Annotated in this window: 57 protein-coding genes, 2 tRNA genes and 2 riboswitches; of the genes, 38 read left to right on the top strand and 21 right to left on the bottom strand. The window is 66.4% G+C overall.

Annotated features, from left to right (window positions below; genetic code table 11):
• Positions 1-347: hypothetical protein (locus K1Y73_RS07835; protein WP_225027690.1), on the bottom strand; the 347-nt coding region annotated here is incomplete at its 3' end.
• The gene (locus K1Y73_RS07830; RefSeq protein ID WP_225027688.1) at positions 344-547 is read right to left on the bottom strand and encodes a hypothetical protein; all 204 of its coding nucleotides are present in this window, start codon (positions 545-547) and stop codon (positions 344-346) included. The genes K1Y73_RS07830 and K1Y73_RS07835, both read right to left, overlap by 4 nt.
• Positions 548-1088: 541 nt before the next feature.
• On the opposite strand from K1Y73_RS07830, the gene K1Y73_RS07825 reads away from it, so the two are divergent.
• The 6 genes from K1Y73_RS07825 (at position 1089) to K1Y73_RS07800 (ending at position 4301) form a co-directional block, all read left to right on the top strand.
• Entirely contained in the window at positions 1089-1409 is a 321-nt protein-coding gene (locus K1Y73_RS07825) for a helix-turn-helix domain-containing protein (protein WP_225027685.1), read from the top strand.
• Between the two features lie 308 nt (positions 1410-1717).
• Entirely contained in the window at positions 1718-1981 is a 264-nt protein-coding gene (locus tag K1Y73_RS07820) for a hypothetical protein (protein WP_225027683.1), read from the top strand.
• Between the two features lie 119 nt (positions 1982-2100).
• Positions 2101-2376: a DUF2312 domain-containing protein gene (locus tag K1Y73_RS07815; protein WP_225027694.1), complete on the top strand. Its 276-nt coding sequence runs from the start codon at positions 2101-2103 to the stop codon at positions 2374-2376.
• A gap of 110 nt (positions 2377-2486) precedes the next feature.
• Positions 2487-2765, top strand: a complete 279-nt coding sequence (locus K1Y73_RS07810) for a hypothetical protein (RefSeq protein WP_225027682.1) — start codon at positions 2487-2489, stop codon at positions 2763-2765.
• A 295-nt stretch (positions 2766-3060) separates the two neighbouring features.
• Positions 3061-3267, top strand: coding sequence for a hypothetical protein (locus tag K1Y73_RS07805; RefSeq protein ID WP_225027681.1), 207 nt, complete (start codon positions 3061-3063; stop codon positions 3265-3267).
• Entirely contained in the window at positions 3264-4301 is a 1038-nt protein-coding gene (locus tag K1Y73_RS07800) for a tyrosine-type recombinase/integrase (protein WP_225027680.1), read from the top strand. Before K1Y73_RS07805 ends, K1Y73_RS07800 begins: the two co-directional genes overlap by 4 nt.
• Positions 4302-4387: 86 nt before the next feature.
• Here K1Y73_RS07800 and K1Y73_RS07795 read toward each other — a convergent pair.
• Positions 4388-4473: transfer RNA gene (locus K1Y73_RS07795), tRNA-Leu, on the bottom strand.
• Between the two features lie 137 nt (positions 4474-4610).
• Between K1Y73_RS07795 and K1Y73_RS07790 the strand changes: the two genes are divergently transcribed.
• Genes K1Y73_RS07790 through K1Y73_RS07780 form a run of 3 tightly spaced genes read left to right on the top strand, consistent with a single transcriptional unit; the run spans position 4611 to position 6227 of the window.
• Entirely contained in the window at positions 4611-5315 is a 705-nt protein-coding gene (locus tag K1Y73_RS07790; RefSeq protein WP_225027679.1) for a CoA transferase subunit A, read from the top strand.
• Complete coding sequence (locus tag K1Y73_RS07785; protein WP_225027678.1) at positions 5315-5944, top strand: 3-oxoacid CoA-transferase subunit B; 630 nt, start codon at positions 5315-5317, stop codon at positions 5942-5944. The genes K1Y73_RS07790 and K1Y73_RS07785 overlap by 1 nt, the downstream gene beginning before the upstream one ends.
• On the top strand, positions 5934-6227 hold the full coding sequence (locus K1Y73_RS07780; RefSeq protein WP_225027677.1) for a GNAT family N-acetyltransferase: 294 nt from the start codon (positions 5934-5936) through the stop codon (positions 6225-6227). Before K1Y73_RS07785 ends, K1Y73_RS07780 begins: the two co-directional genes overlap by 11 nt.
• A gap of 81 nt (positions 6228-6308) precedes the next feature.
• Here the strand turns inward: K1Y73_RS07780 and K1Y73_RS07775 are convergent, their stop codons facing one another.
• Positions 6309-7169 (bottom strand): lytic transglycosylase domain-containing protein, encoded by an 861-nt coding sequence (locus K1Y73_RS07775; RefSeq protein ID WP_404819068.1) that lies wholly within the window; start codon positions 7167-7169, stop codon positions 6309-6311.
• A gap of 416 nt (positions 7170-7585) precedes the next feature.
• On the opposite strand from K1Y73_RS07775, the gene K1Y73_RS07770 reads away from it, so the two are divergent.
• The 13 genes from K1Y73_RS07770 to K1Y73_RS07710 all read left to right on the top strand — a co-directional run bounded on the left by K1Y73_RS07770 (position 7586) and on the right by K1Y73_RS07710 (position 19975).
• Positions 7586-7792: a Flp family type IVb pilin gene (locus K1Y73_RS07770; RefSeq protein ID WP_225027675.1), complete on the top strand. Its 207-nt coding sequence runs from the start codon at positions 7586-7588 to the stop codon at positions 7790-7792.
• 200 nt (positions 7793-7992) lie between these two features.
• Positions 7993-8184, top strand: a complete 192-nt coding sequence (locus tag K1Y73_RS07765; RefSeq protein WP_225027673.1) for a Flp family type IVb pilin — start codon at positions 7993-7995, stop codon at positions 8182-8184.
• Between the two features lie 100 nt (positions 8185-8284).
• The gene (gene cpaB, locus K1Y73_RS07760) at positions 8285-9199 is read left to right on the top strand and encodes a Flp pilus assembly protein CpaB (RefSeq protein WP_225027672.1); all 915 of its coding nucleotides are present in this window, start codon (positions 8285-8287) and stop codon (positions 9197-9199) included.
• Positions 9200-9405: 206 nt separating this feature from the next.
• On the top strand, positions 9406-10806 hold the full coding sequence (locus K1Y73_RS07755) for a type II and III secretion system protein family protein (protein WP_225027670.1): 1401 nt from the start codon (positions 9406-9408) through the stop codon (positions 10804-10806).
• Positions 10807-10810: 4 nt separating this feature from the next.
• Positions 10811-11470 carry an OmpA family protein gene (locus K1Y73_RS07750; protein WP_225027668.1) on the top strand — a complete coding sequence of 220 codons (660 nt, stop codon included), beginning with the start codon at positions 10811-10813 and terminating at the stop codon, positions 11468-11470.
• A gap of 344 nt (positions 11471-11814) precedes the next feature.
• Positions 11815-13089, top strand: coding sequence for an AAA family ATPase (locus tag K1Y73_RS07745; RefSeq protein WP_225027666.1), 1275 nt, complete (start codon positions 11815-11817; stop codon positions 13087-13089).
• A 16-nt stretch (positions 13090-13105) separates the two neighbouring features.
• Positions 13106-14563: a CpaF family protein gene (locus K1Y73_RS07740; RefSeq protein ID WP_225027665.1), complete on the top strand. Its 1458-nt coding sequence runs from the start codon at positions 13106-13108 to the stop codon at positions 14561-14563.
• Between the two features lie 11 nt (positions 14564-14574).
• Positions 14575-15543 (top strand): type II secretion system F family protein, encoded by a 969-nt coding sequence (locus tag K1Y73_RS07735; RefSeq protein WP_225027663.1) that lies wholly within the window; start codon positions 14575-14577, stop codon positions 15541-15543.
• Positions 15544-15552: 9 nt separating this feature from the next.
• The gene (locus K1Y73_RS07730; RefSeq protein ID WP_225027661.1) at positions 15553-16530 is read left to right on the top strand and encodes a type II secretion system F family protein; all 978 of its coding nucleotides are present in this window, start codon (positions 15553-15555) and stop codon (positions 16528-16530) included.
• A gap of 67 nt (positions 16531-16597) precedes the next feature.
• Positions 16598-17098 carry a tetratricopeptide repeat protein gene (locus K1Y73_RS07725; protein WP_225027692.1) on the top strand — a complete coding sequence of 167 codons (501 nt, stop codon included), beginning with the start codon at positions 16598-16600 and terminating at the stop codon, positions 17096-17098.
• Between the two features lie 113 nt (positions 17099-17211).
• Entirely contained in the window at positions 17212-18072 is an 861-nt protein-coding gene (locus tag K1Y73_RS07720) for a tetratricopeptide repeat protein (protein ID WP_225027659.1), read from the top strand.
• Between the two features lie 4 nt (positions 18073-18076).
• A complete protein-coding gene (locus tag K1Y73_RS07715; RefSeq protein WP_225027657.1) occupies positions 18077-18580 on the top strand; it encodes a prepilin peptidase in 504 nt (167 codons plus the stop codon).
• A 57-nt stretch (positions 18581-18637) separates the two neighbouring features.
• Positions 18638-19975 carry a P-loop NTPase family protein gene (locus K1Y73_RS07710; RefSeq protein WP_225027656.1) on the top strand — a complete coding sequence of 446 codons (1338 nt, stop codon included), beginning with the start codon at positions 18638-18640 and terminating at the stop codon, positions 19973-19975.
• Between the two features lie 8 nt (positions 19976-19983).
• Here K1Y73_RS07710 and K1Y73_RS07705 read toward each other — a convergent pair whose 3' ends face one another.
• The 4 genes from K1Y73_RS07705 to mgtE all read right to left on the bottom strand — a co-directional run bounded on the left by K1Y73_RS07705 (position 19984) and on the right by mgtE (position 23220).
• Positions 19984-20589, bottom strand: coding sequence for a hypothetical protein (locus K1Y73_RS07705; RefSeq protein WP_225027654.1), 606 nt, complete (start codon positions 20587-20589; stop codon positions 19984-19986).
• 73 nt (positions 20590-20662) lie between these two features.
• Entirely contained in the window at positions 20663-21217 is a 555-nt protein-coding gene (locus K1Y73_RS07700) for a hypothetical protein (RefSeq protein ID WP_225027653.1), read from the bottom strand.
• Positions 21218-21289: 72 nt separating this feature from the next.
• Entirely contained in the window at positions 21290-21841 is a 552-nt protein-coding gene (locus K1Y73_RS07695; protein ID WP_225027651.1) for a 5-formyltetrahydrofolate cyclo-ligase, read from the bottom strand.
• Entirely contained in the window at positions 21838-23220 is a 1383-nt protein-coding gene (mgtE, locus tag K1Y73_RS07690; RefSeq protein WP_225027650.1) for a magnesium transporter, read from the bottom strand. Before mgtE ends, K1Y73_RS07695 begins: the two co-directional genes overlap by 4 nt.
• A 119-nt stretch (positions 23221-23339) precedes the next feature.
• Here mgtE and guaD point away from each other — a divergent pair, with 119 nt between their 5' ends.
• Positions 23340-24623 carry a guanine deaminase gene (gene guaD / locus K1Y73_RS07685; protein WP_225027648.1) on the top strand — a complete coding sequence of 428 codons (1284 nt, stop codon included), beginning with the start codon at positions 23340-23342 and terminating at the stop codon, positions 24621-24623.
• 102 nt (positions 24624-24725) lie between these two features.
• Here guaD and K1Y73_RS07680 read toward each other — a convergent pair.
• The 9 genes from K1Y73_RS07680 to gltX all read right to left on the bottom strand — a co-directional run bounded on the left by K1Y73_RS07680 (position 24726) and on the right by gltX (position 33236).
• Positions 24726-24801, bottom strand: a tRNA-Ala gene (locus K1Y73_RS07680).
• An 81-nt stretch (positions 24802-24882) separates the two neighbouring features.
• Positions 24883-25329: a thioredoxin TrxC gene (gene trxC / locus K1Y73_RS07675; RefSeq protein WP_318248227.1), complete on the bottom strand. Its 447-nt coding sequence runs from the start codon at positions 25327-25329 to the stop codon at positions 24883-24885.
• 75 nt (positions 25330-25404) lie between these two features.
• Complete coding sequence (locus K1Y73_RS07670; RefSeq protein ID WP_225027646.1) at positions 25405-25722, bottom strand: DUF3775 domain-containing protein; 318 nt, start codon at positions 25720-25722, stop codon at positions 25405-25407.
• 101 nt (positions 25723-25823) lie between these two features.
• Positions 25824-26147: an AzlD domain-containing protein gene (locus K1Y73_RS07665; protein ID WP_225027644.1), complete on the bottom strand. Its 324-nt coding sequence runs from the start codon at positions 26145-26147 to the stop codon at positions 25824-25826.
• The gene (locus tag K1Y73_RS07660) at positions 26144-26836 is read right to left on the bottom strand and encodes an AzlC family ABC transporter permease (protein ID WP_225027642.1); all 693 of its coding nucleotides are present in this window, start codon (positions 26834-26836) and stop codon (positions 26144-26146) included. Before K1Y73_RS07660 ends, K1Y73_RS07665 begins: the two co-directional genes overlap by 4 nt.
• A 188-nt stretch (positions 26837-27024) precedes the next feature.
• On the bottom strand, positions 27025-29871 hold the full coding sequence (gcvP, locus tag K1Y73_RS07655) for an aminomethyl-transferring glycine dehydrogenase (protein WP_225027641.1): 2847 nt from the start codon (positions 29869-29871) through the stop codon (positions 27025-27027).
• A 115-nt stretch (positions 29872-29986) separates the two neighbouring features.
• Positions 29987-30346: a glycine cleavage system protein GcvH gene (gcvH, locus tag K1Y73_RS07650; RefSeq protein WP_225027640.1), complete on the bottom strand. Its 360-nt coding sequence runs from the start codon at positions 30344-30346 to the stop codon at positions 29987-29989.
• A gap of 9 nt (positions 30347-30355) precedes the next feature.
• On the bottom strand, positions 30356-31405 hold the full coding sequence (gene gcvT, locus K1Y73_RS07645) for a glycine cleavage system aminomethyltransferase GcvT (RefSeq protein WP_404819067.1): 1050 nt from the start codon (positions 31403-31405) through the stop codon (positions 30356-30358).
• 130 nt (positions 31406-31535) lie between these two features.
• Positions 31536-31608: riboswitch (glycine riboswitch) on the bottom strand.
• Positions 31609-31612: 4 nt separating this feature from the next.
• A riboswitch (glycine riboswitch) is annotated at positions 31613-31707 on the bottom strand.
• A 197-nt stretch (positions 31708-31904) separates the two neighbouring features.
• Positions 31905-33236 carry a glutamate--tRNA ligase gene (gene gltX / locus K1Y73_RS07640; RefSeq protein WP_225027638.1) on the bottom strand — a complete coding sequence of 444 codons (1332 nt, stop codon included), beginning with the start codon at positions 33234-33236 and terminating at the stop codon, positions 31905-31907.
• Positions 33237-33428: 192 nt separating this feature from the next.
• Here gltX and K1Y73_RS07635 point away from each other — a divergent pair, with 192 nt between their 5' ends.
• The 4 genes from K1Y73_RS07635 (at position 33429) to K1Y73_RS07620 (ending at position 36494) form a co-directional block, all read left to right on the top strand.
• A complete protein-coding gene (locus K1Y73_RS07635; protein ID WP_225027637.1) occupies positions 33429-33839 on the top strand; it encodes a metallopeptidase family protein in 411 nt (136 codons plus the stop codon).
• A gap of 121 nt (positions 33840-33960) precedes the next feature.
• Complete coding sequence (locus tag K1Y73_RS07630) at positions 33961-34887, top strand: MBL fold metallo-hydrolase (RefSeq protein ID WP_225027636.1); 927 nt, start codon at positions 33961-33963, stop codon at positions 34885-34887.
• 212 nt (positions 34888-35099) lie between these two features.
• Positions 35100-36050 (top strand): 1-phosphofructokinase family hexose kinase, encoded by a 951-nt coding sequence (locus K1Y73_RS07625; RefSeq protein ID WP_225027635.1) that lies wholly within the window; start codon positions 35100-35102, stop codon positions 36048-36050.
• Positions 36051-36149: 99 nt separating this feature from the next.
• The gene (locus K1Y73_RS07620) at positions 36150-36494 is read left to right on the top strand and encodes a zinc ribbon domain-containing protein YjdM (RefSeq protein WP_225027632.1); all 345 of its coding nucleotides are present in this window, start codon (positions 36150-36152) and stop codon (positions 36492-36494) included.
• A gap of 64 nt (positions 36495-36558) precedes the next feature.
• On the opposite strand, the gene K1Y73_RS07615 is transcribed toward K1Y73_RS07620, so the two are convergent.
• Both K1Y73_RS07615 and K1Y73_RS07610 read right to left on the bottom strand, forming a co-directional pair.
• Positions 36559-37011 (bottom strand): GNAT family N-acetyltransferase, encoded by a 453-nt coding sequence (locus K1Y73_RS07615; protein ID WP_225027631.1) that lies wholly within the window; start codon positions 37009-37011, stop codon positions 36559-36561.
• 157 nt (positions 37012-37168) lie between these two features.
• Positions 37169-38644, bottom strand: a complete 1476-nt coding sequence (locus tag K1Y73_RS07610; RefSeq protein ID WP_225027629.1) for an MORN repeat-containing protein — start codon at positions 38642-38644, stop codon at positions 37169-37171.
• A 146-nt stretch (positions 38645-38790) separates the two neighbouring features.
• On the opposite strand from K1Y73_RS07610, the gene K1Y73_RS07605 reads away from it, so the two are divergent.
• Positions 38791-40449, top strand: a complete 1659-nt coding sequence (locus tag K1Y73_RS07605) for an NAD+ synthase (protein WP_225027627.1) — start codon at positions 38791-38793, stop codon at positions 40447-40449.
• A 433-nt stretch (positions 40450-40882) separates the two neighbouring features.
• Complete coding sequence (locus tag K1Y73_RS07600) at positions 40883-42460, top strand: 2-isopropylmalate synthase (protein ID WP_225027626.1); 1578 nt, start codon at positions 40883-40885, stop codon at positions 42458-42460.
• 40 nt (positions 42461-42500) lie between these two features.
• Here the strand turns inward: K1Y73_RS07600 and K1Y73_RS07595 are convergent, their stop codons facing one another.
• The gene (locus K1Y73_RS07595) at positions 42501-43250 is read right to left on the bottom strand and encodes a PGN_0703 family putative restriction endonuclease (RefSeq protein WP_225027625.1); all 750 of its coding nucleotides are present in this window, start codon (positions 43248-43250) and stop codon (positions 42501-42503) included.
• Entirely contained in the window at positions 43247-44002 is a 756-nt protein-coding gene (locus tag K1Y73_RS07590; protein WP_225027624.1) for an SDR family NAD(P)-dependent oxidoreductase, read from the bottom strand. The genes K1Y73_RS07595 and K1Y73_RS07590 overlap by 4 nt, the downstream gene beginning before the upstream one ends.
• 237 nt (positions 44003-44239) lie before the next feature.
• On the opposite strand from K1Y73_RS07590, the gene K1Y73_RS07585 reads away from it, so the two are divergent.
• From K1Y73_RS07585 to K1Y73_RS07545, 9 genes are all read left to right on the top strand, one after another.
• Complete coding sequence (locus K1Y73_RS07585) at positions 44240-45277, top strand: rod shape-determining protein (protein WP_225027623.1); 1038 nt, start codon at positions 44240-44242, stop codon at positions 45275-45277.
• A 56-nt stretch (positions 45278-45333) separates the two neighbouring features.
• Complete coding sequence (mreC, locus tag K1Y73_RS07580; RefSeq protein WP_225027622.1) at positions 45334-46347, top strand: rod shape-determining protein MreC; 1014 nt, start codon at positions 45334-45336, stop codon at positions 46345-46347.
• The gene (locus K1Y73_RS07575; RefSeq protein WP_225027620.1) at positions 46344-46886 is read left to right on the top strand and encodes a rod shape-determining protein MreD; all 543 of its coding nucleotides are present in this window, start codon (positions 46344-46346) and stop codon (positions 46884-46886) included. Before mreC ends, K1Y73_RS07575 begins: the two co-directional genes overlap by 4 nt.
• Before the next feature lie 14 nt (positions 46887-46900).
• Positions 46901-48847: a penicillin-binding protein 2 gene (mrdA, locus tag K1Y73_RS07570; protein ID WP_225027618.1), complete on the top strand. Its 1947-nt coding sequence runs from the start codon at positions 46901-46903 to the stop codon at positions 48845-48847.
• A 3-nt stretch (positions 48848-48850) separates the two neighbouring features.
• Complete coding sequence (rodA, locus tag K1Y73_RS07565) at positions 48851-49990, top strand: rod shape-determining protein RodA (protein WP_225027616.1); 1140 nt, start codon at positions 48851-48853, stop codon at positions 49988-49990.
• 234 nt (positions 49991-50224) lie between these two features.
• Positions 50225-50683 carry an SAM-dependent methyltransferase gene (locus K1Y73_RS07560; protein ID WP_225027615.1) on the top strand — a complete coding sequence of 153 codons (459 nt, stop codon included), beginning with the start codon at positions 50225-50227 and terminating at the stop codon, positions 50681-50683.
• The gene (locus K1Y73_RS07555) at positions 50680-51717 is read left to right on the top strand and encodes an ABC transporter substrate-binding protein (RefSeq protein ID WP_225027613.1); all 1038 of its coding nucleotides are present in this window, start codon (positions 50680-50682) and stop codon (positions 51715-51717) included. Before K1Y73_RS07560 ends, K1Y73_RS07555 begins: the two co-directional genes overlap by 4 nt.
• 10 nt (positions 51718-51727) lie before the next feature.
• On the top strand, positions 51728-52696 hold the full coding sequence (locus tag K1Y73_RS07550; RefSeq protein ID WP_225027612.1) for a FecCD family ABC transporter permease: 969 nt from the start codon (positions 51728-51730) through the stop codon (positions 52694-52696).
• Positions 52693-53086 (top strand): ATP-binding cassette domain-containing protein (locus K1Y73_RS07545; protein ID WP_225027611.1); only part of this gene is annotated, 394 nt, incomplete at its 3' end. The genes K1Y73_RS07550 and K1Y73_RS07545, both read left to right, overlap by 4 nt.

Here is a 53086-nt window from a genome sequence, read left to right as displayed (position 1 = left end):
GCCGTCGCCCGGTCGCCCCGGCCCGAGGCCAGGTCCATGACCGCGCTGACCGCCTCGCCATGTTCGCGCACCGCGTCCGCAGTGGCCTGGATCAGCGTCTGGCCCTCGACCAGGTCGGGCAGCGACCGCGCCAGCCAGCGCCGCACGCAAGGGTCGCCCACCGCATCCTCCAGCGCCATGATCTCGACCAGCGGCCAGTCCAGATGCCCGGCCAGCCGCTTGGAGATCGAGCCCTTCGAGACATCCGCCCCCAGCCGCGCCCCGATCAGCGCCGCCGAAGCCTCAACCCCGCCCGCCCGGTCCACCAGCCCCGACATGAACGCCCGGATCATCGCACGATCAGTCATGGCGCCACCCGCGAGCCAGGCACGTTCGGGTCCTCGAAACCCACCTCGACGCTGCCGTCTTCGGCGAGCGAGACCGTCACCTGCAGGAAGTCGCTGAACGCGTAGACCTCGGCGCCATGCACCACCCGGCCCGTGTAATGGGCGACCGTCTTCAGGATCGCCTGCGCCAGGGTCAGATCGGGAAACTTGGGGTCAGACATGGGAAACACCCGCGGAGTGAGGGGAAAGGGAAGGACCAGCGCCGGCGCGGAGCCTGTGTCGCGCCCCGCGGCGTTCGGGGCCCATCGTGAACCGGGAAACCTTGTTTCCGTGCGCAGCGCCTTCGCGCGTGCAAGACCGAGCGCATGGAACAGAAAGCCGATCAGAGCGCGGGGGCATCGTGGGGATCGGCGCGGAGACAAAACGCTCATGCCGCACGCTTTCCCGGCTGGTCATGGACCGTCACCAGATCCTCTGCGGTCAGGGGTAGCCCCCTGATCTGCGCGGCCCGCAGAATCCGCCCATGGTAACCTGCGGGGATCGCGCCGCTCTGCGCCCATTTGTGGATCCGGTCAGCACTTACCGGATCTCCCGACACCACGCTCAGATCGCGCGCCATCTCGGGGCGCGAGGGCCAAAGCGCTAGGACATCTCGGACTGTGTGCAGATCAGACATGCCACAAATCTGGACAATTCTTCCAGATCGTCAAGGTGGAAAACACGCCGATGGTAAATTCTTCCAGACCCGCAAAAATGTGCGACATGAAATCTCGCGGCACCCTTCCCCAAATCGACATGCACGGGGTCGCCTTCCGGCTGGAGGCGCTTCGCTCCACCACCGGCTTGACCAAGGATGCCTTCGCAAAGTCAGCAGGGATCGACCCCTCCAGCTACACCAAGGTCACCAACTACCTTGAGCCTGGCAAAGAGGATCGCACGAAAATCCTGAAGTCAGAGCATGCGTTTGCGATCTCTGAACGATGGGGCGTCACCATGGATTTTATCTATCGCGGCGACCTGTCAAAGATCAGCGACGCCTTGCGCACCAAGATCATCGCTACCCTGAACAGCGGCGACCGATAGAGTCGATCAATCGACATCCCAAAGCGATCCGCACACCAAAGCAGGAGCTTGTCTCCCGGATCCAGCATCTCCCACCCCCAGTGTTCCTCTAAAGTTCGCTTTTGCTGAACGAGTCGCACATATGTCAACCTGTGCCTGAGCAAATCCTGTGGACGACTCTGGGGATGCTTTAAACCAAGATATCAACTGGACGTTTCTTCCATTTTACTCTTGCATCTGGACGTTTCTTCCATAATCTACCCCTCCATCACCCCGCCGAAGACGCCCGCTTGGGCCGATCGCGGGCAACCGTTGCGATGGAGGTTCCCTTGCGCCTTTTCCTGATCAATCCCGAAGATCCGACCGCCTGGGCCAGGGCCTTTGTCTCTGCCCCCGAGGCCTTCGCGCATCTGACGCCCGAGGCCTTCGAGGATCTCGCCACCACCAGCTGGCAGCTGCTGCGCCAGCACCGGGCCGCACAGGACTCGCCGGCCGGGGGCGGCCGCGTCATTCCGATGCGGCACCCTCGGGCCCATGGCAGCCGGCATCATAGCCTGCCCTGGCCCGGCCCCACGCCCGGGGATGCCGCATGAGCGTCGCGCCGATGATCCGCGCCGACACGGCCGAGGGCCCGATCGCCCCGATCGACCTGCAGGCCGCGGCCCTGGCCGAGGTGGAGCGCAAGGACCGGCAGCGCCGCAAGGCGCCGCCGATGCGCGAAACGGCCGCCGATCGCGCCGTTGCGGGCGCCGCCTATGCGATTGCGGCCGAGGAACTGCGGCAGTTCATCGAGCGGTACGAGCAGCTGGACGCGGAAAAGAAGGATATCGCCGAGGCGCAGAAGGACCTGATGGCCGAGGCCAAGGCCCGCGGTTTCGACACCAAGGCGATGCGCAAGATCGTCGCGCTGCGCAAGAAAGACCCCGACACGCTGGCCGAGGAAGAGGCGGTGCTGGAGATCTACAAATCCGCCCTCGGCATGGCCTGACACCCTGCCCGCGTGCCCTGCCGTTTCCGGGCGCGCCACCTCCCCGGCCGGCCCCCTCGCGGGCCGCCGGGCCCTTCCGCCCCTTCCCCAGACACGATTGGAGCGTACCGATGCGCGACCACCCGCCCCAGCCCGAGACCACCCCGCTTCCCCTCGACCTGCCCGAGGACTTCGAGCCTACCCCGCCCCGCCCGGGCGCCGGCGCGGTCTTCGCCCTGGCCTTCGTCACCGGCATCGCCCTGTCGGCAATCCTGATCGCCTTCGGCGCACGCGCCGCCGCAATCGCCTGGGGCGTCGCCCTGCTGGCGGCCCTGGCCATCGCCTGGGGCGCGGTTCTGCTGACGGGCCTGGCTGCACTCGCCCAGGGCCGGCGGAAGGGCCGGAAGTGACATGGCGCCACGTCATCAACCTGGAATGCCTGCCCCCTTCGCCCCTCTGTCGGCCAAGCCCGCGACCGCGGCTGAACTGGCCGCCCTGCGCCGCCGGCAGGCCGCATCCTTCGCCGGGTCGCATCACCGCGGCCAACATCCCCACGGGAAGCGCATCGCCGCGCTGTCCCAGACCCGGCCGCAGCACAAGACCGAGGGCAATTTACAGGCAATGGCTGACCGACCGATCCGGATCCGCCCCGATGGTGCGATGGCAGGACGTCCCAACCGCGGCGAAAGGAGCGCGCAGGGATAGATGAGCAAATTCGCCCCCCTTTTCGCTTCGGAACGCTCGGCGGCCGGAATGCTCGACATGCGGCCAGCCGAATTCCGGGCGCTGGTCCAGGCCGGCGCCCTGCCGGAGCCGATCCGCATTGGACCCCATGAACGCTGGAGTGTCGTGGATCTGGACGCTATCGTCCGGGGTCACAAGCCGAAGCCGCCCGAGGAATTCAGCCTGTGAAAAAGGCCCGCAAGCCCTATGTCTGCGAAAAGACCAAGGACGGAAAGCGCCGGCTCTACTATCGGATCGTCTGGCACGAAGGCGGGCGGCGCCGGGAAAGGTTCATTCCCTTGCCCAGCGACGAAGACTCGGCCGAATTCGACCTGGCCTATTGGGCGATCAGGTCGGGCAAGGCCGAAGCGGTGCAGAAGCCCGTCCGCCAGACCTGGGCCGAGCTTGTCACCGCCTACAAGGCGCACCCCTATTATCTGAAGAAGGCCGAAGGGACGCGGCGCTATTACAGCCGCACGCTTGACGACATCGTCGAGAAGAACGGAAAACAGGCGGTCGCCAGCCTGACACGCGCCAAGGTGCGCGAGATCCACGCGAAATATGCCGATACCCCGCGCAAGGCCGACGGCATGATCCAGGTGATCAGCCTTCTGTGCAACTTTGCCCGGCTCACCCTGGACTGGCCCGTCACCAACCCGGCCGAGGGGATCAAGCTTTACGGCACTCAGCGCGAATTCGAGCCCTGGCCCGACTGGATGATCAATGCGCTGCCATCGGCGCATCCCGACGTGCAGACCGCGGCCGAGCTTATCCTGGGCACCGGCCAAAGACCGGGGGCGGCGATCGCCATGCGCTTTGCCGATTTCCACGGGGAATGGATGAGTGTTCTCGATGAAAAGACCAACACGCGGATGGACGTCTACTGCCCGCCCCGCCTGCGCGCCTTCATCGCCGGCAGATCGAAATCAGGCGCGCATGTCCTGGCCAAGAACCTGACCCAGCCTCTGGGCTACAACTCGATCGAAGCGCGCTTCAGAAAGTGGCGCGCGGGTCTGGGCGAGACCGCGGCGGCGTTTAGCCTGCATGGACTCCGCAAACTGTCCATCATCCAGCTGGCCGAGGCCGGCTGCAGCGATGCAGAAATCCAGGCGGTCACCAACCAGTCCGGGGCCATGGTGGCCTATTACCGCAAGAAGGCCAGCAAGCGGCACCTGTCGCGCGCAGCCCAGAATCGGCGGGAACAGAACAGGGGGGATACGTGAAAGTGGGAACCGCCAGTGGGAACCCGCAAAACCCCACCCCTTCCCGGCCGCATCGGAAAACGGCATAAAACCATTTAAAATCATGGTGGTGCCCGCGGCCGGACTTGAACCGGCACGGCCCTGCGGCCTGGAGAGTTTAAGTCTCCTGTGTCTACCATTTCACCACGCGGGCAGCGGGGCGGGCGCCAGATTAGCGGCTTGAACGGCAGGCGAAAGGGGGGATCCACGCGCCCGCCGCAGCGCGGCGCAACCGTTGACAAGCGGCACGGCCACAGCCTTTATGATCAGGAATTTTCGCTGGGGAGAGAGATGGACAAGACCTACCCAAGCGCCGAAGCGGCGCTGGACGGTGTGCTGAGCGACGGCATGCTGATCGCCGCCGGGGGCTTCGGCCTCTGCGGCATTCCCGAATTGCTGATCGACGCGCTGGTGGCCTCGGGCGTCAAGGATCTGACCATTGCGTCGAACAATGCCGGGGTCGACGGGTTCGGGCTGGGCAAATTGCTGGCGACGCGGCAGATCAAGAAGATGATCTCGTCCTATGTGGGCGAGAATGCCGAATTCATGCGGCAATATCTGTCGGGCGAGCTGGAACTGGAGTTCAACCCCCAGGGCACCTTGGCCGAACGCATGCGCGCCGGCGGCGCCGGGATCCCGGGCTTCTACACTGCAACCGGCGTGGGCACGGTGATCGCCGAGGGCAAGGAGCATCACGATTTCGACGGCCGCACCTATATTCTGGAACGCGGCATCGTGGCGGATCTGTCGATCGTGAAGGCCTGGAAGGCCGACCCCTCGGGCAATCTGGTCTTCCGCAAGACCGCGCGCAACTTCAACGCACCGGCCGCGACCTGCGGCAAGATCTGCGTCGCGGAAGTCGAGGAAATCGTGCCGCTGGGCAGCCTCGACCCCGATACGATCCACCTGCCCGGCATCTATGTGCATCGTCTGATCCAGGGCCCGCATGAGAAGCGGATCGAACAGCGCACCGTGCGCAAGAGGGAGGCCGTCTGATGGGCTGGGACCGGAACCAGATGGCGGCCCGCGCCGCGCAGGAACTGCAGGACGGCTGGTATGTGAACCTGGGCATCGGCATTCCGACGCTGGTGTCGAATTACATCCCCGCGGGCGTGAACGTCACGCTGCAATCGGAAAACGGCATGCTGGGCATGGGCCCCTTCCCGTTTGAAGGCGAAGAGGATGCCGATCTGATCAATGCCGGCAAGCAGACGATCACCGAATTGCCGCAGACCGCCTATTTCGATTCTGCGCAAAGCTTTGCGATGATCCGCGGCGGCAAGATCGCCATGGCGATCCTGGGCGCGATGGAAGTGGCGGAAAACGGCGATCTGGCGAACTGGATGATCCCGGGCAAGCTGGTCAAGGGCATGGGCGGCGCGATGGATCTGGTCGCGGGCGTCGGCCGGGTGGTCGTCGTCATGGACCACACGTCGAAACACGGGGAATCGAAGGTGTTGAAGGCCTGCACCCTGCCGCTGACCGGCAAGGGCGTCGTGGACCGGATCATCACCAATCTCGGCGTTCTGGATGTGGTGCCGGGCGGGCTGAAGCTGGTCGAACTGGCCGATGGCGTGACCGAGGCCGAATTGCGCGCGGCGACCGAGGCAACCCTTGTCGACTGATCCGCATCTTTCCAAGGAAAGCGGCCCGACCAAGGGCCGCTATCTGTTCCGCAAGGACGGGGCCGAGGCCGAGATCACCTTCTCGGTCACCACGCCGACGCTGATCATCGCCGATCATACCGGCGTGCCCGATGCCTTCCGGGGCCAGGGCGTCGGGCTGAAGCTGGTCGAGTTCATGGTCGCCGATGCCCGCGCCCATGGCTTCAAGATCGTGCCGCTCTGCCCCTTCGTGAACGCGCAGCGCAAGAAACACCCCGAATGGGCGGATGTCTTCCAGGCCTAAGCCCAAAGGGCCTGCCGCCTTCCTCTCTGCATAAATATCCCGGGGTCCGGGGCAGCGCCCCGGCGCTTTGCCAACCGCCGCTCAGCCGCCCGCCGCCACGCTGGTCTTGAACACGCAAGGGTCCGAGACCAGCATCGGCGGGGTCAGGCACAGGCCCTGCGCCACCTGAAAGGCCGCCAGCACCTTGGGCACATAGTCGCGCGTCTCGGCATAGGGCGGCACGCCCTGATTGGCCTTCACCGCGCCCTCGCCGGCATTATAGGCCGCCAGCACCAGCACCGGATCGCCGCCGAATTCGCCCATCAGCCAATCCAGATAGGCGACACCGCCCTTGATGTTCTGCGCCGGATCGGTGCTGTCGGTCACCCCGAAGCGCGCCGCGGTGGCCGGGATCAGCTGCATCAGCCCCACCGCACCTTTGTGGCTGACCGCATCCGACCGGCCCGCACTTTCGATCCCCATCACCGCCAGCACCAAAGCGGGCGAGACATCGGTGTCCAGCGTGGCGACCAATATGTCGCGGCCATAGACATCGGCCAGCGTCTGCATCGACTGCATCCGCGGCGCGCGGACCGAGGCGCCCGCGGGCCCTTGCGACAGGCTGGCCATGGCCTGCTCGAACCGGTCCTGCGCATTGCCCATGCCCACCGGCACCTTGTCCCAGAACCAGGCATAGCCCGAGGCCGGCGCAGGCGCGCCCTCCAGCGGCGCGCCCGCGGCCGCGGCCGGCTCTTCGGCGGTCTGCAGGGCCGGGTCTTTCCAGGCCGTGGCCGCCAGCCGCCGCGCCTGTTCGACCGGGTCGATCTGCACCGTGATGCGCTTGCCGGCCGCCATGTCGCTGACCTTGACGCGCCGGAAGGTGAAATCTTCAAGCGCCGCCGCCTCTTGCGCGGGTGCGGGCAGGGCTGCGGACAGAATCGAACAGCCCAGCACCGCGGCCATCGGCCCGATTCTGCCCGCCGCGACCCGCTGGCCGCCGATTCTTCCCATGATCCTGCGCATCTTTGCGATGCCTGCCCGTTGTTCTTGACCCGAAGACTCGCAGAGAATCCCCCGCGCCGCAAAGAGTTTCGCCCCGGATTCTGGCATTCGCGCCGCAATTGGCAGATCTGCAACGCGACCCGGTCTTAACTTTTCAGTAACCAGAATCTTCTTTTCTTTGAAATTCAATATCTTACGAAAAATCGAATGAAAGATAAGTTAACGCAAAAAGGCCCAGTTGCTTCCCAATACGCGCCACGATTCGGGGGCTATATGTGTACATCCCGAGCGGAACAGAGGCCGGAACGAAGACCGGACCGAAGGAAACCGTGGCGGATGTGAAACGAAACCTGAGCAAAACGAAAAGGGACCTGACCATGAAATTCCTCAACATCCTGAAGCGCTTCCAGAAGAACGAAGATGGTGCCGTGACCGTTGACTGGGTCGTGCTGACCGCCGCCGTCGTGGGCCTGGGCCTGGTCGTGATGGCCGCCATCCGTCCGCAAATCCAAACGCTGTCGGGCGAAATCGCCACCCGGATCGACGAAGCGACCCCGTCGGCCACCCCCACCACGACCCCCTAAGCTGACCCGGCGCAAGCCGATCAGGGACATGGCCGCGTTTTCCCTCGGGAAGACGCGGCCTTCCTAATTTCAGGGCGGGAACGCCTTGGAATTGAAGACAAATCGCCGCGATTTTCCCCGCGTCGCCCCTTAGATTCGCCGCAATCGGCGCCGAACCTGTCAGGGCCGCGTGCAACCTGCCGCACGGATGGAGGCGACAGATGAAAGACTGGCTCGAAGGCTTCGCGAAAGACGAGGACGGGGCGATCACCGTCGACTGGGTCGTGCTGACGGCGCTGATCCTGGGGGTTCAGATCGTGCTTTTGATGACGCCGATCCGCGACAATCTGGTCTCGGTCAGCGAAGCCATCGGCGAACAGGTCGGGCTTTATGGCGATCAGTTGCAGGACTAGCGGCTGGGCCGCGGCAAGGGCGCCGGTGCGAACCGGCGCTGCGGGTTTCGGGGCAATCCGGCGCGGCACCGCGCGGGATGAACGGGTGAAAGGATAAGCGATGCGCGCAGTCTTTGCATTGGTGCTGGTGGCCGGCCTGGCTTTGGCCGGGTTCGCGGTGCACCTGGCGCAGAATTACATGGGCCAGACCCAGGCCGAACTGGCCCGGGCGACCGCCTTCCAGAAGCAGACCGGCCGGCTTGTGCCGGTCTATGCGGTGGCCAAGGCGCTGAAATTCGGCGACCCGCTGACCAAGGACAATGTGATCGCGGTCTATGTGCAGGAAAAATTCCTGCCGCCGGGCGCCTTCCTGGTGCCGCCGAAAGAGGGCGAAGCCGCGCCGGCCCCCGCCCCCGCCGTGGGCGGCAAGGCCCCGGCCGCGGTGCCGGTGCTGTTTCCCAAGGACACCGACAAGCCGCGTTATGTCATGCGCTCGATGGAGCCGAACGAGATCCTGCTTGCCTCGCGCCTGACCGCGCCGGGCGAGGTTGCGGGGCTGACGGGCAAGCTGGAAAAGGGCCTGACCGCCTTCCAGATCAAGGTCGATACCGCCTCGGGCGTGTCGGGCCTGGTCGTGCCCGACAATTACATCGACATCTACTGGACCGGCGCCTCGGCCGGCAATGTGAATGGCGAGGTGACGCGGCTGATCGAAAGCGCGATCCGGGTGATCGCGGTCGACCAGGCCTCGAGCGAGGGCCAGATGACCAGCGGCACCGCCGCGCGCACCGTCACGGTCGCCGCGACCCGCGAACAGGTGGCGCGGCTCGCGCAGGCCCAGGCGACCGGCCGGCTGGCCATGTCGCTGGTCGTGGGTGGCGATGACGTGGCCTTGGGCCTGGTCGAGGTCGACAGCAATTCGCTTCTGGGCATCGAGCAAAAGGAAGTCGTCGCTGTCGAAGCGCCGCAGGTCTGCACGATCAAGACCCGCAAAGGCGCCGATGTCGTCGAGATTCCGATCCCCTGCACCAATTAATCTGTGACATAGGAAATGGCGCGGCTACCTGATCTGGGGCCGCGCCATTTCGCTGAAACCACCTTTAGCGGCTGTTGCAGGTTATCCACATCAGGAACCGCCCCCAAGGGTTTGATTCTTGCAAAAAAACCGCGCATCCGGCAATCTGGGCGCGGAAGAATGGGCGCTAAGACCCGTAACGAGGCGTGATCGAAAGGGCAGATCACATGAGCATGATGAAAAGCATTGCGGCCGGTCTGATCGGCGTCGCGCTTGCGACGACCGCTCTGACCCCGGCCCACGCCGAAGTGCTGCGCGTGATGACGGGCCAGGCCTCCGAGGCGCTGAACGTTCCAATGAACCGGGCCGTGGTCGTCGAAAGCGACGTGCCCTTCGCCGAACTTTCGATCGCGAACCCCGGCATCGCCGATATCTCGACCCTTTCCGACAAGTCGATCTATGTGCTGGGCAAGGCGCCCGGCCGCACCACGCTGACGCTTCTGTCCGCCGATGGCCGCCTGATTTCCAATGTCGATGTGCATGTGACGCCCGACATTGCCGAGTTCAAGGAAAGGCTGCGCCAGATCCTGCCCGGCGAGAATATCGAAGTGCGCACCGCCAATGACGGCATCGTGCTGTCGGGCACGGTCAGCTCGACCGCCAAGCTGGACCGCGCGCTTGACCTGGCCAGCCGCTATGCGCCCGACCGGGTGTCGAACCTGATGGTGGTGGGCGGCACGCAGCAGGTGATGCTGAAGGTCCGCTTCGCCGAGATGCAGCGCTCGGTCTCGAAAAGCCTGTCGGCCTCGCTGGGGGTGAATTCCAACAGCGGATCGGTCGGCGGCGGCATCGCGACCGGCAACATCTCGGGCGTGAACAACCTGTTTGCCGGCAACCCGATCCAGACCACCTCGACCGGCGCGATCGGGCTGGGTTTCTCGGCCGGCGCGCTGGAATTCGCGGTGCTGCTTGAGGCGCTGGAATCCAAGGGCATGGTGCGCACCCTGGCCGAGCCGAACCTGACCGCCCTGTCGGGGCAGGAGGCCAAGTTCCTGGCCGGCGGCGAATATCCGATCCCGGTCGCGCAGGACAGCGGCGTGATCACCGTTGAATACAAGCCCTTCGGGGTCGAGCTGAACTTCACCCCGGTGGTGGTGGACAGCGATATCATCAACCTGACGATCAATGCCTCGGTCAGTTCGATCGACACAACCGTGACGGTCAGCAGCGGCGCGGGCCTGACGCTGAACGCCTTCAAGCGGCGGGAAACCTCGACCACGGTCGAGATGCGCGACGGCGAAAGCTTTGCCATCGCGGGCCTGCTGCAGGACGATTTCAACAATCTGAACAACCAGGTGCCCTGGCTGGGCGATGTGCCGATCCTGGGCGCGCTGTTCCGCTCGTCGGCCTATCAGCGGGCGCAGTCGGAACTGGTGATCATCGTCACCCCGCATCTGGTGACGCCGGTTTCGGGCGATGTGCTGGCGTTGCCGACCGACCGGGTCCGCATTCCGACCGAGAAAGAGCTGTTCCTGTACGGCGAAGTCGCGGGGTCGCCCAAGAAGGGGGCCGCGGGCGAAGTGGCCCGGCAGGACTTCTCGTCTCCCTACGGCTATGTGATGGAGTAAGCCGATGCAGCGCGGACTGGGAAGGCTTCTGGCGACGACCGCCCTTCTTGCCCTGATCGGCTGCGGCGATTCCGCCGCGAACTGGGATCGCGAACAGGGCGCCGAAGTGGACAAGGGCCAGTTCGGCAATGCCACCATGAGCAATACGATGGTGATGTCGGGCGAGATGGATTACACCATCGCGCTGGCGCAGCGCTTCAATGCCGAAGTGCCCGATACGGTGAATTTCGCCTTCGACAGCACGGTGCTGACGGCCGAGTCGCAGCAGATCCTGCTGAAACAGGCGCATTTCATCAAGAAATTCCCCGAAGTGCGCTTCAAGGTCTTTGGCCATACCGATCTGGTCGGCAGCCAGGACTACAATTACAATCTGGGCCTGCGCCGGGCCCGCGCCGTGGTGAATTTCCTGGTCGCCCAGGGGATTTCGCGGTCGCGGCTGGAAGCGGTGGTCAGCTATGGCAAGACCCGCCCGATCATCCAGACCTCGGCCCCGGAAGAGCGCAACCGCCGCACCGTCACCGAAGTGTCGGGCTTTGTGAAGAACAACCCCCTGGTGCTGAACGGCAAATATGCCCAGATCGTCTGGCGCAATTACCTGGATCTGGCCGAGCGCCCGCATCCCGCCAACGAAAAGATCGTCACCCAGACCAATCCCGGCGGCTAAGCCGGCCTGCAGGTCACCCAACCCGGGCCGGGCCGCAGCGCCCGGCCTTTTGCGCTTTGCCCCCTGCCCCGCCCCGGCCCCGCGGCAGGCCGGTTGAATTGCACATAGATTGTCGGGCCCGGTCGGGCCATCGCGGGGCCAGGTTAACGCGCCTGCAAGAAATCATGGATTATCGCCGTTTCAGCCCCAATCTCGCCAATATCCGCCCCCACCTTAGCGGCAATGGGAACGATTGCGCGGGGCAGAATGCCCGGCGTCCGGTGTCTGGGGCTTGACCGATTCCTGCCGCGATCCGGCGGCAGATCAATGCTTTGCGACACCGTACCTGAAAGGACGTAAGGCAGATGACGAGTGTGGCGACATTGCAACCCGATCCGGCACCCATCCTGGCGTGCACGGTGTCGCGTGATGTGCAGAACTTCGAAATTCTGATCGACGACATGGAAGCCGAACTGGGCGAGGCCTGGGGCGATCTGAGCTTCGATGACGCTGCCGTCTTCCTGGACCAGCCCGATGCCGCAACGCTGGAATTCATCGCCGTCGCGGTCGATGGCACCGACGAAGGCGATCTGTCGCGCATCGCCGAGGTGATCCGGTCGGCCAAGCTGCACGCGGTCAAGGTGATCCTGGTCGCCTCGGATCTCAGCCCGATGGCGCTGCACCAGCTGATGCGGCTGGGCGCCGATGATTTCGTGCCCTATCCGCTGCCGAAAGGCGCCCTGCATGAGGTGATCGAGCGTCTGCGCGCGCCCGAACCCGAACAGGCCCCGCCCCCGCCCACGCCCTCGGCGCTGGATGCCAGCCCCGCGCCCGCCCCCAGCTTCAAGCCCAAGGGCGACCGGCAGGGCGTGCTTCTGCCGGTGCATGGCATGGCCGGCGGCACCGGCGCCTCGACCTTCGCGGCCAATCTGGCCTGGGAACTGGCGACGGTCGACAAGGCCCATCCGCCGCGCGTCTGCCTGATGGATCTGGATTTCCAGTATGGCTCGATTGCGACCTATCTGGACCTGCCCCGCAAAGAGGCGATCTTCGAGGTTCTGACCGATCCCGGATCGCAGGACAGCGGCAGCCTGCTGAAGTCGATGCAGACCTTCAACGAAAAGCTGTATGTCTTCACCGCCCCGGCCGACATGCTGCCCCTCGACATCATCTCGGGCGAGGATCTGGGCCGGCTGATCGACATGATGCTGGCGAATTTCGATTTCGTCATCATCGACATGCCCTCGACCGTGGTGCAATGGACCGAGGCGGTGCTGACGCGGGCGCATGTCTATTTCGCGCTGGCCGAGCTGGATCTGCGCTCGGCGCAGAACATCCTGCGCTTCCTGCGTGCGCTGAAGGCCGAGGCGCTGCCCTTCGAAAAGCTGCGCTATGTGCTGAACCGCGCCCCGCGTTTTACCGATCTGTCGGCCAAGGCCCGCGTCAAGCGCATGGCCGAAAGCCTGGATATCGCGATCGAGGTGCAGCTGCCCGATGGCGGCGCGCAGGTCACCCAGGCCAATGACCACGGCCTGCCGCTGGCCGATTCCGCTGCGAAAAATCCGCTGCGCAAGGAACTGCAGAAACTCGCCAAATCGCTTTTCGACCTGAACAAGGCCGCCGAAGCCGGCAAGGCGTAACTCCGGGGTAATCATCGTGTTCAGCCGTTTCAAGAAAGAGCCGGGCGCCACCAGCCTGACCGCCCGCCCCGCCGCCCCGGCCGCCGCCGCGGGCGCTGCTGCCGTTGCCGTGGCGCCAAAGCCGGCCAGCGCCGCCCGGCCGATCAGCCCGGCGCAACCCGGCCGCAGCCCGGCCGAAGCCGTGGCCGCCGACAAGGAGGCCAAGCGCAAGAACCGGCTGATGGAGCTGAAGCTTGAAATTCACAAGCGGCTGCTGGAAACGCTGAATCTTGCCGCGCTGGAACATGCCTCGGAAGCCAATCTGAAAGCGGAAATCTCGGCCCTGGCGGGCGAGGCGCTGGACGAGATGTCGGTCGCGCTGAACAAGGATGACCGCGCGACCCTGGTGCAGGAACTGTATGACGAGGTCATGGGTCTGGGCCCTCTGGAGCCCTTGCTGAAGGATGAAACCGTCAACGACATTCTGGTGAACGGCCCCTTCCGCGTCTTTGTCGAACGGGCGGGCAAGCTGGAACTGTCGGACATCACCTTCCGCGACGAACGCCATCTGATGCGGATCATCGACAAGATCGTCTCGGCCGTGGGCCGGCGGGTCGATGAATCGAACCCCTATTGCGACGCGCGCCTGGCCGACGGCTCGCGTTTCAACTGCATGGTTCCGCCGGTGGCGGTGGATGGCTCGCTGGTCTCGATCCGGAAATTCAAGAAGGAAAAGCTGAAGATCTCGGATCTGGTGAAATTCGGCGCCTTCACCGAGGAAATGGCCGCCTATCTGCAAGCCGCCGTCTCGACCCGGCTGAACATCATCGTCTCGGGCGGGACGGGTTCGGGGAAGACCACCACGCTGAACGCGCTGTCTTCCTTCATCGACAATCATGAACGCGTGCTGACGATCGAAGACACGGCCGAATTGCAGCTGCAACAGGTCCATGTCGGCCGGATGGAAAGCCGCCCCGCCAACGTCGAAGGCAAGGGCGCGGTCAGCCAGCGCGACTGCCTGCGCAACGCGCTGCGGATGCGCCCCGACCGGATCATCGTCGGCGAAACCCGCGGCGAGGAAGTCATCGACATGCTGCAGGCGATGAACACCGGCCATGACGGCTCGATGACCACGATCCACGCCAACAACCCGCGCGACGGCATTTCGCGGCTGGAAAACATGGTCGCCATGGCCGGCATCGAGATGCCGCTGAAGGCCGTGCGCAGCCAGATCGCCAGCGCCGTCAACCTGATCGTCCAGGCCAGCCGCCTGCAGGACGGCTCGCGCCGGATGGTGTCGATCACCGAGATCACCGGCATGGAAGGCGAGGTCATCTCGATGCAGGAAATCTTCCGCTACGAACGGCTGGGGATCGAACCTTCGGGCAAGATCATCGGCCGCTTCAACGCGACCGGCATCCGTTCGGCCTATTCCGAGCGCTTCCGGCAATGGGGCTTCGACCTGCCGCCCTCGATCTACGAACCCATCGTCTAAGGCGCCCTCTCATGCAAATCTCGGCAGCCCCTCTGATCTATATCCTGATCTTCGTCGCCGTCGTCGTGCTGGTCGAGGGCCTGTATCTGACGGTCTTCGGCAAGTCGATCAGCCTGAACAACCGCATCTCGCGCCGGCTGACGCTGATGGAGAAAAGCGGCAGCCGCGAACAGGTGCTGGACCAGCTCCGCAAGGAGATGAACCAGCATATGAAAGCGCGGTCGATCCCGCTGTATTCGATCCTGGCCAAGAAGGCGCAGCGGGCGAATATCGCCTTCTCGCCCCAGGCGCTGCTGGGGATCATGGCGGGGCTGGCGGCCTTTGCCTTTCTGGGGCTGACCATCGCCACCAGCGCCGAACTGGGCGTGCGCGCCGTGGTCGCCGTGGCCATGGGCGTGGGCGGGGTCTATGTCTGGGTCAACAACAAGGCCAAGAAGCGCATGTCGCTTCTGGAAGAACAGCTGCCCGACGCGGTCGAGCTGATGGTGCGCTCGCTGCGCGTGGGCCATCCGTTTTCCTCGGCCATCGGCATCGTGGCCAAGGAAGTGCCCGATCCCTTGGGCACCGAATTCGGCGTGATCGCCGACGAGGCCGCCTATGGCCGCGACGTGTCGGAAGCGCTGAAGGCCTTTGCCGAGCGGATGGACAGCCAGGATCTGCGCTTCCTGGCCGTGGCCGTGGCGATCCAGCAGCAATCGGGCGGCAATCTGGCCGAGATCCTGGAAGGTCTGGCCAAGGTGATCCGCGCCCGGTTCAAACTGTTCCGCCGCGTCCGCGCCATCACCGCCGAGGCGAAATGGTCGGGCATGTTCCTGTCGGCCTTCCCGGTCCTGGCGCTGATCATGATCAACGTGATCCAGCCGACCTATTATGACGGGGTCAAGCAGACCGCCGTCTTCATTCCCGCGGCGCTGGTCGTTTTCGGGTTCCTGGTCGTCAACGTGATCTTCATGAAGATCATGGTCAACATCAAGGTTTAGGGTCCGGTCATGTTCGCTTCCCTCAATGCATTCCTGACCGAGAAGATGGGCGTTCTGGGCCCGCTGATCGCCGTGGGCCTGTTGGGCCTGCTGCTGATCCTGATCGCCCTGCCCTCGATGCTGAAGAAAGAGCGCGACCGTTTCGCCGAGCTGAAGGAAGAGGCGCGGCCCAAGGGCGGCGCCGACAAGAAGCTGCGCCGCGGCGGCCAGGCCGAAAAGCTTGAGAAATACGCCCAGTATCTTGAGCCGCAAAAGGCCGAGGAACTGTCGTCGATCCGGCTGAAGCTGCTGCGCGCGGGCTATCCGGGCAAGGGCGCGGTGCATATCTACCACGCCTCGAAAATGGCGCTGGGTCTGGGCGGGCTGGTGCTGGGGCTGCTTTACGCGCTGCTGGAATCGGCCACGGCCGAAGTCTCGACCCAGACGATGATGATCTACATGCTGCTGCCCGGCGCCGCGGGCTATTACCTGCCGCAATACTGGGTCGACAAGCGGGTGAACAAACGCCAGACCGAGATCATCGAAGGTTTCCCCGATGCGCTGGACATGATGCTGGTCTGTGTCGAGGCCGGCCAGTCGCTGGACCAGTCGATCATCCGCGTCGCCAATGAAAGCCGTGCGGGCTACCCTGCCCTGGCCGACGAATTCGAAATGGTCGCGCATGAGGTGAAGGCCGGCAAGGAACGCGTCCAGGTGCTGAAGGACATGTCCGACCGGGTGGGTGTGCCCGATGTGGCCTCGTTCGTGACCACGCTGGTGCAATCGGCCACCTTCGGCACCTCGATCGCCGAGGCGCTGCGGGTCTATTCCGCCGACATGCGCGACAAGCGGGTGATGCGGGCCGAAGAGAAGGCAAATCTCTTGCCGACCAAGCTGACCCTTGGCACAATGCTCTTCACCGTTCCGCCGCTCTTGATCATCCTTATCGGTCCGTCCGTCTATGGGATCGCCACGATGATGGCGAGCATGGCCAGCAGCGGTCCGTGAGGGCAGTGTGACGAAAACAGGCGCAACGCCGCTGATCGCCGCGATCTTTCTGGCCGCCTGTGGAAACATGGGCGGCTCGGCCGTTTCGCGCAACACGCCCTATGGCGTCGATCCGCGCGGCGCGGCGGTGGATGGGCTGATCGTCGGCCACCGGCTGATGGCCGCGAACGAGCCGGAACTGGCCCTGAAGGCCTATCTGCGCGCCGCGGCGGAAGATGGGATTTCCACCGATACGCTGTCGGCCATCGGCTCGGCCAATCTGGCCCTGGGCCGGCTGGGCCAGGCCGAGAAGATCCTGCGCCGCGCGCTTGAGATCGAACCGAATTTCGTGCCCGCGCTGAACAATCTGGGCTGCGTGCTGATGGAACAGGGCAAGATCGGCGAGGCGCGGGTGGTGTTCCAGCAGGCCTATGCGCTGGACAGTGGCCAATCGGACTCGATCCGCGAAAATCTGAAGCGCGCTATCGCCCGGACCGAGGCGCCCGTCTATGATGAAACCGAAGACCAGGGCGAATTCCAGCTCGTCCGCAGGGAAAAGGGCCGCTACGTCCTGCTGACCGAACTTTAGGCGCAGGCGGATCCGGCAAGACGGCAGGAAGACGTTCGGAAGACCGACGCAAAAGGCAACGACCCGGCCCCGCCGGACCAAGACGACGAGCAGTCAAGCAAAAGGACGCAAAAATGCGCCACCCTGTGATGATCGCGCTGTGCCTGTCGGGCACGGCCCTTTTGACCGCCTGCAACAAGCCGATGAGCGATGCCCAGGTGCAGCGGGCCGTCAAGGACGTGAACGTCATCGACGAAAGCAATCTCAACGACATCATGCTGACCGTGGGCGACCCGAACGAGGCGGTTCGCTATTTCCAGGGCGCGCTGCAGAAGGATCCGGGCCGCATTGACCTGAAGCGCGGCCTGGCGAAATCTCTGGTGCGCGCCAACAAGCCGACCGAGGCCGCGGCCATCTGGCAAGAGATTGTCGCAAGCCCCGAAGGCACGAATGACGACAAGGTCATGCTGGCCGAAGCGCAGATCCGCGCCAATCTGTGGGACAAGGCCAAGGCCACGCTGAACACCGTGCCGCCGACCCATGAAACCTATGACCGCTACCGTCTGGAAGCCATGGTCGCCGATGCCGACCGCAACTGGAAGAAGGCCGACAGCTTCTATGAAATCGCGGCAGGCCTGACGACGAAACCCGCCAACGTGCTGAACAACTGGGGTTATTCCAAGCTGACGCGCAAGGATTATGCCGGCGCCGAAAAGCTGTTCACCGAGGCGCTGACCTATGAGGCCTCGATGTTCACCGCGAAGAACAACCTGGTCCTCGCCCGCGCCGCACAGCGCAAATACGATCTTCCGGTGGTGCAGATGACCCAGACCGAACGGGCCGAGCTGCTGTATACGATGGCGCTGGCCGCGATCAAGAACGGCGATATCTCGGTCGGCAAGGGCCTGTTGCAGCAGGCGATCGACACCCATCCGCAATATTTCGAAGCCGCCTCGCGCAGCCTTGCGGCGCTCGACGCCAATGTGACGAACTGATCCGATGGATTTCCATTTCCCCACGCTTCGCGAGGCGCTGGTCCTTCTGCCCTTCGTGATCCCGATCTGCGTCTGGGTCGCCTGGTCGGACATGAAATTCATGAAGATTCCCAACAAGGCGGTGCTGGCCATGGCCGCCGTCTGGCTGGTGGTGGGCTGGCTGGCCGTGCCGCTGACCGCCTGGCTTTGGGGCTTTGCGCTGATGGCAGGGGTGCTGGTGGCGGGCTTCGTGCTGAACGCGGCCGGGCTGTTCGGCGCGGGCGACGCGAAATTCGCCGCCGCCATGGCGCCGGTCTTCGTGGGCGGTGATCTGCGGCTGATCCTGGCGCTCTATGCCGCCTGCTCGCTGGCGGCCTTTGCCGCGCATCGGGCGATGAAGCACCTGCCCGCCTTCCGCCGCGCCGCGCCGGATTGGCTCAGCTGGACCAGCCCGAAATTCCCCATGGGCCTGGCGCTGACGGGGATGCTGCTTTTCTATCTTCTGACCGCTTTCCTGCCGCAAGGTTGACAATTTCCGCAGGCATCACCGGCCCCAGATCCGATCGACGCGGCGAAGGGGCGTGTGATGAACGTGCAGATTTCCTCGGCTCCTCTGGTGCAAGCGCCTGCGGGCGTGCAGCCTCCGGCAAGCCCGCGCAGCCTGGCCGATACCGGGATCAATACGGTGATCCTGCGCGACCTGCTGCTGAAGACCATGTTCCGCACCAATCTGGATCTGGTCTCGGCCGTGGCCCGGGCGATCTGCCTTCCGGTGCCGCTGACCCAGGAATTGATCGACCTGGCGCGCAGCCAGCGCCTGGTCGAGGCGACGGGCACGCTGCATGCGAATTCCGGCAATGAGATGGGCTTCCAGCTGACCGATGCCGGCAAAAGCCGCGCGCTGGATGCGCTGAGCCAGTCGGAATATTACGGCCCCTGCCCCGTGCCGCTTGGCCAATATGCCGAGCAGATCCGGCGCCAGTCGATCCGCAACATCAAGCTGACCCGCGATCAGCTGCTGGCCGGCATGGGCCATCTGATCCTGCCGCCCGACCTGATCGGCAATCTTGGGCCCGCGGTGACCTCGGGCCGGTCGATCCTGATGTATGGCCCGCCCGGCAACGGCAAATCGTCGATCTCGCACGGGATCCGCGCCGCGATCGGCGACAAGATCTATGTGCCGCGCGCCATCGAGTATTCCGGCCAGATCATCTCGGTCTATGATCCGATCGTGCATGCCGCCGCCGAAGCCGCGGTGGACGACCCGAATTCGCTGCGCCGCACCTCGAACCGCTTCGACAACCGCTATGTCTATTGCGAGCGGCCCTCGGTGATCACCGGGGGCGAATTGTCGCTGGACATGCTGGATCTGGCCTATAACCCGACCTCGCGCACCTATCAGGCGCCCCTGCAGCTGAAGGCGACCGGCGGGATCTTCATCATCGACGACCTGGGCCGCCAGGCCGAGCCGCCGCAGAAGATCGTCAACCGCTGGATCGTGCCGCTGGAAGAAAGCCGCGACATCCTGGCGCTGCAATCGGGCGAGAAATTCACCGTACCCTTCGACACGCTGGTGATCTTTTCCACGAACTTCCACCCGAATGAGATCTTCGACGGCGCGGCGCTGCGGCGGATCTTCTTCAAGATCAAGATCGACGGGCCGGATCAGGCGAATTTCCTGAAGATCTTCGCCATGGTGGCGCGCAAGAAGAAGATGCCGCTGGACGAGAAGACGCTGATGCATCTTCTGAAGGTCAAATTCCCCACCATCGACAATCTCTATGCCAACTACATGCCGACCTTCCTGATCGACCAGATGATCGCCATGTGCGAGTTCGAGGGCATTCCCTATCAGATGACCCCCGATCTGATCGACCGCGCCTGGGGCAACATGTTCGTCCGGCAAGAGGCGATTGCGCATTAGCGCCCCGCTCAGCCCCCCGGCAGCGTGATGGATGTCACCTGCACCGAGACCTGCGCCTCGACCGCGCCGGTCTTGTCCAGCGTGGTCTTGTCGTTGCGCCAGACCAGCATCCGCACCGGATCGAACCATATCTCGCTGATCACCTGGCCGCCGCCCTCCAGCAGGTCGATGGTGCGGGTCAGCCGGATCACCTGAACCTCGCAGCCGGCGACGGTCAGCGTCTCGGGCCCGTGCGAGACAAAGCTGTAGCGCAGCCCGAAGCTGGTTCCGCCGATCTCTTCGCGGATCATCGCGGCATAGGCGATCTCGGCGCCCGGCTCCATCTCTTCGGCGCGCAGCCGCTGCGGGCCTGACCAGAACCAGCGCAGGCGCTGGCGGTCATCTTCCAGCAGCGTGGCGAACAGCCCATAGGTGGCTTCAAAGCGCTGCGCCTGGCCATCCGCGGCAATCAGGGTCGAGCGGTACAGATCGCCGCTGATCTGCGGCGCCTCTTCGGCCTGTCCGTCCGAATAGTCCAGCCGCGCCGGCAGCTGGCCGGGCGCCAGACAGGCGGCCCAAAGCGGGGCGGCGGTCAGGACGAAGGCCAGGGAAATCGCGCTGGTTCGAAAGGTCATGGCACACCTCGGGCAGAATAGCCGCGATACCGGAAGGCCAGCCTAGCGCGATCGCCCGCGCCGCGCCACTGGCCTATTCCAGCGCGATGACCTCCTGCCCCTTCACCCCGCCCTGTTCGGCGATTTCGCTTTTCAGCGAGATCAGGCTGGGCAGATGCAGCCATTTGGTGTTCTCGCCCAGGGGCTTGCCGGCCTCGTTGTTCTTCACCAGCACTTTCAGCGCCGGATAGGTGCAGCCCGCGACGGTCACGTCTTCAACCCCCAGCACCTCGACATCGGCGGTGAAGGGGCGCGGCGGCAGGAAGCCCGGGGTGGTCAGCGTGGCCTCGGCGTGAAAGCTGGCGCCCGGCACCAGATCGGCCAGCCCTGGCAGCGCGGTCTTCCAGTCGAAGACCGCCCCCTCGCCATCGCGCAGCGCGGTCAGCGTGAAGATCCCCGCCTGCACCGTCATCTCGACCTGCTTGCCGGTTTCCACCACCGTCTGGCGATAGACCAGCCGGTCGGGCGTACGCTCTTGCACCTCGATCACCGCACCCGAGGAATAGGTGGCCTTCTGGATCACCTCGGGACAGGCCGCAAAAGCCGCGCCCGGCAGGGCCAAAGCAAGGGAAAGGGCAAGCAAACGCATGGGGGAAATCTCCTGATCTGCCGCCAGAATGGCGCCCGCCCGGGGACCGCGCAAGCGCGGGATTCCCCAGGGTCAGAAGGTCAACACGCCGGTTTCGGTCACGATCGCGTCAAGCCGCTGGTCGGTGGGCTCGATCGGGACGGCGTCCAGTTCCTGCGCGGCAAAGGCAAAGCCCACGGCCAGGGTCGGGCGTTTGGCCCGCAGCGCTTCCAGCGTGCGGTCGTAAAAGCCGCCGCCATAGCCCAGCCGGTAGCCGCGCGCGTCATAGGCCACCAGCGGCACGATCAGCACCTCAGGCTCCAGCCAGGCGCCCTCGGCCGGGATCATCGCCTTGAAGGCGCCTTCGACCAGCGCGCAGCCCGGCGCCCATTCGCGGAATTTCAGCGGCTGCCCCGCGCCCAGAATCACCGGCACGCCCACCGGGCCCTGATGCGCCACCATCGCGGCCAGAGGGTCGATCTCGGTCCGCATCGCCATATAGCCCGCCAGCGGCCGGCCACGATGCGGCGCCAGAAAATCGGCCAGGATCTCGGCCGCCTGGCCCTGTCCGCGCGCGAAAGCCGCCTTGCGCGCGGCAAAGGCGCGGGCGCGGGCATCAGCCTTGACGCTGGAAAGATCGCTCATAACAGCACCAGGGTCGCCAGGCCCAGAAAGGCGAAATAGCCCATGACATCGGTCAGCGTCGTCACGAATGTGCCCGAGGCCAAGGCGGGGTCGAGCCCCAATCTTTCCAGTGTCAAAGGCACCAGAACCCCACCCAGCGCCGCGACGATCTGATTGACGATCATCGCCAGCGCCAGAACCATGCCCAGGTGCCAGTCGCCAAAGATCAGCACGCCCGCCAGGCCCAGGATCAGCGCCAGCCCCAGCCCGTTCAGCATCCCCGCCGTCAGCTCGCGCCGCACCACGCGGCCGGCATTGGCGCGCGTCAGGTCGCGCGTGGCCAGCGCGCGCACCGCCACGGCCAGCGATTGCGTCCCCGCGATCCCGCCGGTCGAGGCAACGATCGGCATCAGCGCCGCCAGCGCCACCAGCCCGGCAATGGTCGACTGGAACTGGCTGATCACCAGGGCCGAGAAACTGGCGGTGAACAGATTCGCCACCAGCCAGGGCAGGCGCTGCTTCACCGTCTCGATCGGGCCATCGGCCACCGTCGATTCGTCGCCGACACCGGCAAGCCGCAGCATGTCTTCCTGGTGTTCCTCATCCAGCACGTTCATCGCATCGTCGATGGTGATCACCCCGACCAGCCGGCCGTTCTCATCGACGACGGGGCAGGAAATCAGGTGGTACTGGTTGAAGATATAGGCGACATCCGCCTCGGGATCGGTGGCCGAGACGGTGCGGAAACTGTCTTCGGCAATGTCTTTCAGCCGCACGTCGCGCCCCGAAGACAGGATGCGGCCAAGGGTGACATAGCCCACCGGCTTCATCCGCGGATCGGTCAGGATGACGTGGTAGAACTGGTCCGGCAGCCAGTCGGCGCTGCGCATATGGTCGATCGCCTCGCCCACGGTCCAGTGTTCGGGCCCGACCACGGTTTCGCGCTGCATCAAGCGGCCGGCGGAGTACTCGGGATAGGACAGCGCCTGTTCCACCGCCACCCGGTCGCTGTCATCCAGCGCTTCCAGAATCTTTTCCTGCGCCGGCTCGTCCAGGTCTTCCAGAATGTCGACGACATCGTCGGTTTCCAGCTCGCGCATCGCCTCGGCGACGCGTTCCTGCGGCAGGGATTCGATCACCTCTTCGCGGATCGAATCGGACAGTTCCGACAGAACCTCGCCCAGCGCCTCGCCCGCATCGGCCGGATGCCACAGCGCCAGAAGCGCGTCGCGCTCGTCCGGGTCGATCTGTTCCAGAAGGTCGGCGATGTCGGCAGCGTGCAGCGGCTCCAGCAGCGCGGCCACCCGGGGCGCGTCGCTGGTCTGAACCGCGGCGCGCACGGCCACCAGCCGTTCCATCGCGGCTTCCTCCTCGTCGCGTTCCGCCCGGTCTTCCGCCATGCCTACCCCGCAAGATTGCGCGGACCTTAGCGGAAGGTGTTTCGGCGAAACAGGGGCAAAGGACGGATTCCCTTTCGCGCGCCTTGGCTTATTCTGGCCGCTTCAAAGCGGAGCGTGAAATGGCCGATCTTCTGTGCGGACAGGTGCTGTCCTTTGCCGGTGACCCGTTCGATCAGGGCGAGGCGGCGGCGCGCCATCTGGCGCAGGGCGCGGTGCTGGTCGAGGCGGGCAAGATCGTGGCCATGGGCGAGGCCGCCGCCTTGCGCGCGGCACATCCGCAGGCGCGGGTGCATGACTATGGGCAGGCGCTGATCTCGGCCGGCTTTGTCGATGCGCATGTGCATTACCCGCAGACCGCGATCATCGCCTCCTGGGGCAAGCGGCTGATCGACTGGCTGAACCTTTACACGTTCCCCGAGGAAATGCGCTTTGCCGACCGCGCCTATGCCGATGAGATCGCGGCACGCTATCTGGATCTGATCGTCGCGCGCGGCACGACCACCGTCTGTTCCTATGCGACGATCCATCCCGAAAGCGTCGATGCGATCTTTACGGCGGCAAAATCGCGCGGCATGCGTCTTTACGCTGGCAAGACCTGCATGGACCGCAATGCGCCCGACGGGCTGCGCGACACGGCGAAAAGCGCCTATGACCAGTCCAAGCAGCTTTTGCAGAAATGGCATGGGCAGGACCGGCTGTCCTATGTCATCACCCCGCGCTTCTCGCCCACCTCGACACCCGAGCAGCTGGCGGCGCTGGGGGCGCTGTGGAAGGAAAACCCCGCCTGCCTGATGCAGACCCATCTGTCCGAACAGACCGATGAAATCGACTGGGTCCATTCGCTGCACCCGCAATCGCGCGACTATCTGGACACGTATGAGACCCAGGGGCTGCTGGGCGAAGGCGCGCTTTACGGCCATGCGATCCATCTGACCGCGCGCGAGAAGGCAAGGCTGATCGAGGCCGGGGCAAGCCTTGTGCATTGCCCGACCTCGAACATGTTCATCGGCTCGGGCCTGTTCGACATGGATCTGGCCCGGCATCTGCCGGTGGGCCTGGCCACCGATACCGGCGGCGGGTCGAATTTCTCGATGCTGCATACGATGGCCGCGGCCTATGAGGTGGCGCAGCTGCGCGGCCAGTCGCTGCACCCGGCGCAGCTGTGGTGGCTGGCGACCCAGGGCTCGGCCCGGGCGCTGCGCGCGCAGGACCGGATCGGCAATATCGCCCCGGGGATGGAGGCCGATCTGGTGGTGGTCGACCTGGCCTCGACCCCCGCGATCGAGCAGGCCACCCGAAGGGCCGAGACGGTCTGGCAGCAGATTTTTCCGACGATCATGATGGGCGACGACCGGGCGATCCGGGCGACCTGGGTAAACGGCACGCCGCTGCACGAAGCCTGAGCCGGGGGCGCCGCCAAAGCGCGGGGCCTGCCCGGCCCGATGGCACGCCAAAACTGAAACGGGCCGCGAAAGCGGCCCGTTTTCAATCAGTTCTGGCGGTCTTGGTGGAGCAGAGGGGGATCGAACCCCTGACCTCGTCATTGCGAACGACGCGCTCTCCCAACTGAGCTACTGCCCCAAAGACCGTGCGGGCTATCTGGCGCAGGCGCCCCGGCTTGTCAAGGCCCGGCAAGCGGCAAAACAGCGCCCGGGGGCGCGACTAATGCAGATGCTTTCGCACGAAGGCGGCGATATCGGCCGCCGGACGGGCGCCCGCCAGCCGCGCCACCTCGCGCCCGCCGCGATACAGGATCAGCGCCGGTATGCCGCGGATATTCGCCCGCATCGCCGGGGCGGAATGGTCTTCGGTGTTCAGCTTCATCAGCCGCGCCTGCCCGGTCAGCATCCGCGCCGCCTTGGCATATTCCGGCGCCATCATCCGGCAGGGGCCACACCAGGGCGCCCAGTAATCGACGACGACCGGCAAGCCGTCATTCGCGATCACCTTGTCATGGGTCCGGGCATCCAGCTCGGCCACCCCCCCATCCAGCAGCGGATCCCCGCAAGAGCCGCATTTCGGCCCCTGATCCAGCCGGTCCCGCGACACGCGGTTCGCTTGGCCGCAGGTGGCACAAACCAGCTTCACGCCTTCCATCATCTGGGTCATCTTGCACTCGCATTCCACTTGCCGAATATATCTGGCAGCACTGGCAGCATTACAAGGGGCGCGGGCCCCTTTTGGTCAGAGAAAATCCTCTTCCTCGCCCGAGACGTCAACGCCCAGCGCCTCAAGCCCGCTTTCCAGATTCTCACCCAGATGCGGCATGCCCATCAGGTAATCGGCGGTCGGGGTCGTGGCTTCGGCAAAGGCGGTCTCGACCGCTTCGGCGTAATCCTCGGGCTCGAAGGCGCCGCGGCCGACCCAGGCGATCGCGGTCAGATGCGCCTTCTCTTCGGCGTTCAACGCGTCGATGAACGCGTAAAGCTCGGCCGCGCCCGTCGTCTCCTCGCGGGCGAGATAGACGACATGAACAACCTTGCGGGGACTGATCTCGATCATGGCTTCCTCCTGAAGCGACAGGTTCGCCCGCCGCGCGCGCGGGCGCAAGGGGGCAAGTCCGCCGCGGCGGCGCCGATTTTTCGACGAAAAATCGCGCGGGCTCAGGCGGTCAGCGCGAAGGCCAGCCCATAGGCGGCCGCCCCCGCCAGCGTGGCCGTCACGACCGAGCGTCCGGGCAGGAAGGCCAGCACCGTCGCGGCGACGCCCGCGGCCAGCGGCAAGGCGTCGCGCGGCACCGGCCAAAGCTGCGGCAGGACCGAGGCGGTGAACAGCGTCGCAATCGCCGCCGGCCCGGTCGCGGCCAGAAACCGCGCCAGCGTCCCGCCCGGCGGCAGGTCGCGGCGCAGCAAAAGCACCGGCAGGGCCCGGAAGGCCCAGTTCGCCGCGCCGACGATCAGCGCCAGCAGGATCAGATCCGCGTTCATTTCCGCCCCAGCCCGACCAGCGCGCCCGCCAGCATGCCGGCCAGAATCCCCGCCGTGCCCGACCAGATCAGCGTGCCGGCCACCGTGGCCAGAACCGCCGCCGCCACGACCGGCAGCGCCGCGCGGTTCAGAACCGACAGCAGCAGCGCCAGGAACAGCGCCGACAGCATGAAGCCCAGCGCCGCATCCAGCGCCGGCCAGGCCTCAAGCGCGCCGCCCCCGGCCCAGGCGCCGGCCAGCGTGCCCAGAACCCAGGCCGCATAGGCGGCCAGGCCCAGCCCGAACATATAGGCCTCGGAGAAGCGCTGCCCGCGCGCCAGCGCGCCCAGCGCCTGGCCGAAGACCTCATCGGTCAGGCCCCAGGCCCAGGCCCAGGCAAAGCGCCGCCCGGCGCCGGGCCCGGCCTGTTTCATCAAGGCCGGACCATAGAGAAGGTGGCGCAGGTTCATCGCAACCAGCGTGGCCGCCGCGACCAGCAACGGCGCGCCGCCGGTGACCAGGGCCAGCGCCAGGAATTGCGAGGCCCCGGCATAGATCACCAGCGACAGCATCCCCGCCTCGGGCAGGCTGAGCCCCGCCTTGCCCGCCGCGACGCCAAACGAAAAGGCGATCGGCAGATAGCCCAGCACGATGGGCACGGCCGCCAGCAGCCCCGCGCGAAATCCCTGCCCGGGCTGCTGCTCCGCCATCTCTGCCCCCTGCCCCGCCAAAGGCCCGCCGCTCGGCGCGCCTGCGGCCCTTCCATCCCAAAGCGGGCGCCGGGTTGCAAGCCCCCGCCCCGCGCCCCCCGCGCGCAACGAAAGGGGCGCGGGTCATCGCTGCCCCCGCGCCCCCAACCTTACCCCCCGGCGACAGGCCGGCAGGCGCGACCGCGTGCCTATTCGGCCGCTTCGGCATAGCTTTCCACCGGCGGGCAGGTGCAGATCAGGTGCCGGTCGCCATGGACATTGTCGACCCGGCCCACCGGCGGCCAGTATTTGTCGACCCGGAAGCTGGCCGGCGGGAAGCAGCCCGCCTCGCGCGTGTACTTCCGGTTCCACTCGCCCACCAGCGCCGCCACCGTATGCGGCGCGTGGCGCAGCGGGCTGTCGGCGGCCGAAATCTCGCCCGCTTCCACCGCGGCAATCTCGGCCCGGATCGCCAGAAGGGCGGTGATGAAACGGTCGATCTCGGCCTTGGTTTCCGATTCCGTCGGCTCCACCATCAGCGTCCCCGCCACCGGCCAGGACATGGTCGGCGCGTGGAATCCGTTGTCGATCAGACGCTTGGCGATGTCGTCCACCGTCACGCCATGCTCGGCAAAGGGCCGCGTGTCGAGGATGCATTCATGCGCCACCCGGCCCTTGTTGCCCATGAACAGGATCGGATAGGCGCCCGACAGCCGCGCCGCGATGTAATTGGCGTTCAGGATCGCAACCCGCGTCGCCTGGGTCAGCCCCGCGCCGCCCATCATCAGGCAATAGGCCCAGCTGATCAGCAGGATCGAGGCCGAGCCATAGGGCGCGGCGCTGACCGGCCCGGCATCGGTGGCGCCCGCCGCCTCGGGATGGCCCGGCAGATGCGGCGCCAGATGGGCGCGCACCCCGATCGGGCCCATGCCCGGGCCGCCGCCGCCATGCGGGATGGCAAAGGTCTTGTGCAGGTTCAGGTGGCTGACATCGCCGCCAATCTCGCCCGGCTTCACCAGACCGACCAGCGCATTCATGTTGGCGCCGTCGATATAGACCTGCCCGCCATGATCATGGGTGATCTCGCAGACCCGCTTCACCGTCTCCTCGAAGACGCCATGGGTCGAGGGATAGGTGATCATGCAGGCCGCCAGCCGGTCGCCCGCCGCCGCCGCCTTGGCCGCGAAATCCTCAAGATCCACGTCGCCATTGGGCGCGGCCTTGACGACCACCACCTCCATCCCCGCCATCTGCGCCGAGGCCGGATTGGTGCCATGGGCCGAAACCGGGATCAGGCAGACCTTGCGATCATGGTCGCCCCGCGCGCGGTGATAGGCCAGGATCGTCATCAGCCCGGCATATTCGCCCTGCGCGCCCGAATTGGGCTGCATCGAGAAGGCATCGTAGCCGGTGATCTCGCACAGTTTCCGGGTCAGGTCGTCGATCGCCTCGGCATAGCCTGCGGCCTGATCCGGCGGCACGAAAGGATGCAGCGCGCCGAATTCCGGCCAGGTGATCGGCATCATCTCGGCCGCGGCGTTCAGCTTCATCGTGCAAGAGCCCAAGGGGATCATCGCCCGGTCCAGCGCCAGATCGCGATCCGACAGCCGGCGCATGTAGCGCATCATTTCCGACTCGGCCCGGTTCATGTGGAAGACCGGATGGGTCAGATAGGCACTGCTGCGCAGCATGGCTTCGGGAAAGCCCAGCGCCGCGCGATGCGGCGGCAGGCCGTGAATGCCGAAGGCGCGTAGCACCCGCGTCAGCACCCGTTCATCCGAGGTCTCGTCCAGCGAGATGCCGATCCGGTCATTGCCGATCTTGCGGAAGTTCAGCCCCTCGGCCCGCGCCGCGGCCAGAATGCCGGCCTGGCCCACGCCGACCTCGACCGTGATCGTGTCGAAAAACGCCTTGGGCGCCACTTTGGCACCGGCCGCCTTCAGCGCGCGCGCCAGCCGCTGGGTCAGGAAATGCACCCGCTCGGCAATGGCGCGCAGGCCCTTCGGCCCGTGGAAGACCGCATACATGCTGGCCATCACCGCCAAAAGCGCCTGCGCGGTGCAGACATTCGAGGTGGCCTTCTCGCGCCGGATATGCTGCTCGCGCGTTTGCAGCGCCAGACGATAGGCCTTGTTGCCATCGGCATCGACCGAGACGCCAACGATCCGCCCCGGCATCTGCCGCTTATGCGCATCCTTGACCGCCATGAAGGCGGCATGCGGGCCGCCATAGCCCAGCGGCACGCCAAAGCGCTGCGACGAGCCCACGGCAATATCGGCGCCCATCGCGCCCGGTTCCTTCAAGAGGCACAGGGCCAGAAGATCGGTCGCCATCACCGCAACCGCGCCCGCGCCATGCAAGGCGGCGATTTCCGCAGTGAAATCGCGGACATGGCCATAGCTGCCCGGATATTGGAAGATCGCGCCAAAGACCTGGGCCGGGTCCAGCGCCTCGATCCGGTCCTCGATGATCTCGATCCCCAAAGGCAGCGCCCTGGTGCGGATGACCGCGATGGTCTGCGGATGGCAGAAGCGGTCGACGAAGAAGGCCCTGGCCTTCGACTTCGCCACCCGCTGCGCCATGGCCATCGCTTCGGCCGCCGCCGTCGCCTCGTCCAGAAGCGAGGCATTGGCGACATCAAGCCCGGTCAGATCGCAGACCATGGTCTGGTAATTCAGCAGCGCCTCAAGCCGGCCTTGCGCGATTTCGGGCTGATAGGGCGTATAGGCCGTGTACCAGGCCGGGTTTTCCAGGATGTTGCGCTGGATCGCCGGCGGCGTGACCGTGCCGTAATAGCCCTGCCCGATCAGGCTGGTCATCACCCGGTTCTTCTTCGCCACCTCTTCCATCTTCGCCAGCAGCTCATGCTCGGACAAGGGCGCCCAGGACAGCGGGGTCTTCTGGCGGATCGCGGCGGGCACGGTCTGGTCGATCAGCGCCTCAAGCGAGGGCGCGCCCACCGCCTCCAGCATCTCGGCCATTTCCGAGGGCGAGGGTCCGATATGGCGGCGGTTGGCGAAATCATAGGGATTGTAGTCGGTTGGCGTGAAGGCCATGGCACACCTGTGAACGGGGTGAGGCAAATTCCTTGCAAGGAATCTGCAATTTTCTTCGAAGAAAATTGCCCGGAGTTTTCGAAACCTCCGGGCGCCTGCCGGCAAGGACGGCCGATCAGCCGATCAGCGCGGTATATTCGTCCTCGTCCATGAACTGGTCCAGCACCGCCAGATCGTCGAGCTTCATCTTGAAGAACCAGCCCGCGCCCAGCGGGTCTTCGTTCACCAGGGCCGGATTGTCGGACAGCGTCGCATTCACCGCGACGATCTCGCCATCGACCGGGGCCAGAATGTCGGACGCGGCCTTGACGCTTTCGATCACCACGATCTCGTCGCCTTCCGTGACCATGGTCCCGGTCTCGGGCAGTTCGACGAAGACCACATCGCCCAGGGCGGTGGCCGCATGTTCGGTGATGCCGACGACAACCAGGTCACCCTCGACCCGCAGCCATTCATGTTCCTTGGTGTATTTCATCACAGGGCCTCAGCGCTTGTAGGAGGTGGGATGGAAAGGCATGTCGCAGACCGTGACCGGAAGGCGCTTGCCGCGCAATTCGGCCTCGATCGCGGTGCCCGGGGCGGAAAGCCCGGCGGGCAGATAGGCCATGGCGATGGGCGCGCCGACCGAAGGGCCGAAGCCGCCGGAGGAAATCACCCCCGCCGCCGTGTCGTCGTGGAACAGCGCCGTGCCCTCGCGCATCGGCGCGCGGCCTTCGGGGCGCAGCCCCACGCGCTTGCGCGCCGGGCCCTCGGCCAGTTCGCGCAGGATCCGCGCCGCCCCCGGAAAGCCGCCTTCGCGCGCCCCGCCGGCGCGGCGAACCTTCTGGATCGCCCAGGCCAGGCCCGCCTCGACCGGGCTTGTCACCTGGTCCAGATCGTGGCCGTAAAGGCAAAGCCCCGCCTCCAGCCGCAGGCTGTCGCGGGCACCCAGGCCGATGGGCAGCACCTCGTCCATCGCCAGCAGGTCGCGGACGAAGGCCTCGGCCGCGGCATCGGGGACCGAGATCTCGAACCCGTCCTCGCCGGTATAGCCCGAGCGGCTGATCCACAGATCGCCGAAGACGCCGACATCCATGAAGCGCATCGCCGCCACGCCCGGCACCAGCCGGTCCAGCACCGCTTCGGCCGCCGGGCCCTGCAGCGCCAGAAGGCAGCGGTCGGTCACCGGCTGCACCTCGGCCACCTCGGCCAGGGCGGCCTGCATCAGCGCGATGTCCTGCGCCTTGCAGCCCGCGTTCACCACCACGAACAGATGATCGCCGCGATTGGCGAACATCAGATCGTCCAGCACGCCCCCCGCCTCATTGGTGAACAGCCCATAGCGCTGCCGGCCTTCCGGCAGCGAGGCCACATCGACCGGCATCATCGCCTCGAACCCCGCGACCAGCGCCGCCATATCGCCGCGCGGGCGCAGGATCACCTGGCCCATATGCGACACGTCGAACAGCCCCGCCGCCGCCCGCGTGTGCAGATGTTCCTTCATCACCCCGGCCGGATATTGCACCGGCATCTCATAGCCTGCGAAAGGCACCATGCGCCCGCCCAGCGCGACATGAAGGTCGTGCAAAGGCAGACGTTGAAGATCGGTCACACCGCTTCTCCCCGTTCCGGCCGGCTGACAGCCCGGCACCGCGCACGGCAGTTCCCCTGCCGCTCGGTGCCCCCTCTGTCCTTGCCCGTACCGGGCGCCTGAGATCGTTATCCCTTCGGCGGGCGCCTATGCGCCACTCTCCAGAGTTTCCGTGCCAGAACGGTCCTTGCGCCTGAGAGTTTACCGGGGCGGTTGCTCCTTCGGCACCGACGCTTGAGGGCGCCGGATTCTCCCGATCTGGTCTTCTCTGACTAGCAGCAGCCGCGGCGGGCCGGCAAGAGGAAATCGGAATGCGACGGTATGCAACGCATTTCCGACGCCGCCCCGCCCGGATACGCGCAGGCGGAAAGGAAAGCCCCGCAAGGCCCCCTTCATCTGTCCAAAAATATCCCGGGGTCCGGGGCAGCGCCCCGGGGCCTGACATTGTGTCAGAGGCTCGGGGTCAGAGGCCCGGACGTTTCTGCAAAAGCGGCATGACCTCGGCCATCTCGGGGCCCGCATCGCGGCCGGTCAGCGCCCGACGCAGCGGGCGGAACAGATCGCGCCCCTTGCGCCCGGTCGCGGCCTTGACGGCCGCCGTCCATTCGCCCCAGGTCGCGCGGGTCCAGGGTTGGGCCGGCAGCAGGGCCAGCGCCTGGGCCACGAAATCGCGGTCACCCTCGTCCACCAAGGGCTCGGCCCCGTCGCGGAACAGCGCCCACCAGCCCTCAAGATCGGCCAGGACGGTGATATTGCCCTTGGCGACGGCCCAGAAATCCTCGGCCAGATCCGCGGGCACGCCCAAAGCGGCGATCCGCGCCTGCACCTCGGCGAAGGGCAGGCCCTGCACATATTGACGCGTCAGCGGGAACAGGTTCTCGGGGTCGAATTCCGTGGGCGCGGTGCCGAAGCTTTCGACATCGAAGCCCGCCGCCAATTCGTCCAGCGAGCCCGCCAGTTCGACGGGCTTCGACGAGCCGAGCCGCGCCATCAGGCTCAGCAGCGCCATCGGCTCGACCCCCTGCGCCCGCAGATCGCGCAGCGACAGCGCGCCCAGCCGCTTCGACAGCTTCTCGCCGCCCGGGCCCGACAGCAGCGAATGGTGGGCAAAGCGCGGCGGCGTGCCGCCCAGCGCTTCCATGATCTGGATCTGCGTCGCGGTATTGGTCACGTGGTCGGCGCCGCGGACGATATGCGTGACCCCCATTTCCACATCGTCGACCGACGAGGCGAAAGTGTACAGAACCTGCCCATCGGCCCGGATCAGCACCGGGTCCGAGACCGAAGCCGCGTCGATCGAGATCGGGCCGATGATCCCGTCTTCCCATTCGATGCGATTCTGATGCAGCAGGAAGCGCCAATAGCCTTCCTTGCCCTCGGCCCGCGCCGCCGCCTTCTGATCGTCGCTCAGCCCATAGGAAGCGCGGTCATAGACCGGCGGGCGGCCCATGTTCAGCTGCTTCTTGCGCTTCAGATCCAGCTCGGCCGGCGTTTCGAAACATTCGTAGAACCGCCCCGCGCCCCGCAGTTCGTCCGCCGCCGCGCGATAGCGGTCATAGCGCAGCGATTGCCGCTCCAGCCGGTCCCAATGCAGGCCCAGCCAGTCCAGATCCTGCATCAGCGCGTCGATATATTCCTGTTTGGACCGTTCCTGGTCGGTATCGTCCAGCCGCAGGATGAAGGTCCCGCCGGCCTTGCGGGCGATCAGGTAATTCATCAGCGCGGTGCGCAGATTGCCGACATGGATATAGCCGGTCGGCGAAGGGGCGAAGCGGGTGGTGACGGCGGACGACATGAAAAGCTCCTCGGGGAACGCGCTTCTCCTGTCACAGGCCCGGGGCTTTGTCCAGTTTGGCCGCCCGCCGGGCCCGCGCGCCAGGGGAAGACCCGCCCTGCACGGCGCGCCCCTGCCGCGGCCCGCGACCGCCGGGGCCACCACGGCGCCTGCCCCCTTCCCCCGCCCGCGCCGCGGGGCTAGGCTTGGGCCATGACCAATCCCTCACCCGACGCCATTGCCCCTTCGCTGGACCTGATCGAACAGCTTGCCCGCGACACGGTCGCGAACCTGCCCGAACCCTGGCGCAGCCCCGCGACCCAGGTCGTGCTGCGGATCGAGGATTTCCCCTCGGACGAGATCCTGGAAGCCATGGGCCTGGAAGACCCGTTCGAGCTGACCGGCCTTTATGAAGGCGTGCCGATGACCGAGAAATCGGTGTCCGACCCGGCGCCGCGGCCGGATCTGGTCTGGATCTTCCGCCGGCCGATCCTGGATGAATGGGCCGAGCGTGGCGATGTCTCGATCGGCGATCTGGTGACGCATGTGGTGATCCACGAATTCGCCCATCACTTCGGCTGGTCCGATGACGATATCGGCGCGATCGACCCCTGGTGGGAATGACCGCACCAAGGCGCAACCCCGCTGCGCCCTGATGCACAGAAGCTGACGCCATGGTGATCCACGCGGCCGCCCCTCGGCGCTATCCTGTCTGCCTGACGCGACCCGACAGGAGGACTGACCGATGGATCTTTCCCGCCGCCAGGCGCTTGCCGGCGCTGCCGCCTTGCCTGCCATGGCCCTGACCGCCGCCCCCGCCCAGGCAAGGGCCGAGATGCAGGGCGCGGGCTTCGCCCCCTGGCACCGTTTCGTGCTGGGCAATGTCGAGGTGACCACGCTTCTGGCCGGCACACGGGCGCTGGACAAGCCGCAGGAAACCTTCGGGCTGAATGCCAGCGCCGAAGAATTTGCCGCCGCCTCGGCCGCGGCCTTCATTCCCACCGACCGCTCGCGGAATTTCTTCACCCCGGTCGTGGTCAATACCGGGACAGAACTGGTGCTGTTCGACACCGGCCTTGCGGCCGAGGGTACGCTGGCCGCCCTGACCTCGGCCGGGATCGCGCCCGAGGCGATCGACATCGTGGTGCTGACCCATATGCATGGCGACCATATCGGCGGGCTGATGGGCGCCGATGGCACCACGCCCACATTCGCCAATGCCCGCTATGTCGCCGGCGCGGTCGAACACAATCACTGGTCGGCCGCCGGCAATGAGGGCTTTGACCGCAATGTCCGTCCGCTGAACGAGCGGATGAGTTTCGTCGAAAACGGCGGCAGCCCGGCCGCGGGCCTCACCGCGATGGAGGCCTTCGGCCATTCGCCCGGCCATATGACCTATATGGTCGAAAGCGCGGGGCAGCGGCTGATGCTGACCGCCGACACCGCCAACCACTATGTCTGGTCGCTGGCCCATCCCGATTGGGAAGTGCGCTTCGATGCCGACAAGCCCGCGGCGGCGGCGGTGCGGCGGCGGATCTTCGGCATGATCGCGGCCGAGCGGATTCCCTTCATCGGCTATCACATGCCCTTCCCTGGCCTGGGTTTCGTCGAAACCGCCGGCGACGGGTTCCGCTACGTGCCGGCCAGCTATCAGATGATGCTGAACGGCTAGCCGGCCCGCCCGCGGGCTGGCCCGCCTGCGCGCGGGCCTGCCTCCGCCTTGGCCTGCCCCCGCCTTGGCCTGCCCCCGCCTTGGCCTGACAGGTCCGGCGGGCTTTCTTTCCATTGCCGCGGGTCTTTCCATTGCCCCTTGCGCCTCGTCCCGGCAGGATGGGGCCTGGCCGGACGCTCTGGCCGGACCAAGGCAAGGAAGCGGACCGCCAGATGACCGACAACGCCCCGATCCTGACGCTGACGCTGAACCCGGCGCTTGATATGGCAACCGAAGTGCCCGAGATGATCGCGGGCCAGAAGCTGCGCTGCACCCAGCCGCTGCTGGATCCGGGCGGCGGCGGGCTGAATGTCAGCCGCGCGATCCGGGCTTTGGGCGGCGACAGTCTGGCGCTGGTGGCGCTGTCGGGCCTGACCGGCGACCGGCTGGCCGGGCTGATCCGCCAGACCGGCGTCACCTTCCTGTCGATCCTGGGCCCGGGCGAAACCCGCATGTCGCTGTCGGTCGCCGAACAGGGCAGCGGCAAGCAATACCGCTTCATGCTGCCCGGTCCCGAATGGGCCGAGGCCGATCGCGACGGCGTCTTCACCCTGTTGCGCGCCACATCGCGGCCCGGCGGCATCTCGGTGATCTCGGGCAGCCAGCCGCCGGGGGTGCCGGCGGATTTCAACGCCCAGCTGGTCGAATCGATGCCCGGAAGCCGGGTGCTGCTGGACACGTCGGGGGCGCCCTTGCGGGTGGCGGTGACCCGGCCGATCCCGGATTTGGACATCCTGCGCATGGATGGCGAAGAGGCCGAAAGCCTGACCGGCCATGCGCTGGACAGCCGCAGCGACACGGCGGATTTCGCGCAATCCCTGGCGCGGCGCGGCGTGGCGCGCAAGGTGATCGTGGCGCGCGGGGCGGATGGCAATGTGCTGGCCACGGCCGAGCGGCGCATCTTCGTGCCGGCGCCGAAGGTCAAGGTCCGCTCGACCGTGGGGGCGGGCGACAGTTTCGTCGCGGCCTTCGTTCTGGCCATGGCGCGCGGCCAGGGCGATGGCGAGGCGCTGGCCCTGGGGGGCGCCGCCGCGGCGGCGGCGGTGATGACCGATGCGACCAAACTGTGCCGCCCGCAGGATGTGATGCGGCTTCTGCCCGATTGCGTCGTGGCCGAGATCTAGGCGCGGGCGCGGCGCCGCCCGGCGCGCCCTGCGGCGCTCTGTGCCATTTCGCACAACGCCCCTTGCTTTGCGCGGGAACCCGCCGCTATACGCACGATCATGACTGATACTCTGCCCCCCTGCCCCGAATGCCGTTCCACCTTCACCTATGCCTCGGGTGCGCTTCTGGCCTGCCCGGAATGCGGCCATGAATGGGCGCCGGGCGGCGACGCGGCCGACACGGCCGAGATCCGCGACAGCGTGGGCAATCTGCTGGCCGATGGCGACACGGTGACGGTGATCAAGGATCTGAAGCTGAAGGGCTCGTCCGGGGTGATCAAGGTCGGCACCAAGGTGCGCGGCATCCGCCTGGCCCCGGGCGAGGATCACGACATCGACTGCAAGATCGCCGGCATCGGCCAGATCGGGCTGAAGTCGCAATTCGTGAAGAAGGTTTCCGACTGACCTTGCCACGGGCCGCGCCCCGCAGGGTCGACCGGGCAAGGACAGCCCCTGCCCGGCTCTGGGGTCACCGCGTCAGTTGCAGGGTCGCGTTCGGGAAGGGATCGCCGGAATCGTCCTGCGCCCGCCGTGACACTTCGGTAAAGCCCAGCGCCCTGTAGAAGCGCATCGCCTGGTCATTGGCCAGATAGACTTCCAGCCGGAGCCGGCCCTTGCGCGCCAGCGCATCGGCGATCAGGGCGCGCCCGACCCCCTGGCCCTGCCAGGCGGGGGCGACGAACAGACCGCCGATGAAATGATCAAGCAGGCTGATGAAGCCGATCGGGGCGTCCTGCGCGCAGGCCACCCAGGTTTCCGCCTTGGGCAGATAGACCTCTTCAATCAGCCGGCGCTGCGTCTGCAGCTTGGGCGCACCGATAAACGGGTGCGCGATCAGCGAAGCTTCAAGCCACAGGGCCGAAAGCGGTTCAATATCCGTCGCCGCATCGAAGGGCCGGATCAGATGGGTTTGCGTCTCCATGTGAGACCTCCAGAGAAAACATGCAAAAAGGGCCGGCGCGATTTGCGCCGGGCGATGCCGCTAAGGGCGGATCAATCAAAGCCTCTGTGCATAACTCTCCGTCTGGACCACGGGGCATTTAGGCCGCGGCACCGGCCGGGTCAAGCCGGCGCCCGCCCTAGGGCGTGCCGCCTTCGGTCGGGGCGGCGGCGGGATCGGCCGGGGCTGCGGGAAGATCGGCGGGCGCGCCTTCGGGGGGCGCGGTCAGGATGCCGTCCTGCCAGATCCCCTCGGCCACCACGCCATTGGCATAGGTCAGCTTGCCTTGGCCCGCGCGTTTGCCGGCCTTGAACCCGCCCTCATAGACATCGCCCGAGGGGTAGCTGGCCTTGCCCTGGCCCTCGATCACCCCGGCCACCCAGTCGCCGGTGTAATGGAAGCCGTCGGGCATGGTCAGCTCGCCCGTGCCATGGCGCAGCCCGGCGCGGAACATGCCCTTGTAGACCGCCCCATCGGCATAGGTCGCCGTGCCCACGCCCTCGCGCTGGCCGGATTTCCAGTCGCCCTCGTAGGAATAGCCATCGGCATAGGTCATCTTGCCCTGACCTTCCGGCTCGGCCCCGGCGAAGCTGCCCTCATAGACCTGGCCATTGGCATAGACCGCCCGGCCCTTGCCCTCGATCACCCCGGCCTTCCAGCCGCCGGTATAGGTCGACCCGTCGGGATAGGTGATCGCGCCCTGCCCCTCGGCCAGATCGGCCTTCATCGCGCCGACATAGACCGAGCCGTCGGGATAGGTCACCGTGCCCGTGCCCTCCATCCGGCCCTCGACCCAGGAGCCTTCGTATTTGAACCCGTCCTTCGCGGTGAAGATGCCCTGGCCGTGGCGACGGTCGGCGCGATAATCGCCGTCATAGACATCGCCCGAGGCATGCAGCGTGCGGCCCTTGCCCTCGCGCTGGCCATTGACGAAGGCGCCTTCATAGACATCGCCATTGGGCTGGGTCAGCTTGCCCTGGCCGTTGATCTGCCCCTCGGCCCAGGCGCCGACATAGGTGGTGCCGTTCGGCATGATCAGCGTGCCGGTGCCCGCGCGCTGGTCGGCCACCATGCCGCCTTCGTAGCTGGCGCCATCGGGATAGATGATCTTGCCCTGGCCCTGTTTCTTGCCCGCGACCCAGTCGCCCTCGTAGCGATATCCGCCCTGGTTCTCCAACACGCCCTTGCCCTCGTGCTGGCCATTGACGAAAGCGCCGGTATAGACGGCACCGTTGGGATAGGTCGCAATGCCCTGGCCGGTCATCTTGCCCATCACCCAGTCGCCGTCATAGCTGCCGCCATCGGCGAAGGTGATCTTGCCCTTGCCCTGCGGCTGGCCCTTGTCGAAAGCCCCGGTATAGGTCGAGCCATTGGGATATTTGGCCGTGCCCTGGCCCTTGATCTCGCCCTCGACCCAGTCGCCCGAATAGGAATAGCCGTTCGGCAGCGTATAGGTGCCGGTGCCATGCTGGCGGCCATTGCGGAACGTGCCCTCATAGACCGAGCCGTCATCATATTGCTTGGTGATGATCTCGTCCTGAGCCCGGGCCGGGCCGGGCGCGGCAAGCGCCACCGCCAGGGCGGCGGCGGTCAGGGTTGCCGGGAAAAGCCGCATCGCGAAAGCCTCCGCTGTCGAATCCGGCCAAAGCCTATGCGGCGGGGCCCGTTCCTGTCCAGACGCGCCGGTCCGGCCGACAGGCGGGCTTTCGCCCGGCCGGGCTTGCGGCTAATGCTGGGCCTGCGGCAAGAAGGAGCCTTGCGATGACCGAGACATTCCGGCTGACCCTGGTGCAGGCCAACCCTGTGGTGGGCGATATCGCCGGCAATGCGGCCCGCGCCAAGGCCTATTGGGAGGTGGGCCGCGCCGCCGGCGCCGATCTGGTGGCGCTGACCGAGATGTGGATCACCGGCTATCAGACCCAGGATCTGATCCTGAAGCCCGCCTTTCACAAGGCCGCGATTGCCGCGATCCAGGCCCTGGCGGCCGACTGTGCCGAGGGACCGGCGCTGGGGATCGGCGGGCCGGCCCTGAAGGACGGCAAGCTGTACAATGCCTGGTATGTGCTGCAGGGCGGGCGCGTGCATGCGCAGGTTCTGAAGCACCACCTGCCGAATGACGCGGTCTTCGATGAAAAGCGCGTCTTCGCCTCGGCCGATGTGACCGGGCCCTATGTCGTGAACGGCGTCCGCATCGGCACGCCGATCTGCGAGGATGCCTGGCACCCGGATGTGGCCGAGACGCTGCAGGAAACCGGCGCCGAGATCCTGCTCGTGCCGAATGGCAGCCCCTATCATCGCGGCAAGCCCAATCTGCGGCTGAACCTGATGGTCTCCCGCGTGATCGAGACCGGGCTGCCGCTGGTGTACCTCAACATGATCGGCGGCCAGGACGATCAGGTGTTCGATGGCTCGTCGATGGTCCTGAACCCCGGCGGCCATCTGGCGGTGCAGATGCCGCAATTCGAGGAAAGCGTGACCCATGTCACCTTCCGCCGCGGCGATCAGGGCTGGCAGGCCGACCAGGGCGAGATCGCCCCGATCCCGCCGATCGGCGAGGCGGACTATCGCGCCTGCGTGCTGTCCTTGGCCGATTACATGGCGAAATGCGGGTTCAAGAAGGCGGTGCTGGGCCTGTCGGGCGGGATCGATTCCGCGATTGTCGCGGCGATTGCCAGCGACGCTTTGGGCCCCGAGAATGTGCGCTGCGTGATGCTGCCTTCGGAATTCACCTCGGCCCATTCGCTGGAAGATGCGGCGCTTTGCGCGCAAAGGCTGGGCTGCAAGCTGGACACGATCCCGATTTCCGGCCCCCAGGCCGCGGTGACCGAGGCGCTGGCGCCGCTGTTTGCCGGCACCGAGCCGGGGATCACCGAGGAAAACGTCCAGTCCCGCCTGCGCGGGCTGCTGCTGATGGCGCTGTCGAACAAGTTTGGCGAGATGCTGCTGACCACCGGCAACAAGTCGGAAATGGCGGTCGGCTATTGCACGATCTATGGCGACATGAACGGCGGCTACAATCCGGTCAAGGACATGTACAAGACCCGCATGTTCCTGACCGCGAAATGGCGGAACGAAAACCACCGGCCCTGGATGAAGGGCCCGGCGGGCGAGGTGATCCCCGACCGGATCATCACCAAGCCGCCTTCGGCGGAGCTGCGCGCCAATCAGACCGACCAGGACAGCCTGCCGCCCTATGAAGACCTGGATGCGATCCTGGAGGGCCTGGTCGAGCGCGATCTTTCCGTGGCCGATCTGGTGGCCGAGGGCCATGACCGCGCCACGGTGAAGAAGGTGGAGCATCTGCTTTACCTGGCCGAATACAAGCGCTTCCAATCGGCGCCGGGCACGCGGCTGACCCAGAAGGCCTTCTGGCTGGACCGCCGCTACCCGATCGCCATGCGCTGGCGCGATCCGTCCTGATTTAGGGGCGCGGCTGCGCCGCAAAGCTTTTGTCTCGCCTCTGGCCTGCGGCCAACCGGCTCGGCTCTGCGCTCCGCGCGGGGATATTTGGGGACAGATGAAAGGCAAGACCCTGTTCTGGCGGGCTGCCTTCCTCTCTGCCCAAATATCCCGGGGTCCGGGGCAGAGCCCCGGCTTGCTTTGGGGAAAATGCATGCCAGGCGCGCTTCCCCCCTTTTCAAGCCCCGATTCCTTCGTATAGTCCCGGCCTATGACCAAGGGCCATCATACCTCGATCCGCTTCGCCGCCGGCTTTGCCGCTGTGGCGCTGCCCCTTGGCCAGCTGCTGCTTCTTAGCCGCCTCTGAGCGTGCCCTCGGGCGCGACCGCTCAGAGGTGACCAGCGCCCGCGTCTTGCAAAGGTCCGCAACGGCTCGGAAGAAGGAATTCCCGACATGGCCACGTCCCCCCAAACGCAACCCCGCGTTCTGATCTTCGACACCACCTTGCGCGATGGCGAACAGTCGCCCGGCGCCACCATGACCCATGAGGAAAAGCTGGAGATCGCCGGTCTTCTGGACGAGATGGGGGTGGATATCATCGAGGCGGGCTTCCCCATCGCCTCGGAAGGCGATTTCGCCGCCGTGTCGGAAATTGCCAAACGCGCGAAAAATTCGACCATCTGCGGGCTGGCGCGGGCGAACCAGAAAGACATCGACCGCTGCTGGGAGGCAGTGCGTCACGCGAAATCGCCGCGGATCCATACGTTCATCGGCACTTCGCCCCTGCACCGCGCCATCCCGAACCTGACCATGGACGAGATGGCCGAGCGGATCCACCAGACCGTGACCCATGCCCGCAACCTGTGCGACAATGTGCAATGGTCGCCAATGGATGCCACGCGGACCGAGCATGACTATCTGTGCCGGGTGGTGGAGATCGCCATCAAGGCCGGCGCCACCACGATCAACATTCCCGATACGGTGGGCTACACCTACCCGTTCGAGAGCGCCAAGATCATCGCCATGCTGCTGGAGCGGGTGCCGGGCGCCGACGAGATCATCTTCGCCACCCATTGCCACAATGATCTGGGCATGGCCACGGCCAACAGCCTGGCCGCGGTGGAAGCGGGCGCGCGGCAGATCGAATGCACGATCAACGGCTTGGGCGAACGCGCCGGCAATACCGCGCTGGAAGAGGTGGTGATGGCGATGAAGGTCAGGAATGACATCCTGCCCTATCGCACCGGCATCGACACCACGAAGATCATGCATCTGTCGCGCCGCGTCTCGACCGTGTCGGGCTTTGTCGTGCAGCCCAACAAGGCCATCGTCGGCAAGAATGCCTTCCTGCATGAGTCGGGCATCCATCAGGATGGCGTGCTGAAGAATGTCGAGACGTTTGAAATCATGCGCCCCGAGGATATCGGGCTGACGCAGAAGAACATCGCGATGGGCAAGCATTCGGGCCGTGCCGCGTTGCGCGCGAAGCTGAAGGAGTTGGGGGTCGAACTGGCCGACAACCAGCTGAACGATGTCTTCGTACGGTTCAAGGCCTTGGCCGACCGCAAGAAGGAAGTCTATGACGAAGATCTGATCGCGCTTGTCTCGGACGAGCAGACCAATGATGCGCATGAATATCTGCAGTTGAAGAAGTTGCGGGTGATCTGCGGCACCGATGGCCCGCAAGAGGCCGAGATGGTGCTGTCGATCGACGGGGTCGATCATCATATCGACGCCACCGGCGACGGGCCGGTCGATGCGGCCTTCATGTGCGTGAAGATGCTGTTCCCGCACAAGGCGCGGCTGCAGGTCTATCAGGTCCATGCGGTGACCGAGGGGACGGACGCGCAGGCGACGGTCTCGGTGCGGCTGGAGGAAGACGGGCGGATCGTCACCGGGTCCTCGGCCGATACCGATACGATCGTGGCTTCGACCAAGGCCTATATCAACGCGCTGAACCGGCTGATCGTGCGGCGCCAGAAGACCGCGCCGGGCGAGGATGTGAAGACCGTCACCTATCACGGTGAATGACGGTTCAGGGCGCCCTTTCGGGGGCGCCCCCCCCTACCCGTCACAGCGGCCCGAACCTGTCGCGCAGCGCCGCCGCATGGGCCGCCAGCGCCGGCTCGGCCGCCCATTGCGCCAGCAGATCGGCCCAGCGCAGCGGCACGAAACTGACCAGATCCCCCTGCACCGCCCGGGCGAAATCGCTGATCTCTGCCGCGTGGCGCGCGATGGCGGCCGGATCGACCAGCTTGCCGTTCGACCACTGCGCCGGCGCCGCGTGCAGATAGACCAGCACCGCCCCCCGCCCGCGCTTGGCGCCCTGCGTCGCCAGACCATAGGCGTGTTTCACCAGCTGCACCGCATCAAGGCAGCGATAGACCTGCCGCCCCTCGGCCAGGGCCCGGCGCATTTCGTGCCAGCGGGTCAGGCCGCGGCCCCAGTCCTGCGCGGCATAGGCGGGCGAGAATTCGCTGCGCTTCTTCGGGCGGAAGGGTTCGTAGCGCTTCGATTCCACCCCGACCAGCGTCGTTGCCGAGCTGATCACCGCATCCAGCCAGGGATGTTCGCCGCCGCGCCAGGGAAAGCGCAGGCTTGCCTCGATCTCGACCGTGTCGGGCCGGCCCATCGGCACACCCGGCAAGGGCGGCAGGGCCTGGGGGCGGGTCAGGAACCAGCCGAAGGCATTCGCCGCCAGCGCGGCCGAGGAATCGGGGCTGTCGAACTTGCCCGAGGCCAGTTCCTTGCCGGGCGCGCGGCGCAGCGCCTGCAGCACCAGATCGGCCGGCACGCCGGGCAGGAATTCGGGATCGGTCACAGCTTCATCTCCTGCAGCACATTGCCGCCGTCTACCACCAGCGTGGTGCCGGTGACATAGGTTGCCGCCTCGGACGCCAGGAACAGCGCGCAGGCCGCCACCTCGTCTGGCGTGCCGGGCCGGCCGACCGGGGTTTTCGCCCCGGCGCGGATCTCTTTCGGGCTGGAACTGTCGGTCGCGATCCAGCCCGGCAGCACGGCATTGCAGGTCACGCCCCGGGGCCCATATTCCAGCGCGATGGCGCGGGTCATGCCGGTCACGCCCGCCTTGGCGGTGGCATAGGCGGATGAGCCGTCAATCGCCACCAGCGGCCCGGTCACCGACGAGATGTTGACGATCCGCCCATAGCCGCGCGCCGCCATGCCCGGCAGCGCGGCACGGCAGCAGTTGAAGGTCGTGGTCAGGTTCAGCGCCATGTGATGCGCCCAATCGTCATCCGACCAGCCCGCCAGCTTCTGGCGCTTCACCCGCTTGCCCGACTGCACCTTCCCGGCATTGTTCACCAGGATCTCGACCGGGCCCAGCGCGGCCTCGACCGCAGCAAACAGGGCCGCCACCTGGGCCGGATCGGTCAGATCGGCGACATGCCCCATGCAGCCCAGCGCCGCCGCCCGGTCATGGATCCGCGGCCCCGTTGCCGTCACGCAGACCCTGGCGCCGCCCGCCGCCAGCGCCCGCGCGATGGCAAAGCCGATTCCCCCCGGCGCCCCCGCGCCGGTCACCAGCGCCACCCGACCTGCCCCCACCGCCATCGCCGCCCCCTTCTGTTTCAACCCGCTTTGGGCCGATGTTCGATAATGTCAATTCTGCCGCGGAAACGCCCAGAGATCAGGCCAGAAAATGTTGCATCTTTTCGGTCGCGCGGAATTGCGCGGCTGCCCGGGCCAGCGGCCTTCCCCTTGATCTGCCGAATCCGTATAGAAAGGCGCCTCTGCCAGCGCCGCTGAGTCGGAGGCTTCGCCGTATCCTGTCGCAAAGGACCGCCTCGCATGTCCATCCTCTCCGGCCTCTTTTCTTCCGACATGGCCATCGATCTCGGGACGGCGAATACGCTGGTCTATATCCGTGGCCGGGGCATCGTTCTGAACGAGCCTTCGGTCGTGGCCTATCACGTCAAGGACGGCAAGAAGGTCGTGCTGGCGGTGGGCGAGGATGCGAAGCTGATGCTGGGCCGCACGCCCGGCTCGATCGAGGCGATCCGCCCGATGCGCGATGGCGTCATCGCCGATTTCGATTCGGCCGAGCAGATGATCAAGCATTTCATCCGCAAGGTGCAGAACCGCCGCGTCTTCGGCAATCTGAAGGTCATCGTCTGTGTGCCGCATGGTGCAACCCCGGTGGAAAAGCGCGCGATCCGCAACTCGGTCTTGCAGGCGGGCGCCCGCCGCGCCGGGCTGATCGCCGAGCCCATCGCGGCCGCCATCGGTGCCGGCATGCCGATCACCGAACCCACGGGCAGCATGGTCGTCGATATCGGCGGCGGCACCACAGAAGTGGCCGTCCTGTCGCTGGGCGATATCGTCTATGCGCGGTCCGTCCGCGTCGGCGGTGACCGGATGGATGAGGCGATCATCAGCTATCTGCGCCGGCATCAGAACCTCTTGATCGGCGAAAGCACCGCCGAACGGATCAAGACCTCGATCGGCACCGCCCGCATGCCCGATGACGGGCGCGGCAGTTCCATGCAGATCCGCGGCCGCGACCTGTTGAACGGCGTGCCGAAGGAAACCGAGATCAACCAGGCCCAGGTGGCCGAGGCGCTGGCCGAACCCGTGCAGCAGATCTGCGATGCGGTGATGCAGGCTTTGGAAGCCACGCCCCCCGATCTGGCGGCGGATATCGTCGACCGCGGGGTCATGCTGACGGGTGGCGGGGCTTTACTGGGCGATCTGGACCTGGCGCTGCGCGAGCAGACCGGCCTGTCGATCTCGGTCGCCAATGAGTCACTGAATTGTGTTGCTCTGGGCACCGGCAAGGCGCTGGAATACGAGAAACAGCTGCGGCATGTGATCGATTACGACAGCTGAGCCCGGCTCGACCGATATCCGGGGCCGGCCCCGGCTGACAGCCCGAAGAGGCGCCCTTGTCCAAGACCAGCATCGGACCGGAAGACTATTCCCGCCCCCTGCGCCGCCTGTTGGTGGGGGTGCTTCTGCTTGTGCTGCTGGCGCTGTTCCTGGTCTGGCGGATCGACAGCCCACGGGTCGAACGCTTCCGCTCGGCCCTGGTCGATGCGGTGGTGCCCAATCTGGAATGGGCGCTGGTGCCGGTGGCCAAGGTTGCCGACATGGTCGACAACTTCCAAAGCTACAGCCGCATTTACGAGCAGAACCAAGAGCTGAAGCGCGAGCTGCAGAAGATGAAGGCCTGGAAAGAGGCGGCCGAGCAGCTGGAACAGAAGAATGCGCGCCTTCTGGACCTGAACCAGGTCCGGCTTGACCCCAAGCTGACCCATATCACTGGCGTCGTGCTGGCCGACAGCGGCAGCCCGTTCCGCCAATCGGTGCTGCTGAATGTGGGCGCGCGCGATGGCATTCGCGACGGCTGGGCCACGATGGACGGCATCGGCTTTGTCGGCCGGATCTCGGGCGTGGGTGAACGCACCAGCCGGGTGATCCTGGTCACCGATTCGAACAGCCGCGTGCCGGTGACGATCCAGCCCTCGGGGCAGAAGGCCATTCTGTCGGGCGACAACTCGCCGATTCCGCTGCTGGAATTCATCGAGGATGCCGACGAGGTGCGCCCGGGCGACCGGGTGGTGACCTCGGGCGATGGCGAGGTGCTGCCGGCGGGGCTGCTGGTCGGCCAGGTGGTGCGCGGCACCGACAAGCGGCTGCGCGTCGTGCTGTCGGCCGATTACCAGCGGCTGGAATTCCTGCGCGTCCTGCGCAGCCATGACATCGAGACGATCAGCGATCCCGGCGGGCTGATCGCGCCGCCCTTGCTGCCCTCGCAGCCGCAACCCGCCATCGACGGCGAGGCCGAGGCCGGCGCCCAGCCGGTGCAGGGCGGCGGCGATGTGCAGGAAGGCGGCTCGGGCGATGCCGAGGGGCCGGCCGACGGCTCGGCCTCGGGCAGCGGGGAGACAGGGCAATGACCCGCTTCGCGCTGAGGGCCGACCCCTGGGGCTACCGGGCGCTGTTCCTGGGGCTGGCGCTGTTTCTGCTGTTCGTGCGGCTGCTGCCCTTGGGCAATACCGCCGGCGCCTTTCCGGGCCCGGATCTTCTGCTGTGCCTGTCGCTGGCCTGGATGATGCGGCGGCCCGACTTTCTGCCGGTCTGGCTGCTGGTCGCGGTGTTTCTGACCGAGGACCTGATCCTGATGCGCCCGCCGGGCCTGTGGTGTGCGCTGGTGGTGCTGGCCACCGAATTCCTGCGCGCGCGCACCGCGCTGACGCGTGAGTTGAACTTTCTGGTCGAATGGCTGCTGGCGGCGGGGCTGATGGTGGCGATGCTGGTGGCCTACCGGCTGGTCTTCCTGGTCACCATGCTGCCGCAGCCGCCCTTCGGCTTTGCCGTGGTGCAGGTGGTCTGGTCGGTCCTGGCCTATCCGGTCGTCGTCGGCCTGTCGCGGCTGGCCTTCGATCTGAAGAAACCGGCCACCGGCGAAATCGACCCGCAGGGGAGGCGCCTCTAGATGCCTGAGACCCGATGAGACGGACCCAGAAAGATACCGAGCAAAGCGTGCGCACGATCACCCGGCGCGGGCTGATGCTGGGCGGCGCGATGACGGCCATGGTCGCCGCGCTGGGCGTGCGCATGCGCTATCTGCAGGTCGACCAGGCCGATGAGTTCAAGCTTCTGGCCGAGGAAAACCGCATCAACATCCGGCTGATCCCGCCCGTGCGCGGGGTGATCTATGACCGCAATGGCAAGATCCTGGCCCAGAACGAACAGAATTACCGCGTCTCGATCACGCGCGAGGATGCGGGCGATGTCGATGCGGTGATGCGCCGGCTGGCCGCGCTGGTGCCGATGACGGCGGAAGAGCTGGACCAGACCGTCTCGGACCTGCGCAAGCATTCGGCCTTCGTGCCGGTCGTGGTGAAGGACCGCCTGTCCTGGGACGAATTCTCGAAAGTCGCGATCAACGCGCCCGCCCTGCCCGGTGTCGCGCCCGAGGTCGGCCTGTCGCGGCTTTACCCGCGCGATACCGATTTCGCCCATGTGATCGGCTATGTCGGCCCGGTCTCGGACAAGGATCTTGAGGGGCTGGAAGATCCCGATCCGGTGCTGCGCCTGCCCAAGTTCCAGATTGGCAAGATCGGCGTCGAGAAATTCATGGAATCCGATCTGCGCGGCGAGGCCGGCACGAAGAAGATCGAGGTCAACCATGTCGGCCGCGTCATGCGCGAGCTGGAGCGCAACGAAGGCCAGCCGGGCGCCGACATCCTGCTGACGATCGACGCCGATCTGCAGAACTTTGCACAGGCAAGATTGGGCGAGGAATCCGCGGCCGTGGTGCTGATGGATGTCGAAACCGGCGATCTGATGTGCTGCGCCTCGTCGCCCTCGTTCGATCCGAACCTGTTCGTGCGCGGCATCAGCTATACCGATTACGCGGCGCTGACCGAACATGACCACCGCCCGCTGGCCAACAAGGCGGTGTCGGGCGCCTATCCGCCCGGCTCGACCTTCAAGATGGTCACGGCACTGGCGGCGCTGCAGGCCGGCTCGATCCAGGCCGGCCACCGGGTACGCTGCCCCGGCTATCTGGAAATCGGCGGCCGCCGCTTCCATTGCTGGAGCCGCGGCGGACATGGCACCGTCTCGCTGACCCAAAGCTTCGAGAAAAGCTGCGACGTGTTCTATTACGACGTGGCGCAGAAAGTTGGCATCGACAAGATTGCCGAGATGGGCAAGATGCTGGGCCTCGGCATCCGCCACGACCTGCCGATGTCGGCGATCACCGAGGGCAATATGCCCAACAAGGCCTGGAAGCAGGAACGCCACAAGCAGGATTGGCGGATCGGCGACACGATCAACGCCTCGATCGGCCAGGGCTATGTGCTGGCCTCGCCCCTGCAGCTGGCGGTGATGACGGCGCGGATCGCCAGCGGCAAGGCGGTGGCGCCGCGGCTGTTGCGCCGGGTCGCGGGCCAGGAAATGCCGGTGGCCGAGGCGCCGCCGCTGGAGATTGCCGCCGAATATCTGGCGGCGGTGCGGCGCGGCATGCATGACGTGGTGAATGGCGATCATGGCACCGCGAAGGGCAGCCGCGTGGTCGAGCCGACCATGGTCTTTGCCGGCAAGTCGGGCACCAGCCAGGTGCGCAACATCACCGCGGCCGAGCGGGCGCGCGGGGTGATCTCGAACGACCAGCTGCCCTGGAACCGCCGCGACCATGCGCTGTTCGTGGGCTATGCGCCCTATGACAACCCGCGTTATGCGGTGGCGGTGGTGGTGGAGCATGGTTCGGGCGGGTCGACCGCCGCGGCGCCGATCGCGCGCGACGTGATCCTGGCCGCGCTGAACAAGGGCCTGCCGCCGCTGGAGGCCTATCCCAAAAGCCAGCGCGGCCGGATCGAGACCATGCTGAAGGAACTGCCGCTGCGCGACCCGGTCACCGGCGCCGTGCCCAAGGCCGAGCGGGCCTAAGCCATGGCCTATCTGGAAAACCGCCTGAAGCACGTGCCGACCGGGTTCCGCAAGGTCCTGTACATCAACTGGCCGCTGGTGGTGCTGGTCACCGCCGTGTCGCTGGTGGGCATCCTGATGCTGTATTCGATCGCCGGCGGCGATTTCGAGGTTTGGGCGCGGCGCCAAGCCCAGGTCTTCCTGGCCGGCATGGTGCTGATGTTCATCGTCGCCATGGTGCCGATCTGGTTCTGGCGCTCGATGGCGGGCGTGGCCTATCTGATCTCATTCGCGCTGCTGATCTTCGTCGAGTTCAAGGGCCATATCGGCATGGGCGCGCAGCGCTGGATCGCGCTGGGGCCGATCAACCTGCAACCCTCCGAGATGATGAAATTCGCGCTGGTGATGCTGTTGGCGGCCTATTACGACGGGCTCGACATCAAGAAGGTCTCGCGGCCCCTCTGGGTTCTGGTGCCGGTGCTGCTGACCGTGGCGCCCACGGTGCTGGTGCTGATGCAGCCGAACCTGGGCACTTCGGTGATGCTGCTGGCGGCCGGCGCTACGGTGATGTTCGTGGGCGGCGTGTCGCTATGGTATTTCGGCGTGGTGATCTCGCTGGTCGTGGGCGCGGTGACAGCCGTCTTCCTGTCGCGCGGGACGCCCTGGCAATTGCTGCACGATTACCAGTATCGCCGGATCGACACTTTCCTTGACCCATCGGCCGATCCTTTGGGGGCGGGGTACAACATCATCCAGGCCAAGATCGCGCTGGGGTCTGGCGGGTGGAGCGGCAAGGGCTTCATGCAGGGCACGCAGTCGCGGCTGAACTTCCTGCCCGAAAAACAGACCGACTTCATCTTCACCACCCTGGCCGAGGAATTCGGCTTTGTCGGCGCCTTCTCGCTTCTGGTGATCTATGCGCTGATCATCGGCTTCTGCCTGGTCTCGGCGCTGCAGAACAAGGATCGGTTCTCGTCGATCCTGATCATCGGGGTGGCGGCGAACTTCTTCTTCTATATCGCCGTCAATCTGTCGATGGTCATGGGCATGGCCCCGGTCGTGGGCGTGCCGCTGCCGCTGCTCAGCTATGGCGGATCGGCGATGCTGGTGATCCTGGTGGGCTTCGGCCTGGTGCAAAGCGCGCATGTCCACCGGCCGCGCTGACGGCCGGCCTTTCCCCTTCTCGCCTCGCCCCGCTTCTGCCGCCGCGCCCTGTGCGCGGCGTTATGCGCTTGCCAAGGCGTAGCGATATGTTCCATCAAACATATTGAACGCCGCAGCACGCGGCCGCGACGGAGAGGACCATGACGCTTAGCGCCCGCAGCATGCGGCCCGGACCCGGGATCACGATCCCCGCCCCGGCGGGAACCAGGGCCAGCATCGGATGGGTCGGCGTCGATGACTGACCTGGCCGATCCTTTGCGCCCGCATGAACAGACGGTCGCCCTGCCCGGCGGCTTCGATGCCGGGCTGTGGTTCATCGGCCGGATCCGTACCCCCTGGACCACCCGCAGCGCCTGCCCGCGGCGCGGCGCCCCCGATCAGGGCCCGCTCTGCCGGATCGAACTGGATCCGCGCTGGCTGCCGGCGCTGGAGGGGCTGGCCGGCAGGGACCGGCTGCAGATCCTGTACTGGATGCATCTGGCCCGCCGCGACGCGGTGCTGCAGAACCCCGATTTCGGCAATCGCGCGACCGGCACTTTCGCCCTGCGCTCGCCCCTGCGACCCAATCCGATCGCCTCTTCCCTCGTGCGGCTTCTGTCGGTCGAGGGGTCGGTCCTGGCGGTGCGCGGGCTGGATTGCGTCGACGGCACGCCGCTTCTTGATCTGAAACCCGAATTCGGAGCCTTTGCATGAAACATCTCATCCCCGCCGCGCTGAAGGCCGCCGCACTTCTGGTGCTGGCCGCGCTGCCCGCCGCAGCCTTTGACGGGCCGACCCAGACTGTCACCGACGCCACCGGCCGCAGCGTCGAAATCCCCGCCGATCCCGCGCGGGTCTTTGCCGCGGGTCCCCCCGCCGCGACGCTGCTTTACGCGCTGAAGCCCCAGGCGATGCTGGGCTGGGTGCGGGCGCCGAAACAGGCCGACCTGCCCTATCTTCTGCCGCTGACCCAGGCCCTGCCCGAACTCGGCCGGCTGACCGGCAAGGGCGACACGCTGAACCTGGAAGTGCTGCTGGCCGCCCGGCCGGATCTGATCGTCGATTACGGCACGGTGAACGCCACCTATCGGGATCTGGCCGAACGGGTGCAGGACCAGGCCCAGCTGCCCTATGTGCTGATCGACGGCAGCCTGGACGCGATGCCGGCCTCGATCCGCGCCATGGCCGGGGTTCTGGGCGTGGCCGAGCGGGGCGAGGCGCTGGCCGCCTATGCCGAAGACAGTTTCGCCAAGGCCGATGCGCTGCTGGCCACCGTGCCCGCGGCCCAGCGGCCGAAAGTCTATCTGGCGCGCGGGCCGGAAGGGTTGGAGACCGCCGGCCGCGGCTCGATCAATGCCGAGATCATCGAGCGGATGGGCGCGGTGAACGTGGCCCAGAGCGAGGGCAAGGGGCTGTTGACCGTCTCGGCCGAGCAGGTTCAGGCCTGGGCGCCGGATGTCATCATCACCATCGACCGCGATTTTGCCGCTTCGGTCGGTAATATGCCGGAATGGCAGGGCATTCCCGCTGTCGCGCAGGGGCGGGTCTATCTGGCGCCGTCGCGGCCCTTCGGCTTCATCGACTCGCCGCCTTCGGTCAACCGGCTGATCGGGCTGAAATGGCTAGCGCAAAAGCTGTATCCGGCGCAGGCCAAGGGCGATCTGGCCGCCGAAGTGGCCGGTTTCTACGCCCTGTTCTACGGCGTGACGCTGGACGATGCGGCGGTGAGCGCGCTTCTGGGTGACTAGGGTAGAAGCGATGCTGGCCGCAGGCCTGGCGCTGGCGCTGCTGGCCGGGGTGATGATCGGCCCCTTCCCGATGGCGCCCGGGCAGATCCTGCGCGTGCTGGCCGGACAGGGCGGCGAGGCGCAGGCCGCGACGGTGTTGTGGAACATCCGCCTGCCCCGGGTTCTGGCAGCCGCTCTGGTGGGCGCGGCTTTGGCCGGTGCGGGCGCGGCCTATCAGACCGTGTTCCGCAACCCCCTGGTCTCGCCTGATATTCTGGGCGTTTCGGCCGGGGCGGGCTTTGGCGCGGTGCTGGGCATCCTGCTGGGCCTGCCGGTTCTGGCGATCCAGGCGCTGGGGTTCGGCATGGGGCTTGCGGTGGTGGCGCTGGTCCTGGGGCTGACGCTGGCCCTGCGCGCGGGCGGGCAGGTTCTGGCGCTGGTCCTGTGCGGCATCGCGATCGGCGCCCTGGCCGGCGCGGGCGTCTCGCTGGTCAAGCTTCTGGCCGATCCCGATGACCAATTGCCCGCCATCACCTTCTGGCTGATGGGCAGCCTGGCCGGGATCAAGCGGATCGACGTGGCGCTTGCCCTGCCCGCGATCCTGGCCGGGCTTCTGCCCCTGCTGCTGCTGCGCTGGCGCATCGGCCATCTCGCCCTGCCCGAGGATGAGGCGCGCAGCCTGGGCGTCGACACGGGCCGGCTGCGGCTGCTGGTGATCCTGGCCGCGACGCTGGTGACGGCGGCGGCGGTTTCGATCTCGGGCGTGATCGGCTGGGTCGGGCTGATGGTGCCGCATATGGCGCGGCTTGTGACCGGGCCGCGCTTTGACCGGCTGCTGCCCGCGACGCTGCTGCTGGGCGCAGGGTTTCTGGTGCTGGTCGATACCGCCGCGCGCTCGGTCGCGCTGACCGAAGTGCCGCTGGGCATTTTGACGGCGGTGATCGGCGCGCCGGTGTTTCTGGCTTTGCTGCTGCGCCGGGCGCGGGGATGGGCGGAATGAGCCTGATCGACGCACGGGGCCTGAGCATCGGCCATGGCGGGCGGGCGATCCTGTCGGGGCTGGATCTGCGGCTGCGGCCTGGGCAGGTTCTGGCGGTGCTGGGGCCGAATGGCGTGGGCAAGACCACGCTGTTTCGCACGCTTCTGGGCCTGATCCCGCCGCTGTCGGGCCAGATCCTTCTGCAGGGCCAGCCCCTGGCCGCCCTGTCGCCCGCGGCGCGCGCCGCGCGGCTGGCGCATGTGCCGCAGGCGCTGGCCCCCGCCTTTGCCTTCACCGCGCTGGACATCGTGCTGATGGGCGCCGCGGTGGGCCTGGGGCGCTTTGCCCGCCCCGGCCCCGCCCAATACGCCGCCGCCCGGGCAGCGCTGGCCGAGGCCGCGCGGCTCGATG

The sequence above is a fragment of the Xinfangfangia pollutisoli genome, from assembly GCF_020179405.1.
GTDB classification, from domain to species: Bacteria; Pseudomonadota; Alphaproteobacteria; order Rhodobacterales; family Rhodobacteraceae; genus Pseudogemmobacter; species Pseudogemmobacter pollutisoli.
Note: the sequence above shows the minus strand (reverse complement) of the source record. Positions and strands in the feature narration are given on the sequence as shown.

Coding starts and splice junctions, on each gene's coding strand:
- K1Y73_RS07830 (WP_225027688.1), bottom strand. CDS start 547: ATGTCTGACCCCAAGTTTCCCGATCTGACCCTGGCGCAGGCGATCCTG.
- K1Y73_RS07825 (WP_225027685.1), top strand. CDS start 1,089: ATGAAATCTCGCGGCACCCTTCCCCAAATCGACATGCACGGGGTCGCC.
- K1Y73_RS07815 (WP_225027694.1), top strand. CDS start 2,101: ATGCGCGAAACGGCCGCCGATCGCGCCGTTGCGGGCGCCGCCTATGCG.
- K1Y73_RS07810 (WP_225027682.1), top strand. CDS start 2,487: ATGCGCGACCACCCGCCCCAGCCCGAGACCACCCCGCTTCCCCTCGAC.
- K1Y73_RS07805 (WP_225027681.1), top strand. CDS start 3,061: ATGAGCAAATTCGCCCCCCTTTTCGCTTCGGAACGCTCGGCGGCCGGA.
- K1Y73_RS07790 (WP_225027679.1), top strand. CDS start 4,611: ATGGACAAGACCTACCCAAGCGCCGAAGCGGCGCTGGACGGTGTGCTG.
- K1Y73_RS07785 (WP_225027678.1), top strand. CDS start 5,315: ATGGGCTGGGACCGGAACCAGATGGCGGCCCGCGCCGCGCAGGAACTG.
- K1Y73_RS07775 (WP_404819068.1), bottom strand. CDS start 7,169: ATGGCCGCGGTGCTGGGCTGTTCGATTCTGTCCGCAGCCCTGCCCGCA.
- K1Y73_RS07770 (WP_225027675.1), top strand. CDS start 7,586: ATGAAATTCCTCAACATCCTGAAGCGCTTCCAGAAGAACGAAGATGGT.
- K1Y73_RS07765 (WP_225027673.1), top strand. CDS start 7,993: ATGAAAGACTGGCTCGAAGGCTTCGCGAAAGACGAGGACGGGGCGATC.
- cpaB (WP_225027672.1), top strand. CDS start 8,285: ATGCGCGCAGTCTTTGCATTGGTGCTGGTGGCCGGCCTGGCTTTGGCC.
- K1Y73_RS07755 (WP_225027670.1), top strand. CDS start 9,406: ATGAGCATGATGAAAAGCATTGCGGCCGGTCTGATCGGCGTCGCGCTT.
- K1Y73_RS07750 (WP_225027668.1), top strand. CDS start 10,811: ATGCAGCGCGGACTGGGAAGGCTTCTGGCGACGACCGCCCTTCTTGCC.
- K1Y73_RS07745 (WP_225027666.1), top strand. CDS start 11,815: ATGACGAGTGTGGCGACATTGCAACCCGATCCGGCACCCATCCTGGCG.
- K1Y73_RS07735 (WP_225027663.1), top strand. CDS start 14,575: ATGCAAATCTCGGCAGCCCCTCTGATCTATATCCTGATCTTCGTCGCC.
- K1Y73_RS07730 (WP_225027661.1), top strand. CDS start 15,553: ATGTTCGCTTCCCTCAATGCATTCCTGACCGAGAAGATGGGCGTTCTG.
- K1Y73_RS07725 (WP_225027692.1), top strand. CDS start 16,598: ATGGGCGGCTCGGCCGTTTCGCGCAACACGCCCTATGGCGTCGATCCG.
- K1Y73_RS07720 (WP_225027659.1), top strand. CDS start 17,212: ATGCGCCACCCTGTGATGATCGCGCTGTGCCTGTCGGGCACGGCCCTT.
- K1Y73_RS07715 (WP_225027657.1), top strand. CDS start 18,077: ATGGATTTCCATTTCCCCACGCTTCGCGAGGCGCTGGTCCTTCTGCCC.
- K1Y73_RS07710 (WP_225027656.1), top strand. CDS start 18,638: ATGAACGTGCAGATTTCCTCGGCTCCTCTGGTGCAAGCGCCTGCGGGC.
- K1Y73_RS07705 (WP_225027654.1), bottom strand. CDS start 20,589: ATGACCTTTCGAACCAGCGCGATTTCCCTGGCCTTCGTCCTGACCGCC.
- K1Y73_RS07700 (WP_225027653.1), bottom strand. CDS start 21,217: ATGCGTTTGCTTGCCCTTTCCCTTGCTTTGGCCCTGCCGGGCGCGGCT.
- K1Y73_RS07695 (WP_225027651.1), bottom strand. CDS start 21,841: ATGAGCGATCTTTCCAGCGTCAAGGCTGATGCCCGCGCCCGCGCCTTT.
- mgtE (WP_225027650.1), bottom strand. CDS start 23,220: ATGGCGGAAGACCGGGCGGAACGCGACGAGGAGGAAGCCGCGATGGAA.
- guaD (WP_225027648.1), top strand. CDS start 23,340: ATGGCCGATCTTCTGTGCGGACAGGTGCTGTCCTTTGCCGGTGACCCG.
- trxC (WP_318248227.1), bottom strand. CDS start 25,329: ATGACCCAGATGATGGAAGGCGTGAAGCTGGTTTGTGCCACCTGCGGC.
- K1Y73_RS07670 (WP_225027646.1), bottom strand. CDS start 25,722: ATGATCGAGATCAGTCCCCGCAAGGTTGTTCATGTCGTCTATCTCGCC.
- K1Y73_RS07665 (WP_225027644.1), bottom strand. CDS start 26,147: ATGAACGCGGATCTGATCCTGCTGGCGCTGATCGTCGGCGCGGCGAAC.
- K1Y73_RS07660 (WP_225027642.1), bottom strand. CDS start 26,836: ATGGCGGAGCAGCAGCCCGGGCAGGGATTTCGCGCGGGGCTGCTGGCG.
- gcvP (WP_225027641.1), bottom strand. CDS start 29,871: ATGGCCTTCACGCCAACCGACTACAATCCCTATGATTTCGCCAACCGC.
- gcvH (WP_225027640.1), bottom strand. CDS start 30,346: ATGAAATACACCAAGGAACATGAATGGCTGCGGGTCGAGGGTGACCTG.
- gcvT (WP_404819067.1), bottom strand. CDS start 31,405: ATGGTGCCTTTCGCAGGCTATGAGATGCCGGTGCAATATCCGGCCGGG.
- gltX (WP_225027638.1), bottom strand. CDS start 33,236: ATGTCGTCCGCCGTCACCACCCGCTTCGCCCCTTCGCCGACCGGCTAT.
- K1Y73_RS07635 (WP_225027637.1), top strand. CDS start 33,429: ATGACCAATCCCTCACCCGACGCCATTGCCCCTTCGCTGGACCTGATC.
- K1Y73_RS07630 (WP_225027636.1), top strand. CDS start 33,961: ATGGATCTTTCCCGCCGCCAGGCGCTTGCCGGCGCTGCCGCCTTGCCT.
- K1Y73_RS07625 (WP_225027635.1), top strand. CDS start 35,100: ATGACCGACAACGCCCCGATCCTGACGCTGACGCTGAACCCGGCGCTT.
- K1Y73_RS07620 (WP_225027632.1), top strand. CDS start 36,150: ATGACTGATACTCTGCCCCCCTGCCCCGAATGCCGTTCCACCTTCACC.
- K1Y73_RS07615 (WP_225027631.1), bottom strand. CDS start 37,011: ATGGAGACGCAAACCCATCTGATCCGGCCCTTCGATGCGGCGACGGAT.
- K1Y73_RS07610 (WP_225027629.1), bottom strand. CDS start 38,644: ATGCGGCTTTTCCCGGCAACCCTGACCGCCGCCGCCCTGGCGGTGGCG.
- K1Y73_RS07605 (WP_225027627.1), top strand. CDS start 38,791: ATGACCGAGACATTCCGGCTGACCCTGGTGCAGGCCAACCCTGTGGTG.
- K1Y73_RS07600 (WP_225027626.1), top strand. CDS start 40,883: ATGGCCACGTCCCCCCAAACGCAACCCCGCGTTCTGATCTTCGACACC.
- K1Y73_RS07590 (WP_225027624.1), bottom strand. CDS start 44,002: ATGGCGGTGGGGGCAGGTCGGGTGGCGCTGGTGACCGGCGCGGGGGCG.
- K1Y73_RS07585 (WP_225027623.1), top strand. CDS start 44,240: ATGTCCATCCTCTCCGGCCTCTTTTCTTCCGACATGGCCATCGATCTC.
- K1Y73_RS07575 (WP_225027620.1), top strand. CDS start 46,344: ATGACCCGCTTCGCGCTGAGGGCCGACCCCTGGGGCTACCGGGCGCTG.
- mrdA (WP_225027618.1), top strand. CDS start 46,901: ATGAGACGGACCCAGAAAGATACCGAGCAAAGCGTGCGCACGATCACC.
- rodA (WP_225027616.1), top strand. CDS start 48,851: ATGGCCTATCTGGAAAACCGCCTGAAGCACGTGCCGACCGGGTTCCGC.
- K1Y73_RS07560 (WP_225027615.1), top strand. CDS start 50,225: ATGACTGACCTGGCCGATCCTTTGCGCCCGCATGAACAGACGGTCGCC.
- K1Y73_RS07555 (WP_225027613.1), top strand. CDS start 50,680: ATGAAACATCTCATCCCCGCCGCGCTGAAGGCCGCCGCACTTCTGGTG.
- K1Y73_RS07550 (WP_225027612.1), top strand. CDS start 51,728: ATGCTGGCCGCAGGCCTGGCGCTGGCGCTGCTGGCCGGGGTGATGATC.